This window comes from Flindersiella endophytica, assembly GCF_054779015.1.
Genome location: NZ_BAAGYY010000005.1, coordinates 55,631 through 110,132, shown reverse-complemented (window position 1 = coordinate 110,132; position 54,502 = coordinate 55,631). Strand labels below are relative to the sequence as shown.

Sequence of the window (54,502 nt, the reverse complement as noted above, 5' to 3'; positions counted from 1 at the left end):
CGCGCGGCTCAGCGCGCGACCACCGCGTCCGGCGGGGCCGCGGCGCTGCCGCTGCCGCGGGTGGCCGATCGCCTGGACCGGGCCGCGGGCCTGCGCGATCACCCGCGCCCGCCGGTTGACCTCGGTGAAGATGCCGTCAGTGGTCCAGCGCGCCAGCTGCACCGCCGGACGCTCGCCGGCCAGGACCTCGATCAGCGCCTGGACGAACCGGGCGCACCACGGCTTCGGGTGCGGCAGCTGCATCCGCGGCGTGCGCTGCGGAGCGAAGAACTGGTCGTCATCGTCGTCGATCTCGTCAACCAGGCTGAGGTGGCAGGAGGTGAACCAGTGCTCCTCGTCCGGCTCGTCGACCAGGTCGAGCGCCAGCGAGCCCTGCGTGATCGGCTTGTGCTGCGCCTGCGCGCCCACCGGCCGCTTGCGCTTCCCCCGGCCGTCGTGCGTCGGCTCTGTGGTCGGCATCGGCACCCGACGCGGCGCACCGGCGATGAGCTCTGCGTCTCTGGCCATCGTCGCGGTCTGCATGGAATCCCTCGTCTTTCCCCGAATTGGTGCCAAACGTGGCGGCTGGGCCGCCTGAGTGGTGGTCGAAAGCTGGTTCAGTTGTTGGCGCCCGGCGCCTGCAGGATCTGACCCGGCAGGATCAGGTCCGGGTTTTCACCGATCACCTGGCGGTTGGCTTGGTACCACCGCTGCGTCTCACGGGCGATGTCGGCGTTGCTGGCGCCGTCGGGCAGGCTCGCCGCCGCGATGTCCCACAGCGTGTCGCCGCGTACGACGACGTGCTGGCCGGCCTGTTGCTGGCGCTGCTGCTGGCGGTTCTGCTGGTTCTGCTGACCCTGCTGCTGTTGCCCCTGCTGCTGGTTGCCGGTCTGGCCGACCTGCGTCATCGGACGATCGGGGAGCGGCAGTCCGACCGTGCGCCCGGTGTTCTGGTTGGACGTCGGGCGGTCGGGCATCGGGAGCTGGCCGGCTTCCTGGCCGGTCCACGAACCAGTGGGACGGTCGAGGTTGGGCAGCTGCGCGGCCCCCGGGAAGACGGTCTGGGTGCTGCCGGGCCGGTCGAGCGAAGGCAGCATCTGCGTCGCGGCGGTCTGGGACGGGCTGTCGACCGGCGCCGCGTTCGCGGGCATCGTCGCGACCATCGGGCCGGCGACGACGGTGATTCCGAGCGCGATCTTGGCGACCTTGCGGTAAGCGGCCGGCGTCACCTTCTCGGCCATCGCCCCGAACACGGCGCCGGCAGCGCCGGGCAGCGCGCTCAGGAACGTCAGCAGCGCGCCGAGCGCGAGCCAGGCGAAACATGCCCAGGCCAGCACCGACACGAGCAGCATGAGGAGGTCGTCGAACGTCGGGTTGCCCGCGCGGAGATCGTCGATGGTCGCCCAGCTGTCGGCCGTCACCCAGAGCAGCAGGCGGGCACCGAAATAGAACGCGGCGAGCACCACGAACGGCGACAGGATGCGCCGGACGGTCCTCATCTGCGATTCGCCTCCGAACCTTGCGTTTGCTTGCATTTGCTTTCATAGACCATCGGTAGCCCCGTTGTCAACGGAGATGGCCCTGGTTCATCTCTTTAGACTCCGAAACGTCATCTTCGGTTGTACCTGACCGCCAATATCTGCGGATCGTCCTTCATCTGATGCTCAACTCGTCGTACGGGAGCATGCCCACGGATGGTTCAGTCGGTACCGTGATCAGGTGCGATGGGAGAGTTTGTTCGCCGACCTCGAGTCGCAGATGGAAGAGCTCGAGGCGAACGAAATGGCCTCGGAGGTCGCGGACCGGACCCGGCGGGAGGTCGCCAAGTTCCGGCTGGTCGACCGCATCCGCCCAGCGTTCGGGCACCCGCTCACCGTGTTCACCCTCGGCAGCGGCCAGTTGGCCGGCCGGGTCACCGGCGTGGGCGCCGACTGGATGCTGATGGCCGTCGATCGCCTGCACGAGTGCCTCGTGCCGCTCGACGCGATCACCGGGATCACGGGGCTCGGCGGGATCTCGGCAGTGCCGGGCAGCGAGGGCAAGATCGCCGCGAAGCTGACGCTGGCGTACGCCCTGCGTGGCGTGGCCAGGGACCGCGCCTACGTCGTGATCCAGATGCGCGACGGCAGCATGGTCACCGGAACGATCGACCGGGTGGGCACCGACTTCTTCGAGATGGCCGAGCACGGGCCGCACGACATGCGCCGGAACCGCGAGATCTGGGGCATCCGGACCGTGCCGTTCGGAGGGATCGCCTACATCAGGCGCTCGGCCTAACGGCGTGAGGCCGGGAGCAGGCCGCACCACGACTGCCGCGGGGGGTTTGGGGGTCGTCCCCCCAATGAGCACGTTCTGATCTGACTGGTGAGCGCTTTTCGCGAGCGGAGTCCCCCTCAGATCAGAACTCTTCGCCCTTGCCGTAGGGATGGGCGTCGATGAAGTCCTTGGTGGCGGAGTACATCCGCTCGATGTAGGCCTCGAGGGCGGTGGACTCCACCCGCCACTGGCCGCGGCCACCGATCTTGATCGCCGGAAGCTCCCCGCTGCGAACGAGTGCGTACGCCTGAGCAGCGGAGATGTTGAGGATCTCAGCGACGTCGGTCAGCTGGAGAAACCTCGGTGTGCTGGGCATCCGCCCTCCTTCCGGACGATGTTGCTTCGTTAGTGTGCCACGCATTTGCTTGTGCTTGCTTTCAGTTGTCCACAGGCTCGTGTCGGTGTACCCCAAGAGTCGGTGGAGTACTCGGTCCGGTTACTCGACGGACACTTGGTGACAGGGTGCAACCAAACGACGTCCCGGAACATCTGACCGGCCGAGTGCGTCTCGTTGAGCGGACGGGGGAGAATCGACTCGGCAGGTGCGCCTACCGTTGCCGCTGGTGTCGTACTGTTTGTCGGACCCGGCTGCGCCGTTCGGGGGCTACGCCGAGCCAGACGTGAACCGGAGGGAAGACCTTGTCGGAACTGTCGTCGCCCAAGGCCTCGCGGCAGGCGCGGCCACGGTGGCTTGACCCCAAGCTCTTCTTGGGCATCTTGCTCGTGCTCGCCTCGATGGCGTTCGGCGCCCGCATCATCGCCAACGCCGACAAGTCGACCGAGGTCTGGGTGGCCAAGGAAGACATCCCGGAGAACACCGTCATCGATCCGCAGAAGATGCTGGCGCAGACGAAGATCCGCTTCACCAGCGACGATGACGCGAAGCTCTACCTCAGCGCGCGCAGCCCGTTCCCCAAGGGCGTCCGAGCGGTGCGTACGGTTGCCAAGGGCGAGCTCGTTCCGGCCAAGTCGCTCACCAAGGAGCCGGACAACAGCCTTATCGACCTCGCCATACCGGTCGCCGGCCAGGGCCTCACGTTCGACGCGGGCAAGGGCGACAGGGTCGACATCTGGGCCGTCCCCAAGGAGGACGAGCTCAAGCCTCGCGATCCGAACGCCAAGGCCATCGAGGTCGTACAGGACGTTCAGCTGATGTCGCTGCCCAAGAGCGGCGGCATCGGCGGCGGCGGTGGTGGCGCAGCAACGGTGCGCTTCTCCCTCGAAGACCACCCGGACGTCGCGCGGATGGTCCTGCTCGCGATCGTCTGCGACATCTCGATCGTCGAGCACGTGGCTCCCAAGACAGTGGGCGGGAACTGACGCCATGGCAGTACCCGTACTGACCGCAGTCACCGGGGCGCAGTGGGAGTCCGACCTGGTCTCCGCGCTGGAGCACAGCCCGCTGGGCCTCGATGTCGTACGCCGGTGTGTCGACCTGCCCGACCTGCTGGCCACCGCCGCCTCCGGGCAGGCGCGGGCCGTGCTGCTGTCCGCCGACCTGCGCCGGCTCGACCGCGACTCGGTGGCCCGGCTGCTGTCGGCCGGCGTCGCCGTCGTCGGCGTCGTGAGCCCGGGCGACCAGGAGGGCGAGGAACGCCTCTACCGCCTCGGCATCGGCACGGTTGTGCCCGCCGACGCCACCACCGACCAGCTCGCGCAGGCCGTCGCCCGCACGATCGAGCTGACCGGCCGGACGTCAGACCTGTCCGCGCAGGACTTCGTGATGTCCAACCCGGTCGTCGCGCAGATGCCGCAGCTGCCGCCGATCGAAGACAACCAGCAGCCGTTCGAGCAGGCCACCGGCACCGGCCAGCTGATCGCGGTCTGGGGGCCGACCGGAGCACCCGGTCGTACCTCCGTGGCCGTCACGATCGCGACCGAGCTGTCGCTCTTCGGTGTGCCGACGCTGCTCGCCGACGCCGACGTCTACGGCGGCGTGGTGGCGCAGGCGCTGGGCCTCCTGGACGAGGCACCGGGTCTGGCGGCGGCCTGCCGCTCGGCCAACAACGGCAACCTCGACCTGCCCCAGCTGGCCCGGCACGCGCGCGAGGTGCTGCCCCGGCTGCGGGTGCTGACCGGCATCCAGCGGGCCGACCGCTGGCCCGAGCTGCGTACGTCCGCGCTGGAGCAGGTCTGGGAGACGGCGCGGCAACTGGCCGCCTCGACGGTTGTCGACCTGGGCTTCTGCCTGGAGCAGGACGAGGAGATCTCGTTCGACACCGCGGCTCCCCGGCGCAACGGCGCGACGCTGAAGACACTCGAGCTCGCGAACACGATCGTCGTCGTGGGCACGGCCGACCCGATCGGGCTGCAGCGGCTGGTGCGCGGCATCAACGAGCTGCGCGAGGCCGTTCCGGGCGGGACGATCCGCGTGGTCGCCAACGCCGTACGCAAGGGCCCGGTCGGCGGCGACGCCGAGAGCCAGGTGCGGGACGCGCTGATGCGCTACGCCGGCATCAACGACGTCACGTGCGTGCCCTACGACCGTGCCTCGTTCGACGCGGCGCTCGCGCAGGGGCGGACGCTGGCGGAGGTGGCGCCGAGCTCGAGCGCGCGGGTGCCGCTGCGGCAGTTCGCGTCGCAGCTGATGGGCATCACGCTGGTGTCGAAGCGCCGCAAGCGCCGCTGACGCCTGGGTCCTTTGGGGGGTCTCGTTGGACTCTCATCGCTGCCGGGTGTGCGGGCTCAGGTCGGAGGACGAGCTCTGGGGTCCGGACGTGCGGTCGCCGACGTACGTCATCTGCGACTGCTGCGGCTGCCGGCGGCCGTACGGACGAATCGGGAGCGGTGGCTGGCGCGTGGCGCGCCGTGGTTCGAGCCGAAGCTGAAGCCGGCCGGCTGGGACCTGGAGGAGCAGCTTCGGCACGTACAGGAGGAGTTCCGATGGGCGCCGGGGAAGCCACAGACGCCGAGCGGGAGGACCTGCGGGCCGTTCGTCGCCGGCCGGGAATGTTCGGCCTGCGCACGTACTCCGACGTCATCTCGTTCCTGCTGGGATTCGATGTCGCGACCGGGGGTCGGGTGTTCGACGGTTTCAGGCTCTGGCTGGCCAGGAACAAGACCGGCTACGGCGAGAACCTCGCCTGGCCCGCACTTGTCATGATCGCCGCCCATCCCGCTCTCGGGCCCAAGGAGGTCACGGAGCTGTCGTACCAGGGCTGGGACGAGCACGGGGTCGAGGTGCTCTGGGCATGCGTCGAGGAGTACCTGGACGAGCTCGCAGGCGAGCAGGGCCCGTTCCTGGAGCGCCGGGCGTCCGGTGCGTTCGGTGCCGCGTTCATGGCAGGGTTGTCGAGTGACGAGCGCGCCCGGCTGGCCAAGGCCGAGGGCCTGGTCGACGCCGTACTGAGGCTGCGGGAGCACGTCGACGCACTCGACCTTCCGTACCAGGTGCTCTGGACCTGGGAGTGGGTGGTGAAGGAATTGGCGGCGTTCGAGCCGGAGCTCGGAGCGCGCGTGCGGCAGCAGTTGCCGACGATCGACCTGCACGTGTTTCGCGTACGCACCTTGGCTACGTGGTGCACGTTCGAGCTGCCGGACGCCGCGGCCTGGTCGGATTGGCTGCAGGAGCGGTTCGCCGAGCGCTCGGATGATGTCGTGCTGTTGGAGTAACTCGCCGCGCATGGTCGGCACCCGCGTATTCGCGCCCTGGCCGCCGAGCGAGCCCAGGCCGGTGCCCGCGATCGGAAGCCGGCCTGATGGGCGGTCTGCCTGTCTCGGATGAGCTGCGTGCACGGGTCCCGCGGCTGGCCGCGGTCTGCGCGGTGCCCGACCCCGATTCCGCTGACGAGCACGAGCGCTGGGGGCTTTACGAGTACGCGATCGAGCAGCGGCAGACCTGGATCGAGCTGCGCAGCTGCGTGAGCGCCGAGCCGGACGTAAGCGTCGCGACGTCGGTCGTGGCGCGGGTGCTGGAGCGGGTCTCGCCGGGCGAACGATCGGCGTGGACCGCGGCCGTGCGCGCGGAGGGGCGGCCGTTCGTGGAGCGGCGAGCGCACGAGCTTGCCATCCTGGAGGCCCCCGGCTCCGTCCGCGCGAGCGACGGAAGCTGGGACGTCGACGACTGGACGAACTGGCTGCAATTGCGGACCGCCGAACGGTCGGAACACCTTGCTCTGTTGGAATATCATCGCCTGATGAACTACGCGGAGGCCCGGGAGGCGGTGCAGGCGTACTTTGGCGCCGATGCCGGCAGTGAGGTGGCGATCGCGTTCATGCGGGGCGCGGGACTGTCGATTGTCGACTGCATCAAGCTGGTGCGCGAGCTCACCGGATGCTCGTTGAGCGACGCGAAGCTCACCGTGCACACCAGCGTCGCGTGGGCCGATCGGCGTGCTGGCAACGAGCGCCTTCACGAGGAACTGGTGCGCGCGGTCGAGCGCGAGACCGAGCTCGCCGGCAACGAAACCGTCGAGTTCCGGGGGCTGGATCCCTGGGCGGCGGACCCCAACAACCTCTACATCGAGTGTGAGAACGATGGCGGGTTCGTCGACCTGCACAACTTCTACAACGTCGGCGATGTCGTCCTGCGCCTGACGGAGGGCTCGATCTTCGTGGTGCTCGAGCGGGTCGAACAACCCAGGCCGCCGGCCAACTGCCGGCCGTTCGTCGTGCTGGGGTTTCTGGGGGTACGGGACCTGGAGGTCAAGCAGGCCGAGGACTTCGACGCGCGAGCCGCGGACGTGTTCGAGGGCGTCATCCACTATCTCCACGAGGGCGAGCCGACGTTCACGGTGCTGGCCGCCGACTCGGAGCTCTTCTTCCGCGCGAGCACGGTCGTCTTCGAGCAGTACGACACGAAGGCGGAAGCGCTCAGGTGGCGAACAGCAACGTGAGCCCGCCCGTGGTGTAGACGATCATCACGATCAGCAGGGGCAGCTGCGCCAGCAACGCCGTGTGCCTCGGGAACACCGCCACCGCCTTGTCGTGGGCCACGACGACGCCGAGCACATGACCCACCACGACCGCGGTTACTTTCACGATCGCCACCAGGGGGGCGTTGTCGGCGATCGACGTCGCGACGCCGTGGCCGGACAGGCCGAGCAGGTTCGCGCCCGAAGACAGTGGGTCCGACAGCAGGATCAGCGTGCGCTGCCCCTCGAGTACGAACAGCGTGAAGTAGTGCGCCACGACGTAGCCCAAAGCGATCGGCACCACCGACGCAGCGAACGTGCCGGGCAACGGCCCAGGAGCCACGCCTCCGAGGCTCCCCGCCAGCCGGCAGGCGCCCCAGAACGTCACGGCGACGAACAGGACGAAGCCCAGCAGCACCGCCGTTCCCACCAACGGCGCCGGCAAGCCCTGCGTCTGCACGTATCCCGTCCACCACGGGCTCTGCGAGAAGCCGTCGAACCCCGTCGAGCCGAGCATCACCGAGATCACGGCGACCAGCCCCGGCGCTGCGCCCACGACGGACAGGTTCGCCAGCGGGTTACGCAGCACCAGGCGCCGGTCCGACACCCGCCGCGCCAGCGGGGACAGCCGCCCGAACAAGGCGGAGTACACCTCGAACGCGTCCCCGCGGTCGAACCACCGCGACCCGTACAACGTCGCCGCCATCAGGTGGATCACGGCGTACAGCGCGAACCACAACCGGATCACCGGCAACGTCGCGTTGTCAGGCGCCACCAGCTCGAGCCAGACGAACGCGAACAGCCCCACGACCGCCGGCCAGTAGCCCAGCCGCGTAGGAAACGGCAGCAGCCCCTTCTCCGGCGGCTGCCGCAACGCCCACGCGATCACCCGATGCACCGTCCGCAGCGGGTTCAGCAACCGCCACACCGGCCCGAACAACAGTGAAGCCGGCACCAGCCCGACCCAGAACAAGACGTACACGACCCCGAACGTCGGGTTGACCAGCAGGTCCGGCCCGAACAGCGCCGCGGCGCCGACGTACGCCGTCAAACCCAAGCCCAGCAGCCGCAGCGCCAGCCGGAAGCCACGAGAGTCGACGAACGCCGTGAAACCGGCAGGCCGCATTCGCCCCGACTCCCTGGCAGTCTCCCAGCGCGGCGACTTCCAGGCATACCCGAGGATCACGAACGACAGCACCAGCGCGGCGACAGCGGCGTTCAGCGCCAGCGGGAACGGCACCGGCAGGTCGCCGCGCCCGCCCACGCCGTGCGCGAGGATCAGGGGCGAAGCACTCACGGCTGCACGACGAGCTGGTAGATGAGCTTGTCCGTCCCGTGGCTCTCGATCTCGAACTCACCCGTCGTGTCCGCCACGAACTCCAGGGTGGCCGGCTTGCCCGGCTGCAGCTCGACGGACTTGTCGTAGCCGTGCACGTGCAGCTCGTCCTTCATGTCGGCGGTCACCGTGATCTTGATCGTGGTGCCCGCCTTGACCTCGAGCTTCTCCGCGTTCGGTGTCACCGCGCCCTTCTCGATCTTCGCCGTCAGGGCCTTGACCTGCCCGTTCGGGCTCGCCTTCGTTCCGTCGGGTGTGTTGTCACCGCCGCAGCCGGAAAGGAGTCCGGTCAGAAGGAGCGCTGGCAGTACTGCGAGGACGAGCAACCGGGCGGCGCGGCGCATCTTTGAGAAACCTCTCGTTTTGGTGTAGACGAAGCTGTGTGCAAAGTACGAACCTGCCAGGATGAATGTTCCCGTACGAATCTGGAGTGACGTGTGCCGGACCGGCTGAGTGCGCTGGATGTGTCGTTCCTCTACCTCGAGGAGCCGACCACACCCCTGCACGTCGGGAGCGTCGCGCTGTTCGACGACGGCGACCTGGACTACGAGACGCTGCTCACCCTCGTACGCGAGCGCCTGGCCTTCGTGCCGCGCTACCGCCAGCGGGTGCGCTGGGTGCCCGCGCACCTCGCGAACCCGGTCTGGGTCGATGACGACGACTTCGACCTGACCTACCACGTCCGGCGGTCCGCGCTGCCGAAGCCGGGCACGCCCGACCAGCTGCGTGAGCTGGTCGCCAGGCTGATGAGCCGCCCGCTGGACCGGACCCGGCCGCTCTGGGAGATGTATCTCGTCGAAGGGCTCGCCGGCGGGAAGTTCGCGCTGGTCTCCAAGACCCACCAGGCCGTCGTCGACGGCATCTCGACCGTCGACATCGGGCAGGTGGTGCTCGACCCGTCGCCCGAGCCGCCGCCGGCTCCGTCGGACGTCTGGTCGCCGGTGGCCGAGCCGTCGGCGCTGGAGCTCGTCGTGGGAGCGGTGTCGGAGGCGGTCCGGCGGCCGAGCGCGATGCTCGACACCGCCCGCTCGACGCTGTCCGACGTCACGTTCACGACCGGACGGGTGGTCGACGTGCTCGGGGAGGCTGCCGGCGGGCTGGCCCGCGCGCTGCGCCTGGCTCGGCCCGCGCCCGGCAGCCCGCTGAACGTCCCGATCGGCGCGCAGCGAAGGTTCGCGACCGTCGACACCAGGCTCGACGCCTACCGCGACGTCCGCGCACAGTTCGGCGGCTCGGTCAACGACGTCGTACTCGCGACGATCGCCGGCGCGTTGCGCAGCTGGCTGTTCACCCGCGGCATCCCGGTCCGTGGGGCGACGACCGTCCGCGCGCTCGTACCGATGCGGATCCAGGACGGTGAGAGCGACACGCCGCGCGGCGTCGGCAGCCGGGTCGCGGAGTACGTCGTCGACCTGCCGATCGGCGAGCCGAGCCCGGCGATGCGGCTGCACCAGGTGTCGTACGCCATGAAGGCCCACAGCGAGACCGGCCAGGCGGTGGGTGCCCGCGCGATGACCGGCATGGCGGGGTTCGCGCCGCCGACGATGCACGCGCTGGGCGCGCGGGTGGCGAGCTCGCTGTCGAGGCGTACGTTCAACCTGGTGGTGACCAACGTCCCAGGGCCGCAGAACCCGCTCTACGCCGCGGGCGCCGCGATGCAGGCGTCGTATCCCTATGTGCCGCTGGCCAAGGGGCAGGCGCTGGCGATCGGGCTGACCTCGTACAACGGCTCGGTCTACTTCGGGCTGAACGCCGACCGCGACGCGATGGCCGACCTCGACGTGCTCGCCGAGGCGATCCCCGACGCGCTACGCGAGCTGCTCGACTCCGTCGACGAGCCGCGGCGCAAGCGGAACGTACGCCGGCGCCCGGCCGCGAGAACCGACGCGAAGGCCGCCACCCGTAACGCCGGGAAGCGGAAACAAGCGCCATGAGCCGCAAGCGTCGCGGCCTCGTACTCGGCGGCGGTGGTGTGCTCGGAGCGGCGTGGACGATCGGGGCGCTGTGCGCGCTGGAGGACGAACGCGGGTTCTCCTGCACCGACGTCGACGCGATCGTCGGCACCTCGGCGGGCTCGGTGGTCGCGTGCCTGCTGGCGGCGGGCGTCTCGCCGTGGGAGCAGTACACTCACCAGCACGGTGACGGGCACGGGCGGCTCGCCGAGGTCGAGGTCGACTACTCCTTCAACGGCGTCAAGGCCCGCGCTCCTTCGCTGGCGATCGGCTCGCCGCGGCTGGTGGCGGCGTACCTGCGTGGGCGGGGGCGGCTCGGCACGCCGGCGCTGGTCGCAGGGCTGTTGCCGCGCGGGCGGGGCAGTCTCGGCGAGGTGATCGGATGGGTCGACAAGCTGCTGCCCACCTGGCCGGCCGGGGTGGACCTGCGGATCGTCGCGACCGAGTTCACGACCGGGCACCGGCACCCGTTCGACCGTGAGTCCTCCGTACCCCCGTCCACCGCGATGGCCGCGTCGTGTGCGATGCCGTCGGTGTTCGCGCCGGTCGAGATCGACGGGTCGAGCTACGTCGACGGCGGCGCGCGTTCGATGGCGTCGGCCGACCTGCTCGCCGGCCAAAACCTGGACGAGGTCTACGTCCTCGCGCCGCTCGCCCACCTCGTTCGTGACCCGAGTGCGTGGACGATGGGGCGCTTCCTCCTGCGGCGATGGCGCAGGCCACAGACCGTACGACTGCAGCGCGAGATGCGCCTGCTGAGCGACGAGGGGGCGCGCGTCACGCTGCTGGCGCCGGCGGCGGAGGATCTGGGGGCGCTCGGGTTGAATCCAATGGACCCCATGCGGCGTCTATCTGTGCTAGAAACATCGCTTCGCACGACCCGGGAAGCCCTGCGAAAGGGGTAAGTCGTGGCGCTCGAAGATGCTCGAGCACGTGCACGGCAACTCGATCGGCGTTTGGTCGATGTCGGCCCACAGTGGGTCCGTAACGCCGCGACGGCGTTCGGGGTGGTGGCCTGGCTGTGCCTCGGCGGGCTGTGGGTGGCTGTGCCGGCCGGGCTCGTCGTCTGCCTGCTGGCGGCCGCGGTATCGACGTCGGTCGGGGCGTTCTGCAGTGTCCTGCTCAGGCGGCCGATCTGGCACATCCTCGGGTACGGCCTGCTGGCCGCGCTCGGCCTCAACCTGATCGTGGTCGAGATCGCGTACGGCTGGACGTTCGTCTGGCCGCTGTACTTCGTCGTCCTGCTGTACGGCCAGTTGTCGGCCGTCTGGCTGGCGGCGATGCTGTTGCTGTCGAACTGGCCGGAGCTGGGGCCGGCGGTCGCTGCCGGGGTGTCGGTTGTGGTCGGGGTTTTCGTGGCGTTGCTGGAGCTGCTGCTCAGCTCGTCGGGTGCCGTGGCCTTCGTCCTGCCGGGGCTGGTGATCGTCACCACGGTCGCGGCGGCGACGGGGACGTTGCGGGGACGGAACCTCGCCGGACCGCCGTGGTGGTCGGTGCCGGCGGGTCTGCTCGTGGTCGCCGTCTCGATCTGGGGGACGACGGCCTGGCTGCTGGCGGCGGCCGAGGGAACGCCCGCGTTACGCGTCGACGCGATCCAGACAGGGCTCGTGATGGGTGTGGTGGCGGGGGCGGGCTTCGTTGTCCTGCTGGGCGTTTACAGCCGCTGGACGTCCGGACGTTCGCGTGCGCCGGCCGACCCGGTGGCCGCGGTGACTGCCGTCGACGCCGTTCCCGTGGCCGGTCCTGTGGCCGAGCGCGCAACCGGCGCCGAAGCCGCCCGGCCGGTGAGCGACCTGTTCGCGGCCGCCGCCAGCCACCTGCGAGACAACCAGGCGGCGGTAAGGCTGGCGGGCCTGATGACACTGGAGAAGCTCGCCCGAGACCACCCCGAACACCGCCCCACCGTCGTCTCGGTGCTGGGGGCGTACCTCCGCACCCCCGCGCGCGGCGGCCCGGCAGGCCTCACCCCGGAGGAACGCAAAGTCCGCCTCGCCGCCCGCGACGTCCTGGCCAAGACCCTGCAGGCCGACGCGCCGGCGGGCTGGCGCGTAGTCGCCGACCCCCTGTCGGACGGCAAGGCCTTCCGGCTGGTGAGCGAACCCGCCGACACCGGAAAAGCCTGAGTATCGCTTGACGGGGAGGGCGGATGTCGATCTTCGCGCGACAGCTCGAGTCGAAGCTGGATGTGGCTCCGGCCTGGTTCCGGAACACGGCCGTCGTGTTCGCCGCCGGTGGTTGGATGTGTCTGGGCGGGCTGTGGGTGGTCGCGCCGGAATGGCTGGCGATCTGCCTGGTCCTGGCCGGGCTGTCGACCCTGTTCGCGGCGGTCTGTGGTGCGTTGCTGGGTCGATCGGGTTGGCTCGTCATCGGGTGCGGCCTCTTGGCTGTACTGGGTGCCGTCCTGACTGTGGTCGAGCTCGCGCTCGACTGGGCGTTCGTCTGGCCGCTGTATCTCGCCGTCATCGGTTATGGGCAGGTGGCCACTCTGTGGCTAGCGACGATGCTAGTCCTGACCACCTGGCGGAGCCTGCCACGGAGCGTCGGCCTGGCCGGGATGACACTGGCGTGCGCCGGCGTGTTCCTGCTGGAGCTCTCGTTCGTCGGGACGGGCGGGGTTCGGGTCGGACTGGCGGTGCTGGCCGGCTTCCTGGTCTTCCTCGGCATTGGCGTGGCCGTCACATCAGCCGGTGGGCACCTGCGACGTAAGGAGTTCCGCGTCCTACCGTGGTGGTCTGTCCCGCTTGGACTTGTCCTGGTGGCGGTATCGATCTGGGCGTCGACGGCATGGCTCCTGCACGAAGCCGGCCAGAACCCAGCGCTGCGAATCGACGCCATCAAGACCGGCCTGACCGTCGGAGCGGGCGCCGGTGGCGTGACCGCGTTGCTGCTAGCCGTGCGGCGGCAGTGGCTGAACGAGCGAGCCCAGGTCCACACCGAGTCCGACGCGGTCGAGCGGCGAGTCACCGAGCTCTTCTCGACAGCCGCGGAGCATCTCGGACACGAGAAAGCCGCCGTCAGGCTGGCCGGACTGAAAACGCTCGAGCGCCTGGGCCAGGCCCACGTAGAGCATCGCCAGACCGTCGTGGACCTGATCTGTGCCTACCTCCGAATGCCGTTCGTCCACCCAGACGAAACAACCGGTAGTGAGGAAGCCGGAGTGGCGCGACAAGAGCGGCAGGTGCGCCTCGAAGCCCAAGGGATCCTGTCGCGGCACCTGGCCTGGGCGGCCGCGAGTAACGAGGAGCAATGGGAATGCCTGGGCATCGACCTGACCGGTGCTGCCCTGGAGAACTTCGAGTTGCCAGGTTGTGATCTGCGCATGGCTGAGTTCGGCAGCGCCGAATTTCGCGGTGACAGCGTCTTCGTGAAGTCGGCTTTCGCCTACGCCAGGTTCGCTGGCGCCGTGTTTGAGGGCCAGGTCAGCTTCGTGGGCGCGCAGTTTCGAGACAGGGCGGACTTCGCTCACGCCAGGTTCCGCGGACCTGTGAGCTTCTACAAGGCCGTTATGGAGGGCGAAGACGACTTCTCTGAAGCCATGATGAGAAGCAAGGGCTGTGTCTGCCCTACAGGGTGGAGGGTCGAAGCGGAGCCGGGCGCGAGAGGTGAGCCCGGACGACTCGTCAGGAAAGTTGAGGCCGTTCCTGGTTGATGTCTGCGGCGAGTCTGCTTGACGGCGTCAGCGGAGGCGGCCGAGGGTGCCGTGGAAGGCACCGCTCGGCCGGTCGACGTGCAGGTGAGTGGTTCTGGTCAGCTGACTAACGCGGGCAGGTGACGTCCCGCTTCGGCAGGTGGCCGCTGGCGAGGTAGGCGTTCACCGTCTCGTCGGTGCAGGCGTTGCCGTATTCGCCGTAGACGCCGTGGTGGTTGGCGTTCGGGATGGTCACCACGCGCGAGCCCGACAGCTTGCGTTGCAGGGCACCCGCGTTTGCATAGATCGTCCGCGGGTCGCCGGTGGCGGCGACGATCAGGGACGGGACGTGGGCGCGCACTCTGGTCGGCTGCTCCCGCGGCGCGTCCGGCCAGAACTCGCACGGGTTGAGGTTGTTCACGACCGGCGAGGCGTACGGCATGGCCGCCCGGTCACGCTCGATGTCCTGCCAGTATTTCTCGACCTCACCGGACGGCGAAGCCACGTCGCCGCAGAGGATGGCGGCCTGGACGCTGCCGTACTGCGAGCCCTCCGCCGTCAGGAGGAACCGCAACGCGGCCTCGAGCGACTCGGACGGCTCCGCCGATCCCTGCTCGGCCGCGTCGGCGAGAACGCGGGCCGCCTTGGCCAGCTCGACTCGTGCCGGCTCCAGATCGCTGCCCAGCATGGAGAAGAAGACCGTCGGCAGGATGTTCACGTCGAGCCGGAAGTCGCCGACGTGCAGCGGCTCCCGCTTCGCGGTGGCGAACAGCCCGTGCACGGTCGCCAGCACCTCGGCCTGCGTACTCCCGAGGCCGTACGTCGCATCGCGCTCGGCCGCCCACGAAGCCCAGGACGCCAGCGCCTGCTCGTTGGCCGGACCGGACTGCTGGAGCAACCGTGGCGCATAGGCGTCCGGGTCGATCGGGCCGTCCAGCACGAGCCGATCCACACGACGCGGGTACATCTCCGCGTAGACCGCGCCGAGGTACGTGCCGTAGGAGTAGCCGAGGTACGACAGCTTCCGCTCGCCGAGAACGCTCCGGATCAGGTCGATGTCGCGCGCGGTGTTGCGGGTGGAGACGTACGGCAGCACGTCGCCCGCGTTCCGCCCGCAGCGCGCGGCGAGGTCGCGGGCCAGCGCCGCCGAACGGTCGAAGTCGGCGCGGTCGAGGCCCGCCGAACGGATCATGCTGCCGGTCGGCCAGTCGCAGTCCAGCGGCGTGCTGCGCCCGACGAAGCGCGGATCCATCCCGATCACGTCGTACCGCTCACCGACCTTCCCCATCGCTTCCTTGATGCTGGGTGGCATGTCGATCCCAGGACCGCCCGGCCCGCCGCCGTTGAGCACGATCGCGCCGATCCGGCGCTTGGTGTCGGTCGCCGGCAGGCGGGAGATCGCGACGGTGATCGCCGGGCCGCTGGGGCGGGAGTAGTCGAGCGGAACGGTGATGTCGGCGCACTGCGCGCCTGCCTGGTCCAGCTCCTTGCCCACCTCGTCGTCGGCGTTCAGCTGGCACTTCTTCCAGTCGATCTTCTGGTGCGCATAGCGATCCGGCCCGGCCACACCAGGCCCGGCGTACGCGGCCTGGGCGGCGGCCGGTCCGGCGAGCAGTGCCGCGCCGGCGAGCGCGGCGATGCCCGCGCGCGTAGGGAATCTCATCGGATCTCTACCTCCTAGCGCGCTTCGCAGAGCGCGGTGTCGATGACGTTCTGGAACGCGATCTCGGCTGCCTCGGTCGCCGGCACCGAGTTGATGACCATCGAGAGCTGCCGGCCGTCTGCCGTGCGGACGGACATCGCGCGGAAGCCTGGGGTCGTACCACCGTGGCCCCAGGACAGGCCGCCGCAGCTCAACGGCGTGGAAATCAGCCCGAGGCCGTACCGCCCGCCGGGCCAGAGCCGATCGGGATCGGCTTCGACCGTGCGGCGCATCTCGGCGAGCTCACGCCGGGGCAACAGCCTGCCGGTCAGCAAGGCGTCGAAGAACGTGTCGAGGTCGGCGTTGCTGGAGATCAGCGCGCCTCCGGCACCGCCCCACGTCATGTTGAACTCTGTGGTGTCCTCGAGGACGACGGAGCCGTTCTTCTCGACGGGGTAGTAGCTGTGCGGGTGCGGGCCTCGGATCGTGACGTCGTCGCCCGGCCAGTAGGTGTCGCGCAGGTGAAGCGGCCGGATGATCCGCCGGTCGAGCTCGGCGTCGAGGCTGTTGCCCGTCACGCGTTCGACGAGCAGGCCCGCCACGATGTAGTTGGTGGTCGAGTAGTACCAGGGCTGGTCGGGCGGCGGCATGCCGAGCGCGGTGTCGATCAGTTCCCTGGGCTCGGCGTGCTCGTACCGCCAGCTGTCGATGTCCTCCGAAAGGGTCTCGGTGTAGTCCGGCAGGCCGCTGGTGTGCTGCAGCAGCTGCCGTACGGTGATTCGCCTGCCGTCGTAGCCGTTCCGGCCGATCAGGCCGGGGAGATAACGCTCGACCGGCGCGTCCAGGTCGACCTCGTGCTCGGCCACGAGCTGGAGCACGATCGTCGCGGTGAACGTCTTGGTGATGCTGCCGATCCGGTACGCCGGATGGCGCGGCATCGGCTGCCGGGTCTCGAGGTTGGCAACGCCGCTGGTACCGATCCAGCGGCCGCAGACCGGGCCGGTCACCTCGAGGGTGATGCCGGGCAGGCCGTGGGTTGTGGTGAGCTCGTCCAACCTGCGTTGGACTTCGCTGTGGTCTCGGCACTTGTTCGTCGCGCTCGCCGGGCTCGGCGCGGTCGACGCACCGGCCGGTGCGACGAGTACTGTAGCCAGCCCGAACGCGAGTAGTGGAGCTAGCACCACCTTGGAAACGTGAAGGACATGCTTCAGATTTCGCATGCCGTAAGCGTGTACTGGAAAGGGTTCCGGCGGCTACCGGCTGATCCCCCGTACCGACCCTGAGACTTCGCCGAGGCGTCTCAGGGTCAGGCCTCGTCCTCCTGGAGGAGGTCGGGGATCTCCTGGCGGGCGTACCACAGCAGTTCGAAGCCGGACGCCTCGTCGACGGTGAACGCCGCATCGTCGTCGCCGGCCTCGGCCTGCGGCCAGGCCTCGGCGGCGGCGCGTACGACCGGCTCGGCCTCGTCCTCGTCGACATGGGCGGAGGCGATCTGCTCGATCGGGACGACGTCGAACACCTGGACGGCCGACCGACCGCCGGCGTTGTCGGGCTTCACGGCGTTGTCGGCGACGTCGACGGCGACCACAACCCTGCGTGGCCGCTCGTTCGGCGAGGTGGCGAGCTTGGCCAGCGAGATCTTCGCGGCATCGGTGGTGGCGGCGTACTCGAGCTCCTCGAGATCCGCCTCGGCGTACCACTCGCGCAGGGTTGGCGTGACCGCGCAGCCCAGAAGCGGTGCCGGACCGAAGCCGCCCTGCGTCATCGCGGCGGCGAGCTCACCGAGCGTTACGCCGAGATAGACCCGCATGAATCCTCCAACTGTCGCTCCGCTCACCTTAGAGCTTCGGCCAGCGCGGCCGCGAAGCCGGCGGGATTGTCGTCGACCATCGGGTGCCCGGCCTTGGGTACGTCGAGCAACCGCACGCCGGCCGTTTCGAGCCCGTCGAGGCTCTCGGGAGTGTCGGTGAGCTCGCCCCGGATGTAGGCGCGGGGCATGGCCGCGGCCGTCAACTGCTCGCGAAACGTGGGCGTGCGGTCGGCCAGCAGCGACACGGACGTCTTGTGCAGGGCGGCTGGACTCCAGTGCCGCAGGGTGGCCCGCCAGACGCTCGGCTCGTCGTCGGCGTCGAGGAGGGCGAGCAACGTACCGTAACCGCGTTCGACGAACGCCTCCTCCGACTGGGAGGCGATGTGGCCGGAGATCTGGCCGACGCCTGGGTCGAGGTTGGGCTCGGCGACCACCAGACGCGCGACGAGGTCGGGCCGCCGATGCGCGAGGCTGATGGCGACCGCGCCACCCAGGCTGTGCCCGACGACGATGCAGTCGCGCTCCCCGAGCCCCTCCATCACAGCGGCGATCGTGCCGGCGTGCTCCTCGATCGTGTAGCCGAACCCGCTCGCCGCGGGAGCGACATCGCTCCACCCGGTGCCCGCCAGGTCGACGAGGATCGACCGCCGGCGGGCGAGCGCGGGATCCAGCAGGGCCTCGGGGTACATCGCGGTAGCCGCCGACCCGAGCCCGGCGACGTAGACGTGCAGCTGCCCGTCACCGGGCACCTCGAGATAGCCGACCGCCACCGTGTGCCCGGAAGCGCCTGCTGGAACTCGCATCGCTCGCATAGCGGACAAGGATGCCAGTCACCGCCGACCTGCCGAGCAGAAGATTCCGGGTGTCGGTGGCTGCTGCTGTACTTGCCGGATGCGACTGGTCAGTGTTGATCTCCAGAACGACTTCGTAGCCCCCGGCGGCGTCCACTTCAAGGGGCAGCCGTGCGTCGAGTTCATCGCGCGGACTGTGGTGCCCCACATCCGGGAGCGGGGGATCGCCGTCGCCGAGGTGGTCTCCGACTACCGCAGTTCGGCGGGCGATGCCGATCGCGAGACCTGCGCGCCCGGACAGTGGGGCTACGAGTCCGCCATTCCGGCCGACGTCAAGCCCGTCGCGCCGTGGGTGAAGGCTCACATCGCCCCGACCTGGGTGCGCGACGGTGGTGGCCGGCCCGACACCGCACCGGGCCCCGCCCGCCAGGATCCTGCCGCGTTCGACGAGTGGCTCGGCCGTGCGCTCGGCCCACCAGACACCGGCGGCCCGGTCGTGGTCATCGGGCTCGTCCTGGAAGTGTGCGTGCTGGCCACCTTGATCGAGCTGAGACTGCGCGGCTACCCCGCCGCGGTCCTGCTCGAGGGTGTCGACACCTACGACGGTGACCAGCGGCGCAAACGAGAGTTCCTCGACACCCTCGCCGGCTTCTGGGGCGAGCCCGTGACCTGGGCCCAGTGCACGGCCCAGGCCCTCGGCTAGCGCACCACCGTCACGTGTACGGCGGCCGACGTCGTGGTGTTGCCGGCGGCGTCGGTCGCGACGGCGGTCAGGGTGTGCGCGCCCAGCTGGCCGTTGCGCGGCGTCCACGCCCGGGTGTACGGCGAGGTCGTGTCGTTGCCCAGCAGCGTCCCGTCCAGGTAGAAGCCGACCCCGGTCACGCCCGAGCCACCGGTGTCGGTCGCGGTCGCCTGGATGGTCACCGCCTGGTTACGGCGCAGGCTCGCGCCTTCTGCCGGTGCGGTGATCGAGACGGACGGGCCGGCCAGGTCGAACTGCGGGGTCAGGGTTCGCGGCGACTCCGCGTTCCCCGCCAGGTCGATCGAGGCGTACCGCACGGTCTGGCCCTGCGTGACGGGGAACGGCGCGCTGTAGGTCGAAGCCGTGGAGCTCGTCAGCGGATCAGAGCCATCGGTCGTGTAGCGCGTCCGGTCCACGCCGGAGCCGCCGAGGTTGTCGGTCGCGCTCAGGCCGACGTTCACGGGCTGCGTACGGAACCAGCCCGCGCAGCTCCCGCCGTTGCACGTCGCGGAGGTCGTGGGCGGCGTCACGTCCGGCCCGGGCGGGCCGGGGTTCATTACGTCGCCGACCGTACGAACGACCGTCCCGGAGGAGGCCCGCGGCCCCAGCCAGTCCAGGAACGCCGCCAGCGTCGAAGGGTTCAGCCCGTCGGAGCCGCAGCTGGTGCAGACCCCGTGGATGGTCAGGATGACCCAGCCGCCGCCGTTGTTCTCCGCGTTCGTGACCATCGCCTGCAGCTGCGCCAACGTCGTGTTGCTGGCGACGGGCTCCGGCGTCTGCAGCCACATCGGGTCGGCCGGCGGGATCGTCTCGGCCCACGGGCAGTCGGTGCAGATGTTGCCGGTGCGCACGCCGCCGACGCCGCGACCGCTGGCGTACCCACACTCCGCGACGACGCTCTCGGCGGTCGAGTTGACCGATGCGTACGGATACGCGAACGATGTCACTGAGAATCCCTGACCGATGAGGTTCTGCCGGTCCTGGCACACCTCGGTCGTGGCCGTGGTCCGGCTGACCGTCGTCAGATCGGTGTGGTGGAGCGTGTGCCCGCCGATTTCGGCGCCGGCGTTGGCCAGGTCGTGGATCTGCGACCAGTTCATGTAGAACGACGAGCTGCCGACCAGCGCGGAGTTGATGTAGTAGGTGCCGGCCATGCCGCGGCTCGACATGATCGGCAGCGAGGCGTACTGCGTGGCCTGCCCGTCGTCGAAGGTGAAGCTCACGGCGGTGTTCGTCGCCGCTTGCGCTGGTGTGGAAAGCGGTGGAACCGCTGGGAGAAAACTGGCCAGGGCGGTCGCGCCGAGAAGCGCGAAGAACCGGCGTGTGAACATGCTGCACCGCTTTCAGGGGTCGTGCTCTGGCAACCAGGTCGCGGTCGAGGCCGTGCGGTTACACCTTGACCCACGCGCGGTTCGTAGGTACCTTGCGGGCGTACGGGGAGTTCCGGGAAGAAGTTTCGCTGCAGGGATCGAGACCGCCGGGAGGGGCTGTGCGCCCGAACCGCGTTCTGCTCACGGTGCTGCTCCTCGGTACGTCCGTCGCCGGCACGGTCGCACCGGCGCAGGCCCACCCGGGCGACCAGGCCGACGCCTGGATCCGCCGCACGATCGCCGGCATGACGCCGGAGGAGAAGGTCGGCCAGCTCTTCGTCAACCACGTCTACGGCGCGACCGCCGACACCTCCGACGCCCGCAACGCCAGCACGTACGGCCCGGGCATCACCACGCCGGCCCAGGTGCTCGAGAAATACCACCTCGGCGGCGTCGCGTACTTCACCTGGTCGGCCAACATCGCCAACCCCCGCCAGGTCGCGGGGCTGTCCAACGGCCTGCAGCAGGCGGCGACCGCGACCGGCGCGGGTGTCCCGCTGCTGATCTCCACCGACCAGGAGACGGGCTACATCGTCCGGGTCGGCCCGCCGGCGACCGAGTGGCCCGGCAACATGGCGCTCGGCGCGACCCGCGACCCGGGCGCGGCGCTCCAGGCCGCCACCCTCGCCGGACGCGAGCTCTCGGCACTCGGCATCAACCAGGACTACGCGCCGGTGGCCGATGTCAACGTCGACCCCGCGAACCCCGTGATCGGCAACCGGTCCTACGGCGCCGACCCCTCGCTCGTCCGTACGTTCACCACCGCACAGGTCGTGGGGTACGAGCACGGCGCCGGCATCGCCGCCACCGCCAAGCACTTCCCGGGCCACGGCGACACCAAGATCGACAGCCACACCGGCATCCCGGTCATCGGCCACACCCGGGAGCAGTGGGAACGGATCGACGCGCCGCCGTTCAAGGCAGCGATCGCCGCCGGCATCGACTCGATCATGACCGGCCACCTGGTCTTCCCGGCGCTCGACCCGTCCGGCGACCCGGCCACGCTGTCGAAGCCGATCATGACGGGCATCCTGCGCGGCGAGCTCGGCTACGACGGTGTCGTCATCACCGATGCGCTCGGCATGCAGGGCGTACGCGACAAGTACGGCGACGACCGCGTGCCCGTCCTGGCCATCAACGCGGGCGTCGATCAGTTGCTGCGCCCGCCGGACTTCCCGCTGGCGTACGACTCCGTGCTCGCGGCCGTCAACAGCGGCGAGATCAGCCGGCAGCGGCTCAACCAGGCGCTGACCCGGATCCTGCGGCTCAAACGGCAGCTCGGCATCGTCGGCGACCCGTTTGTCGACGAGGGCCGTGCCGAGGCGTACGTCGGCAACCCGCGCAACCTCGCGATCGCCGACCAGATCACCGCCAGGACGACGACCGTGGTGAAGAACGACGCCGGCAGGCTGCCGATCGCCGCGGCGGGCAAGCAGATCCTCGTCACCGGCTACGGCGCGACGGCCACGCAGACCGTCGCCCAGGGGCTCGCGGACAGGGGTGCGACCGCGACCGCGTATGCCACCGGCTCCAGGCCGACCGACGCGAACATCGCCGAAGCCGTCGCCCGGGCCCAGACGCAGGACCTCGTCGTGGTGTCGACGATGCGCGCCTGGAACGACCAGGACGTCGACCCGCAGCGCCAGCAACGCAAGCTGGTCGCCGCGCTGCAGGCGACCGGCAGGCCGCTGGTCGTCGTCGCGACCGCCGAGCCGCACGACATCGCGTACCTGCCGGGCGTCGACACCTACGTCGCGACCTACGTCTACAACGCCGTCGGTATGCGCGCCCTCACCAAGGTCCTCGTCGGCGAGGTCAGAGCGCGTGGCCGGCTGCCGATCGCGATCGTCAGCGCCGACGATCCGAGCGTCACGCTGTACCCGTACGGATACCGAGCGAGCTGAGAGAAGCAGGACTGTGCCAATTCTGGAAGGCAACAGCATGCACACCACTACGCGCCGGAACGTGCTCGCCACCGCGGTCGCATCGGGCGCCGGCGTCGCGGCCGGTGCCGGCAGTGCTGTTTTCGCCGGCCCTGCCGAGGCCGGCGGCACGAGCCATCGGCTCCGGACGGGAGCCGAGGTCGCCGCGGCCTCGGGCTGGCGGATCCTCCGCGGCAGCAAGGTCGGCATCTTCTCCAACCCCACGGGCATCCTGCGCGACACCCGGCACATCGTCGACGACCTGGCCGCGCAGGAAGGGCTCGACATCGTCGGCGCGTTCGGGCCCGAGCACGGCTTCCGCGGCAGCGCGCAGGCCGGCGGGTCGGAAGGCGACACCGTCGATCCGCGGACGCAGATCCCGGTCTACGACGCCTACGGCGCCAACACGGAGAAGCTCGGGCAGTTGTTCACCAAGGCCGGCCTGGAGACCGTCGTCTTCGACATCCAGGACATCGGCGCGCGCTTCTACACCTACATCTGGACGCTCTACCGCGCGATGGCCGCCGCCGCGCCGCTCGGCCTGAAGTTCGTGGTGCTCGACCGGCCGAACCCGATCGGCGGTGCGGCCGACGGGGCGATGATGACGTCCGCGTTCACCAGCGGCGTCGGCCTGAAGGAGATCGTGCAGCAGCACGGCATGACGGTCGGCGAGCTCGCGCGCTTCTACAACGGCGAGTTCCTGCCCGCCGAGGTCGGCACGCAGGTCGAGCTGGAGGTCGTACGCGTGGAGGGCTGGCAGCCCGGCCAGCGCGCGCAGGACCTCGGGCTGCCGTTCGTACCTCCGTCACCGAACATCCCGACCGCCGACTCCGCGGCGGTGTACGCCGGAACCTGCTGGTTCGAGGGCACGAACCTGTCGGAGGGCCGCGGCACGACGCGTCCGTTCGAGCTGATCGGAGCGCCCTACCTGGACTACCACTGGGGCGACCGGCTGAACGAGCTCGGGCTGCCCGGCGTGGAGTTCCGTGAGGCGTACTTCGTGCCGACGTTCAACAAGTACGTCAACGAGACCTGCGCGGGCGTCCAGCTGCACATCAGCGACCTGCACCGCTTCCAGCCCGTGCCGACGGCGGCCGCGATGCTGATCGAGGCCAAGCGCTACGAGCAGTTCCAGTGGCGGTACGACACCTACGACCCGCAGCGGCCGTACTGGATCGACAAGCTTTCCGGCTCGCCGCGGCTGCGCACGATGATCGACGCCGGCGCCGGCCTGGACGACGTCGTCGGTGCCTGGGAGGACGAGGTACGCGCCTTCCAGCGGCAGCGCCGCCCCTACCTGCTCTACCGGAGATGAGCTGATGAACAGGTTCGTTAGAGGTCTCGCAGGTCTTGCCGTGCTGGCCGCCGCGCTGTCGGGGACTCCGGCGGGCGCGACCGAACGTCCGGCGAGGCATGATCGTGGCTTCGACGAGCCGTACACCGGGTTCGCGCCGAACACACGGCTGCGGCCCTCGACACCGCGGGAGGCGGGTCTGCGCACCGAAGAGATCGACGCGATGCTGACCGAGCTCAGAGGCTTCATGCAGCCTCAGGGCACGGCCAGGCCGCTGTACCCCGGCGCGGTCGTCCTGGTCGGGCACGACGGCAAGATCCCCGTGCACGAGGCGATGGGCTACGCCGTGAAGTACGCCGACGCCGAAGGCACCGAGCTGCCGCCCGACCAGCAGGTCGCGATGCGGCGCGACACCATCTTCGACATGGCGTCCGTGACCAAGCTGTTCACGTCGATCGTCGTGATGCAGCAGGTCGAACGCGGACTGATCGACCTGAACGCGCCAGTCGCGTCGTACCTGCCCGAGTTCGCCGCCAACGGCAAGCAGGCCGTGACCGTACGCCAGTTGCTGACCCACACGTCCGGGCTGCCGTCGTGGCTGCCGCTGTGGCGCGACTGGCCGGACAAGGCGGCGAGAGTCAAAGCCACGTTGGAAGTCGTGCCGTCGGCACCGCCGGACACCCGCTACACCTACTCCGACCTCAACCTCATCACGCTCGGCGTGCTGGCCGAGCACGTTACCGGCGAGCCGCTGGAAGCCCTTGTCGGCAAGGGAATCACCGAGCCGCTCGGGATGCGCGACACCGGCTTCAACCCGCCGGCCGCCAAGCTGGACCGGATCGCGGCGACGGAGTACGAAGCGAACCCGCCACGCGGCATGGTGCGTGGCAGCGTGCACGACGAGAACGCCTGGTCGTTCGGCGGAGTCGCCGGGCACGCCGGAATCTTCTCCACCGCAAGCGATCTGGCGATCCTGTGCCAGACGGTCCTCAACGGCGGGCGTTACGGCAGTGCCCGGATCCTCCAGCCGGACACGGTCGAGCAGATGCTGACCGACTACAACGAAGCGTTCCCGACGCACGCCCACGGGCTCGGCTTCGAGCTCAGCCAGCGGTTCTACATGGGCGGGCTCACCGCGCCGCAGACCGCGGGGCACACCGGCTTCACCGGTACCTCGGTCGTGATCGACCCGTTGTCGCGCAGCTTCGTGATCTTGCTTACCAACCGCGTCCACCCCAACCGTGCCTGGAGCAGCGTGAACGCGGCACGGCGGGTCGCCACCCAGCGCGTCGCGCAGGCGCTCGACGTCACGCCACAGCGCGGGCACACGGCCTGGTTCGCCGGCCGGCAGGACGCATCGACGGCCACGTTGACGCTTCCGGTCGAGCTGCGTTCCTCGCGGACCCGCCTCGGGTTCGACCTGTTCGTCGACTCCGAGGAGACCGACACACTCTCGCTCGAGCTCTCCCGCGACGGGGGAGCGACGTGGGACGCGGTGCCGTTCATCTGCTGGAGCCGCGGAAAGGTCAGTTCGTATGACGGCACGATCTCCGGATTCGCCGGCCGCCGTTGGCAGCAAGCGTTCGCGGAGCTCGACGAACCGCCCGGTGACGTGCTCGTTCGCTGGCGCTACGTCACCGATCCCGTCTATCAGGGCAGGGGAATCTACGTGGACGACATCCGGCTGGGTGACCGATCGGGAACGCTGTTCGACGGGGAGAAGCACCCGGAACGATTCGTGACCGCCGGGTGGACCCAAAGTGTCCGGTGAATACCGGCCCCAGTTGGCCCCAAACGTAAACAAAGTAAGTTACTTTCTCACTATGCCGAAGACTTCGAAGGTTCCTGGACCCGCGCAGGCCACAGCCGCCGCCGATCCGGTAGCGGAGGGTGTCGTCATCCGTATCCGCGCGCTCGCACCTTCGCTCTCGCCGGCTGAGCAGAGGGTCGCCGGCATCGTGCTGGAGGACCCTGCCCAGGCGGCGAACCGCACCATCACCGAGCTGGCCCGCGCGGCCGGAACGTCGGAGACGACGGTCATCCGGTTCTGCAAGGCGCTCGGCCTGGCCGGCTATCCCGAGTTGCGCCTGCGGCTGGCCGCCGAGTCGGCGCGGGAGTCGGTACGCACCGGCGACCGGGCTCGCGTGGTCGGCAGCGACATCGGCCCCGACGACACGATGGAGCAGGTCGTCGAGAAGATCGCGTTCGCCGACTCGCGCGCGGTCGAGGAGACCGCCCGGCAGCTCGACATCGCCGAGCTCGAACGGGTCGTCGAGCTGCTGTCCGAAGCCCGCCGGACCGAGATCTACGGCGTCGGCGCCAGCGGCTTCGTCGCGATGGACTTCCAGCAGAAGCTGCACCGGATCCGGCGGCTGGCGTTCGCCTGGGGCGACACGCACGTCGCGCTGGCCAGCGTCGCGCTGGTCGGGCCGGGCGACGTGGCGCTCGGCATCTCGCACACCGGTGCGACCTCGGAGACGATCGAGTTCCTGTCGGTGGCCAAGGACCGGGGTGCCACGACGGTGGCGCTGACCAACTTCCCGCGCTCGCCGATCGCGAACGTCGCCGACCACGTGATCACGACTGCCGCGCGCGAGACGACGTTCCGTTCCGGGGCGACGGCCAGCCGGATCGCGCAGCTGACGGCGATCGACGCGCTGTTCGTGGGCATCGCGCGGCGGCACTACCAAGAAACGCTCGACGCACTCGAGGTCACCTACGACGCGGTGAGCGGGAGGCGAGTGTCGGCGCCCCGAGGGCGGCATTGATGTCCGAACCGATAGCTGGCGGTAGCGGGGGTGGTGAGGGCGTGGACAGCGTGGATGGCGTTGGCAGAGTGGATGGCGTCGGCGGTGTAGACGGCGCGGCCGGTGCGGCCGGCAAGCCGATCGTGCGGGTCGTGTCCCCCACGGAGGCGCGCAACCCGCGGACGCGGGCTCTCGACCGGGTGCCGACGCTCGAGGTGCTCCAGCTGATCAACGACGAGGACCAGCGGGTCGCCGCCTGCGTACGATCGGTGCTCCCGGAGCTCTCGACGGCCGTCGATCTGGCTGTGGCGGCCCTTCGGCGGGGCGACAAGGTGCACTACGTCGGCGCGGGCACCTCCGGCCGGCTGGGCATCCTGGACGCGGCCGAACTGCTGCCGACGTTCGCGGTGCCGCCGGACTGGTTCATCGCGCACATGGCGGGCGGGCCGTCGGCGTTGCTACGTGCGATCGAGGACGCCGAGGACGACGCCGAGTCGGGCGGCCGCGAGATCAGGGAGTCGGTCAAGCCCGGCGACGTGGTGGTGGGACTCGCCGCGAGCGGACGCACACCGTACGTCGCGGGCGCGCTGCGGGCGGCCCGGGCGATCGGAGCGTCGACGGCGCTGGTGACGGCCAACCCCCTGACACCGCTGGGCGGCGAGGTCGACGTGTTCATCGCGGTCGACACCGGGCCGGAGGTGCTGGCCGGGTCGACCCGGATGAAGGCCGGCACGGCGCAGAAGCTGGTGCTGAACGCGTTCTCGACCGCGGTGATGGTGCGGCTCGGGCGGACGTACTCCAATCTCATGGTCGACGTGGTGGCGACCAACGCGAAGCTCCGCGGGCGGATGCTCGGCATCCTGCGCGAGGCGACGGGACTGCCGGAGGACGTGTGCGCGGAGGCGCTGACGGCGGCCGACGGGGAGCTGAAGACCGCGCTGGTGTCGTTGCTGGGCGAGGTGACGCCCGAGCAGGCGCGGGCGGCGCTGGCGGAGTCCGGCGGGCACGCGCACCTGGCGATCCGCGAGCTGTCCGAGAGCGCCTGACCGGGCTGCTGGACGAGGCGCTCGCGGGCCCTCGACCAAGCCGCCGGACAGGCCTCCGACGGGGTGCTGACCGACCCTTGATCGGTCGCTCGTTTCCCCGGCCGTTGTCGGTGGTCGCACGTAGGATTGCAGCATGCATCCCACACCCGCACACGCCCAGGCATTACGCCCCCGCTGACACGCTTCCGTGTGCGTACTTTGCTCCAAAACCGCAGGTGAGCTGCGGCATTTGGTGGGAATGTTGTCGAATAGGCACTGCAGACCAGTCCGTTCGACTTGCCTCGGGAGCGTGAACCGATCATGGTGGATAAGTCAGGCGCGTCCAACCCGCGATCGGACGCGCCCCGAAAGAGGGGGAGCCCTCCCGTGCAAGCGATCTGGAAAGGTTCGGTCACCTTCGGCCTGGTAACGATCCCGGTCAAGGTGTACGCCGCCACGCAGGAGAAGGACATCTCGTTCCGCCAGGTGCACGTCGAGGACGGCGGGCGGATCAGGTATCGCCGGATCTGCGAGCTCGACGGCGAAGAAGTTCCGTACTCCGACATCGCCAAAGGGCACGAGCTGCCTGACGGCCAGATGGTGGTGCTCACGGCCGACGACCTCGCGGAGCTGCCGCTCCCGAGCAAGCACACCGTCGAGGTGCTGGAGTTCGTCGGCTCCGACGAGATCGACCCGATCTACGTCTCGAAGAGCTACTACCTCCAGGCCGACGGGCCTGGCCAGAAGCCTTACGTCCTGTTGCGTGAGGCATTGGTCAAGACGGAGCAGGTCGCCGTCGTCAAGGTGGCCCTGCGCAACCGTGAGTCGCTCGGCCTGGTGCGGCCGATGGACGGTCTGCTGATCCTGCAGACCCTGCTCTGGCCCGACGAAGTACGCGACGCCACGTTCGCGACTCCGCCGGAGGACGTCGAGGTCCGTCCGCAGGAGATCGCGATGGCCGAGTCGTACATCCAGACCCTGGAGACGACGTTCGAGCCGGACCGCTACCACGACGAATACCGCGCCGCGCTCGAGGAGCTGGTGCAGGCCAAGTCGGCGGGTGTCGAGCTGCAGACGGTCGAGGCGGAAGGCCCGGCCGGCCAGGTCGTCGACCTGATGACGGCGCTGCAGGCCAGCGTCGAGGCGGCCAAGCGGCAGCGTGCGGAGCGTGACGAGGCAGAATCCGAGCAGGAGAAACCCAAGCCGGCTGCGAAGAAGACGCCCAAAAAGCAGGCTCGCAAGTCGGCGTGACTCCCAAGTCGGTCGAGCGCGCGCAAGAAGCCGCCCGTCCGCGGACCTCACGGTCCTCGGACCGTGGCGAAACTGAGCACCGTCGACCGCGAAAAGGGAATCTGGCCACGAGCTTAGGAGCAACGTCGGGATGGATGCCGTAACCCGCACCCCCTTACCCTTCAACGAGCCCGTCAAGACCTACGCGCCCGGCACCCATGAGCGCGCGAGTCTTTCGGCCAGGCTGGCCGAGCTGTCCGCCGAGCAGGTCGAGCTCACCGCCACCATCGGCGGTGAGCAGCGGATGGGCTCGGGCCAGCCGGTCGAGGTCCTGATGCCGCACGACCACCACCACGTCCTGGGTACCTTCCGGCACTCGCTGGAGTCCGACGCGTCCGACGCGATCGCCGCGGCAGCGGCGGCCGCGCCGGCGTGGCGGGCACTGTCGTTCGACGACCGCGCGGCGATCTTCCTGCGCGCGGCCGACCTGGCGGCCGGGCCGTGGCGCGACACGTTGAACGCCTCGACGATGCTGGGGCAGGGCAAGACCGTCCAGCAGGCCGAGATCGACGCGGCTTGCGAGCTGATCGACTTCCTGCGGTTCAACGTCGCGTTCGCACGGCAGATCCTGTCGGAGCAGCCGCTGTCGTCGCCGGGCGTGTGGAACCGCACCGACTACCGCCCGCTCGAGGGCTTCGTCTACGCCATCACGCCGTTCAACTTCACGGCGATCGCGGCCAACCTGCCCTGCGCTCCGGCCATGCTCGGCAACGTCGTGCTGTGGAAGCCGTCGCCGACGCAGATGCTGTCGGCTCACTACACCATGCGCCTGCTGGAGGCGGCCGGCCTGCCGCCAGGCGTGATCAACCTGCTGCCCGGCGACGGGATCGCGGTGTCCAACGTCGCTCTGGCGTCGCCCGCGTTGGCGGGCATCCACTTCACCGGCTCGACGGCGACGTTCCGGCACCTGTGGCGCACGGTCGGCGACAACCTCGACCGGCTGCGAACCTACCCCCGGATCGTCGGCGAGACCGGCGGCAAGGACTTCATCCTGGCGCACCCGTCGGCGTCGCCTGAGGTGTTGCGAACGGCGATGGTGCGGGGCGCGTTCGAATACTCCGGGCAGAAGTGCTCGGCGGCCTCGCGGGCCTACGTGCCGCGCAGCGTGTGGTCGCGGATGGGATCGGACCTGATCGACGAGGTCTCGTCGCTGTCGATGGGCGACCCCGCCGACTTCACGCACTTCATGGGCGCCGTGATCGACGACCGCGCGTTCGCCAAGCACGCGAAGGCCCTCGACCGCGCGGCCCACACCTCGTCGATCGAGGTCGCGGCCGGCGGAACCTGCGACGACAGCGTGGGCTACTTCGTCCGCCCGACAGTGCTGGTGGGCAGCGACCCGTCGGACGAGATCTTCACCACGGAATACTTCGGCCCGATCCTCTCGGTCCACGTCTTCGACGACTCCGCCCTCGACTCCGTGGTGTCCCAGATGGAATCGGCCGCACCGTACGCCCTCACCGGCGCCGTCATCGCCGACGACCGCGCGGCAGCCTCCGCCCTGAGCGACCGCCTCCGGTACGCGGCCGGCAACTTCTACATCAACGACAAACCGACCGGCGCCGTGGTGGGCCAACAGCCCTTCGGCGGTGCGCGAGCCAGCGGCACCAACGACAAGGCCGGCTCGCCGTGGAACCTCATCCGCTGGCTGTCGCCCCGCTCCCTGAAGGAGACCTTCGTAGCGCCAACGGACTACCGCTACCCCCACATGGGCTGACGGGCCGGCTGGCCTCCCGGGTCACCCGACGCGCCGCCGGCAGGGGAACGCAGTTTGTCGGGCAGCGGACCGGTGACCCGGGTAAAGGCTTCGCCTCAGTGCTCCAACCGCCCGCGTAAGGGCAGATCGGCGGTGAGCCAGGCGAGCAGCGCGTCGTGGCTGCCGGCCGCGCGAAGGATTCGAAGCCGCATCAGCCGGTCAGCTCAGGCGACGCGGACGGAGGACGAGCGCTGCGAGGGCACTGCGCCCTCGAGGTCGAGCGTGGGGTCGACGAACAGGGCCGCACCACAAACCGTGCAGGCCCACTCCTCGGCGTCGCTGCGGCGCTCGTCGAGGGTGAGAACGTGCTCGAACACCTGCGGCGATCCGCAGGTCACGCATTCGTACGTGGTCGTTTCAGTCATCAAGGCACCTCCGGACAGTCGTCCTGTTCCCCTGCCTCAGGTTCGACAGTGGCAGGAAGCACCGTACGGTGTCGCGCCGACACGCCGGTCCGAGCGCAGGCAAAGCCTCAGCCAAGCCTCAGCCAAGCCTCAGCGCCGAAGCCACTCCTGCCCGAGCTCCTTCATCCCGTCGATCCCGGCGATCACGGCCGGCTGCGCGGCCTCCTCGATCTTGCGCCCGATCAACGGCACCGACGCCTTGAGCTGGGCGTCAACGACCTGCTGGGTGCCGTTCCCGCCCAGCGACAGCGTGATCGTCCCCTTCAGCGTGACCGGCGCGTTCGCCACCACGACCTCGATCCGCCCGCCTCGCGAGCGATCGCCCTCCGGCTGCTCCCACGTGATCGTCTCGGTCAGCTCGATGGTGTTGCCGACCAGCTTGCGCAGGAAGTCGGGCACCTCGGCCGGCAGGCTCTGCCGCACCTTCGAGGTGGCCGTGCCCGCGTTGAACGTCACATCGACGTCGTACGACAGCGCATGTGAAGCCTCGGCCCGGCGCCGCAGGAAGTCTTCGTCGACCAGCATCGCGAAGACGGCCTCCGGGTCGGCGGCGTACGTGGTTTCCCGGTGAAGATCCATGGGCAAATCCAAACACGGTCCGGCGGCGGACATCTGCCAAGACACAGACTAAGGTCGGATGAGGTTGCACGAAGTGGTGCGACTCCGGCGTGACCGCGCGTCTCGCCGGACGAGCTCATGCGGGGCAAGAGGACTATGCCTATTTCAGGGCCGGAGACAGGGCCGGATTCGGTGCCGGGGTCTGGAACGACCGCCAGCACATGGGACGACACGAAGGACGCGATCCTCGCCGACGCGGCGAAGGTCGCCGAGCACAGCCGATCGGCTGGCGCACTGGCGGTCGGACAAGTCGAGGCCCTGCTGACGGAGTACTACCGTCACGTAGCCGCCGATGATCTGACCAAGCGAGATCCCGTCGACATCTACGGCGCCGCTCGCAGCCACTACCGCCTCGCCCAGCACCGTCCGCAGGGCACTGCCTCCGTCCGGGTCTTCACCCCCACGGTCGAGGAGCACGGCTGGTCCACCAGCCACACCGTCGCCGAGGTCGTCACCGACGACATGCCGTTCCTCGTCGACTCCGTGACGATGGAGCTGTCGCGGCAGAACCGCGGCATCCACCTCGTGGTCCACCCGCAGATCGTGGTGCGCCGCGACCTCACCGGCAAGCTGATCGAGGTGCTCGGCGGCCTCGACCGCCGGCCCGACCCGGACGGCGAGCCCCAGCCCGACGTGATCAAGGAGTCCTGGATCCACGTCGAGATCGACCGCGAGTCCGAGCCGGCCGATCTCGAGGCGATCGCCGGTGACCTCCGCCGCGTGCTCAGCGACGTACGCGAGGCCGTCGAGGACTGGCCCAAGATGCGCCAGCAGGCGCTCGACATCGTGGGAGAGCTCGCCGACCCGCCGACGGGCCTGCCCGACGCCGAGATCGCCGAGGCTCGCGAGCTGCTCAACTGGCTCGCCACCGACCACTTCACGTTCGTCGGCTACCGGGCATACTCCCTCGAGCACACCGGCAAGGGCGACGTGCTGCGCGCGATCCCCGGCACCGGCCTCGGCGTCCTGCGCGCCGACCAGCAGACGCCGAAGGCGATCAGCAGGCTTCCCGAAGAGGTGCAGGCCAAGGCTCGCGAGAAGAAGCTGCTGATCCTCACCAAGGCCAACTCCCGTTCGACCATCCACCGTCCGGCCTACCTCGACTACATCGGCATCAAGGCGTTCGACGCCGAGGGCAACGTCGTCGGCGAGCGGCGGTTCCTCGGCCTGTTCACCTCGGCCGCCTACACCGAAAGCCTGCAACGGATCCCGGTGTTGCGCCGCAAGGCCGAAGAGGTGCTGCGTGCGTCCGGCTTCGAGGCCGACAGCCACTCCGGCAAGTCGCTGCTCGACCTGCTCGAGACGTACCCACGCGACGAGCTCTTCCAGGTCTCGGTCGCGGAGCTGCTGCCGACCGCGCTGTCGGTCCTCTACCTCCAGGAGCGCCGCCAGCTGCGGCTGTTCGTCCGCCGCGACGACTACGCCCGTTACGTCTCCGCGCTGGTCTACCTCCCGCGCGACCGCTTCGCCACCGAGGTACGCCTGAAGCTGCAGAAGCTGCTGCTGAAGGCCTACGGCGGCGAGAGCATCGACTGGACGCTGCGCTTCTCCGAGTCGGTGCTGGCCCGGCTGCACTTCGTCGTTCGCGTACCCAAGGGCAAGCCGATCCCCGAGATCGACGTCGAGGAGCTCGAACGCGCGCTGGCCGAGTCGACCCGCAGCTGGTACGACGACTTCGCGGAGGCACTGGTCGACCAGGTGGGCGAGGAAGAGGCGGCCCGGCTGCGGGCGCGCTACGCCGACGCGTTCCCCGCGGCCTACAAGGACGACTTCCCGCCGCGCATCGCCGTCGCCGACCTGCGCCGGCTGGAGGAGCTCGCTCCCGACGGCGACTTCGCGCTCTCGCTCTACGAGCCGGTCGACGCCGGACCCGGCGAGCGCCGGTTCAAGATCTTCCGGACCGGATCGGCGCTGTCACTGTCGACCGTGCTGCCGCGGCTGGCCCGGATGGGCGTCGAGGTGGTCGACGAGCGGCCGTACGAAATCGTCCGCCGCGACGGCACACCCGCGTGGATCTACGACTTCGGGCTCCACTACGACACCGAGTCCAGCGTCCCGTTCCACCAGGTGCGGACACACTTCCAGGACGCGTTCGCCGCCGTGTGGGCCGGCCGGGCCGAGAGCGACGGCTTCAACGGGCTCGTGCTGCGCGCCGGCATGACCTGGCGGCACGCGATGATCCTGCGTGCGTACGCGAAATACCTCCGCCAGACCGGCACGATCTTCGGCCAGAGCTACATCGAGGACGCGCTCTGCGCCAACGTCGAGCTGGCCCGGCTGCTGGTCGAGCTGTTCGAGACCAGGTTCGATCCCGCGCTCACGGCCAGCGACGAGACGCGGGAGGCGCGCGGCAACGAGGTCGTCGAACGCATCGAGAACGCGCTCGACAGCGTGGCGAGCCTCGACCAGGACCGGATCGTTCGCTCGTTCCTCACGCTGATCCGCTCGACGTTGCGTACCAACTACTACCAGCCGAACGAGGCCGGCGAGCACAAGTCGTACGTCTCGTTCAAGTTCGACCCGCGCGCCAACCCCGAGCTGCCCGAGCCGCGGCCCATGTACGAGATCTGGGTCTACTCTCCGCAGGTCGAGGGCGTGCACCTGCGGTTCGGGCCGGTCGCGCGTGGTGGGCTGCGCTGGTCCGACCGCCGGGAGGACTTCCGCACCGAAGTGCTGGGCCTGGCCAAGGCGCAGATGGTCAAGAACGCCGTGATCGTGCCGGTCGGCGCGAAGGGCGGCTTCTACGCCAAGCGGCTGCCCGACCCGTCGGATCGCGAAGCCTGGCTGGCCGAAGGCGTGTCGGCGTACAAGACGTTCATCTCGGGGATGCTCGACATCACCGACAACCTCAACCACGGCGACGTCGTGCCGCCACGGCAGGTCGTCCGGCACGACGGCGACGACACCTACCTCGTGGTCGCGGCCGACAAGGGGACGGCCTCGTTCTCCGACATCGCCAACGAGGTCGCGAAGTCGTACGGCTTCTGGCTCGGTGACGCGTTCGCCTCCGGTGGGTCGGAAGGCTACGACCACAAGGCGATGGGCATCACCGCGCGCGGTGCGTGGGAGTCGGTCAAGCGGCACTTCCGCGAGCTGGGCCGCAACTGCCAGACCGAGGACTTCACGGTCGTCGGCGTCGGCGACATGTCGGGTGACGTGTTCGGCAACGGCATGTTGCTGTCGCCGCGCATTCTCCTGGTCGCGGCGTTCGACCATCGGCACATCTTCCTCGATCCGTCGCCCAGCGCCGAGACGTCGTACTCCGAACGCAAGCGGCTGTTCGAGCTGCCGCGGTCGAGCTGGGCCGACTACAACACCTCGCTCATCTCCGCCGGCGGCGGCGTCTATCCGCGTACGGCCAAGGCGATCGCGATCACGCCCGAGGTGCGGGAGGCGCTCGGGATCGAGGGCAACGTGCGGCGGCTGACGCCGAGCGAGCTGATCCGGGCGATCCTGCAGGCGCCGGTCGACCTGCTGTGGAACGGCGGCATCGGCACCTACGTCAAGGCTGCTTCGGAATCCAACGCGGACGTGGGCGACAAGGCCAACGACAGCGTGCGGGTCAACGGCGCCGATCTCCGGGTGAAGGCGGTCGGTGAGGGCGGCAACCTCGGCCTGACACAGCTGGGGCGGATCGAGTACGCCTCCGCGGGCGGGCGGATCACGACCGACTTCATCGACAACTCCGCCGGTGTCGACTGCTCCGACCACGAGGTCAACATCAAGGTGTTGCTCGACCAGCAGGTGCGCGACGGCGACCTGACCGCGAAGCAGCGCGCGGAGCTGCTGTCGGCGATGACTGATGAGGTCGCCGACCTGGTGCTGCGCAACAACTACGCGCAGAACATCGCGCTGCAGAACGCCATGGCGGCGGCGCCGGCGCTGATGCACGTACACGCGGAGTGGATCCGGCGGCTGGAGAAGCTCGGGCTCATCGACCGGGAGCTGGAGTTCCTGCCCAACCCGCGGCAGCTGCGTGAGCGGCAGGCGCAGGGGCAGGGCTTCACAGCGCCGGAGCTCGCGGTGCTGCTGGCGTACACCAAGATCGTGCTGGAGTCGGAGCTGCTGCAGTCCGACCTGCCGGACGAGCCTTACCTGCTGGCCGACCTGCTGGAATACTTCCCGGAGCCGATGCGGGAGCGCTTCTCGCAGCAGATCAAGGGACATCCTCTGCGGCGCGAGATCATCGCGACGGAGGCGGTCAACCGGATGGTCAACGTCGCTGGGACGTCCTACTACCACCGGCTGTCGCTCGAGACCGGTGCCTCGGCGGCCGACCTGGCGCGGGCGCACACGGTGGCGCGGCGGATCTTCGGCATCGACGAGGTGGTCGCTGCCGTCAATGGGCTCGATCATCAGATCGACGCGGCGGTTCAGGTGCGGATGCGGCTGGAGACCCGGACGATCGCCGAGCGGGCGTCGCGGTGGCTGATCCAGAACCGCCGTTCGCCTTTGGACATGGCCGGCACGGTGTCGTTCTTCGCCGACGACCTCTCCAAGCTGATCACGACGCTGCCGGAGGTCCTGGTGGGGCGCGAGCTGGCGCTGTACGAGGACCGGCTCGCGTCGCTGCTGCAGCAGGGCGTGCCCGACGAGCTGGCGATGCGGGTGGCGGTGCACCAGCCCGCGTACGCCGGACTCGGAATCGTGGAGACCTCCCGGCGCACGGACGACCCGCTGCTCGATGTGGCGCGGGTGCACTTCACGCTGGGGGAGCGGCTCGAGCTCGGGCGGCTGCTGGAACGGATCCTCGCCCTACCCCGCGAGGACCGGTGGCAGACCACGGCGCGCGCCGCCCTGCGGGACGACCTGCACAGCGTGCACGCCCAGCTCACGTTCAACGTCCTGACCGCCAGCCAGGCAGGCGGCTCCAACGCCGAAGAACGCGTGGCGAAATGGGAAGCCCACGACTCGGGCCTGGTCGAACGCACCCGCCTCACCCTCAAAGAAATCGTCGACGGCGACGTCGCCGACCTCGCGCGGCTCTCGGTGGGCCTCCAGGTGGTGCGCCGCCTGCTACCCGCCGGCAGCTGACCCCGGAGGACGCGAATGACCACGTTAACCACGTAATTGGCTGGTTAACCACGCCCCGGGACGTGGCGAAGCACCCACTGGCGTGGCGAACCACCCCAGCGCGGGTTGACGGGCGGTAATCAGGGGTGGGTCCGGGGGTTTCCGGAGGTATCCGGCATACGCCGCACATTAGGTTCGTCTGCCATGAAACGGATGACGGGTGCGGCAGCCGCCGCTGTGGTTGTGCTGGTGGGGATGGCCGCTCCGGCCTTGGCGATGTCTGGCGGAAAGCCCGTCACCGAGCTGCCGGACCAGGATCAGGCGCCCTGGGTCGCCACGCTCGCGTATGACGTGGACGCCCCGTTGCTCCAGCGCGCAGGCTGTGGCGCCGTCCTGATCGCTCCAGACAGGGTGCTCACCGCCGGGCACTGTGTCGATCGCATCGATCCCAGCGGCATCGACGTCCATCTCAACGCCCGCGTCCTGTCGAAGGACGAAGGTGAGAAGCGCGGCGTCAGCGGCATCTCCGTCCTGTCCGGCTACAAGATCCTGCCCTCGCCGGTCAGCCCCGACGACCCGAACCAGGCGAGCGCGCGCAACGACCTCGCCGTCATCTTCCTCGACAAGCCGGTCACCGACATCCAGCCGGTCCCGATCGCCGCCCAGCGTCCCCGGCCGAAAGAAGTCGTCTCGATGTACTCGCACGGCACCACCGGCAGCGCTGCCCCCGGCAAGCCGTTCCGCGACGACATCCTCGCCCGCGGCGACCTGTCCGCGCTCGGCAACGAGGCCTGCCACCGGTCGACCCCCGCCGAGGTCGACACCGCGACCGTGATGTGCGCCCAGGACCTGCTCGGCCCGCGTACGATCACCGGCTGTTACCTCGACAGCGGCAGCCCCGCCGTGGTCGGCGCCGGTAAGCCTGACAAGTACGGCAATCCCGGCGGAGCCGGCCAGCCCGAACTAGTCGGCGTGTTCAGCTTCGGCGGCGAGACCGCGAACAAGAAGTGCGGCGAGGCCTCGCCCGCGTACTTCGCCGACGCCGCGACGTTCCGCAAATGGGCATACGCCCCCTTCCTGCTCCGCCAGCCCTACCCCTCCAAGGCCGCCGAGATCACCGGCGACGTCGAGGCCGGCCGGACGGTCCGCTGCGCCAGCCCGAAGTGGAGCCTGCGCAACGGCCTGCCCCCGGTGAGCGTGAAGACCCACTGGGTCACGGTCACCTACCAGGGCCCGTGGCCGTCCTACGAGCCGATCCCCGGCGCGACCAAGCGGAAGCTCGACCTCGACCCCGGCCTGGACGGCAAGGAGATCGCCTGCCAGGTCGTCGCCAGCAACCCCGGAGGCACTACGCAGGTAACCTCGCCCTCGCGCTGGGTAGGTCAGCCATAAAGCCATCAGCCCGCACCACGCCCGCTGAGCGAACAGAGTCCAGGTCGCGTACAGGGTCGTACGCAATAGTGTCCAAGTGAAACCATTGCCCGGCCTGGGGCATCTGTGTGGTTGTGGACGAGGGATTCGCGTCAGCGCTGGTCGCGTGACAGAATCTCGGCGGGTGAATCCCGTTGACGTCCGGACGAGCAGGGCAAGGGGCTGTGACGTGGAAGCTGTGCGGGGTGTAACGAAGCGATGACGGCCATCGACATAATCGACGGTGAAGTACGCGAGACGGTTCGCCGGCAGGCACTGGATCCGCTGAAAGAGCCGAACGCCGTCCGGCGGATCATCGACGACACGATCTTGCGGTACGATGAGCGCACGCTCACTCAGACGCTGCCTCCCCTCGGCGACCCGAGGGAGATCGCCCGCGAGGTCTTCAACGCGATCGCCGGGTTCGGCCCGCTGCAGAAATACCTCGACGACCCCAGCATCGAAGAGATCTGGATCAACGAGCCGTCCAAGGTGTTCATCGCCCGCGGCGGGCGCAGCGAGCTCACCACGACCGTGCTCACCGCCGACGAGGTACGCGACCTGGTCGAGCGCATGCTGAAGACCACCGGTCGCCGGATCGACTTCTCGACGCCGTTCGTCGACGCGATGCTGCCCGACGGCAGCCGGCTGCACGTCGTGATCCCCGACATCACGCGCACGCACTGGGCCGTCAACATCCGGAAGTTCGTGGTCCGTGCCACGCACCTGGAAGACCTGGTGCAGCTCGGCACGCTGTCGGCTCAGGGCGCCGCGTTCCTGGAGGCCTGTGTCGTCGCGGGTCTCAACGTCCTGGTCGCCGGCGGCACTCAGGCCGGCAAGACCACGCTGCTCAACTGCCTCTGCGCGGCCGTCCCGCCGCGCGAGCGCGTGATCAGCTGTGAAGAGGTCTTCGAGATCAAGGTGCCGCTGCCCGACTGGGTGCCGATGCAGACCCGCCAGTCCAACCTCGAGGGCACCGGTGAGATCCGCCTGCGCAACCTGGTCAAGGAGGCGCTGCGAATGCGCCCCAGCCGGGTGATCGTCGGCGAGGTCCGGGCCGAGGAGTGCCTCGACCTGCTGATCGCGCTCAACTCCGGCCTGCCCGGCATGTGCACGATCCACGCCAACTCCGCCCGTGAGGCGATCACCAAGATGTGCACGCTTCCGCTGCTCGCCGGCGAGAACATCGGTTCACGGTTCGTCGTTCCGACCGTGGCCGGCGCCGTCGACATCGTGGTGCACACCCAGCTGATCGAGAGCGGACGCCGCCGCGTCCGCGAGATCTGCGCTGTCCCTGGCCGGGTCGAGGGCGACGTCATCGAACTCGAGCCGATTTTCATCCTGCGCAACGAACGCCTGATCCGGGCCGACGGCTACCCGCCGCACCCCGACCGGTTCGAGCGCATCGGCTACGACCTGTCCCGGCTGCTTGCCCCACGCTTTGAGGGAGCTGCCTGATGGGCATACTCCTCGGCCTGTTCTTCGGGCTGGGCCTGGTCCTGATCATCCGGACGTTCCTGAAGTCTTCGCCGAAGCCCGAGAAGATCGCCTCGCGGACGGTGAGCCAGCGCCTGGAGGAGCTGCTGGCGCAGGCCGGTGTCGAGGCCGTCACGCCCGGCCAGCTGCTGGGCGCCTGCATCGGCGTCGGCCTGACCATCTTCATCGCGCTGCTGGCGATCTCCCGGGCCTGGCCGATCGCGTTGCTGTTCGGGCTCGGCTCGGCCTACATCCCGCTGTTGCTCGTACGCATGCGGGCCCGCGCCCGCCGGCAGGAGCTGCGCGAGCTGTGGCCCGACGTCGTGGACAACCTCGCTTCCAGCGTCCGCGCCGGCCTGTCGCTCGGTGAGGCTCTCACCCAGATCGGCGTCCGCGGGCCGGACGCGCTGCGCCGGCCGTTCCAGCGCTTCGCCGAGGAATACCGCGCGACCGGCCGGTTCAACGACTGCCTCGACTCACTGAAGAACCGCCTGGCCGACCCGGTCGGCGACCGGATCATCGAGTCGATCCGGCTCGCTCGTGAGGTCGGTGGCAGCGACCTCGGCCGGCTGCTGCGCACGCTGTCGGCGTTCCTGCGGGAAGACATCCGTACCCGCTCGGAGCTGGAGGCGCGCCAGTCGTTCACGGTCAACGGCGCCCGGGTGGCGATCGCCACGCCGTTCGCCGTGCTGATCTTCATGGCGTTCCAGCCTGATCTCGTGTCGGCCTACAACTCCTTCGCCGGGTTCATCGTGCTCGGCATCGGAGTCGGCCTGATGACCCTGGCCTACCGCGTCATGCTGCGGATCGGCCGGCTGCCGGAGGAGAAGAGGGTGCTGCGATGAGCTTCACCGGTGCGTTGCTGGGCGTGCTCGTCGGCCTCGGTCTGTACTTCCTGATCGTCCGCGTTCCCGCGATGCGGAAGGTCAAGCTCGACGACCGGCTCGGCCCGTACGTTCGCGACGCGGTCAACCCCGCCGGACTCGACTTCACCGACAGCACGTTCACGCCGTTCCCCACGCTCGAGCGGATCCTGCGGCCCTACTTCCGTTCCGGCGCGACCACGCTGGAGCGGGTGCTCGGCGGCGGCAAGGCCATCCGCCGGCGGCTGATGCAGGCGGGTGTCGAGACCACCCTGGAGGAGTTCCGGGTCGAGCAGCTGATCTGGGGCGCGGTCTGCTTCGGGCTGGCGCTGGCGATCACGCTGATCGGGCTGCTCAGCCGCGGGCTCTCGGCGATCCCGCTGCTGCTGGTCTGTGTCGGCGCGTTCATCCTCGGCCCACTGCTGCGCGACCGCCAGCTCGCCCGTCAGATCGTCAAGCGCGAGCAGGCGATGATCGCGGAGTTCCCGACGATCGCCGACATGCTCGCGCTGTCGGTGACCGCCGGCGAGGGCCCGATCGGCGCGCTGGAGCGGGTCGCCAAGGTCAGCAAGGGCGAGCTGGCCAAGGAGTTCCAGTACGCCCTGGCGGAGGCGCGTACCGGCAAGTCTCTTGTCGAGGCGCTGGAGGCGGTCGGTGACCGCACCAACCTCTCGCTGCTGGCCCGGTTCGTCGACGGGCTCGCGATCTCCGTCGAACGCGGAACCCCACTGGCGGACGTCCTGCGCGCACAGGCGGCCGACGTACGCGACGCCGGCAAGCGCGAGCTGATGGAGGCGGGCGGCAAGAAGGAGATTGGCATGATGGTGCCGATCGTTTTTCTGGTTTTGCCCGTTACCTTGCTGTTCGCGTTCTTTCCAGGCGTTATCGGACTGCAGACGTTGTCACCGTGAGAGAGGATCGGCGATGATGAGGACTATGACGAACAAATCACTGGCTGCCGCGGCGTGGGTGCACACCCGCCTGGTGACCGCGGGCCGGCGTGAGCGTGGAGACCTGGTTGGCTGGGCGTTGATCGCGGTCATGTCCCTGATCGTGGTCGGTGCGCTGTTCGCCTTCCTCGGGCCGCAGCTGCGGAACCTCCTGGAGCAGGCGCTCAACCAGGCCAGGAACAGCTACAACGGCTGATGAGCCGGCAGCGACGGCCGTCGGCCCTGATCCGGTGCTGGCGGCGTGTGACCTCGGCTGGCGCACAACGTGGAGCCGCGCCGGTCGAGTTCGCCATGGTCATGCTGGTTCTCCTCCCCTTGTTCGTGACGATCTTCCAGTTCGGATTGTTCTTGTACGTGCGCAACACGCTGGCGGCGTGTGCGCACGAGGGCGCACGGGTGGAGGCCAGCTACAACGCTCCCGCGGGTTCGGGAGACCAGGCGGCCAGCCAGTGTGCGCGGGCCGTGGTTTCCGGCAGCCTGATCGACAGCGTCAACGTCACACCGCAGAACGGGCTGGTCGTGGCCACGATCCAGGCGCGGATGCCAGGGCTGGGGTGGCTCGGCGCGTTTCCGTTCACCGTGACCGGGCGGTCGGTCCAGGAACCCAATCCGCAGGGGGCGTGAGGCTGGATGAGCGGTGGCGAGGTGCTGCGGCGGTTCCGGGCCCGCGCCCGGGCGCGGCTCGGGCTCGGGGAGCGGGGCAACGCGATCGTGGAGTTCGCGTTCCTGTCGATCCTCTTCCTGGTGCCGCTGGTCTACATCATGCTGGGCGTCTTCAACGTCCAGCGGGCGATGTACGCGACGTCGGCTGCCGCTCGCGACGCCGGACGGGCCTACACACTGGGGGCCAACACCGCCGACGCCGAGGCGTCGGCCAGGCGCGCGTTCAATCTCGCGTTCCAGGACCAGCAGCTCGATCCAGGCACCGACGGGACGCTCAAGATGACGTGTGAGGGCGGGTGCCTGCAGCCCGGCTCGGTCGCGGTCGCGACCGTCGAGGCACAGATCCCGCTCCCGTTCACCGGCATCCTGGGTGGGTACGCACCCTCGATCAACGTGTCCACCGTCCATCGGACGCCGTACGGTGAGTATCGGCAGGCGGGGCAATGAGCGGGCCAATGAGAGGCAGGCGCGGGTTGAGGCGGATCAGGCGAGGTGGCCGCGAGCGCGGAACGATCTCTCCGTTGATCATCGCGTTCGGCACCACGATCATCATGCTGCTCGTCGTCGTCACCGACGCCGCACAGCTGTGGGTCTACCAGCGCGGCCTGCACTCGCTCGCCGACGGCGCCTCGCTGGAGGCCGCCAACGCGCTCGACAAGACCAAGATCTATCAAAGTGGCGTCGGCAACGAGATCGAGCTCAGCCAGGAGCTGGCCCAGCAGTCGGTCAACGACTACATCTCGATCGCCAAGTCGGACAACGCCGCCAGCTCCGAAGGCATCCAGTGCGCGGCCGCGGTCAACGGGGCCGGCACCCAGGTGACGGTCACCTGCAACGGCAACGCCAAGCTGCCGATCATCGGTTTCGTCACCAACGGCCGCACCGAGGTTCCGGTCGAGAGCGACGCGACCGCACAGACGTTCGCGACCAACTGACAGGCGTAGCCCGCGGAGAAGTCTCCGCGACCGCGCTTTCTCCGGCTCCCAGCGACTATGCCGCCCGGAGCCGGCCCGTTCCTACGCGTAGGCTGGTGGGCTGTGGCTGGTACTGACTTCGACGGCGAGATGAAAGCGCTCGATGCGACGTTGCGCAGCATCGAGAGCGTGCTCGACCTGGACAAGATGCGTAAGCAGATCGGTGAGTTGTCGGAGGAGGCTGCTGCGCCTGACTTGTGGGGGGATCAGGCGAACGCGCAGCGGGTGACCAGCAAGCTGGCGGGGCTGCAGAACGAGCTGGAGCGGGTGGGTTCGCTGCGGCGCCGGCTGGATGATCTGGCGGTGCTGGTCGAGCTGGGCGTGGCCGAGGACGACGCCGAGACGATGGCCGAGGCGGAGAAGGAGTTGCCGGATCTTCGCCGGTCGATCGAGGCGATGGAGGTCCGTACCCTCCTGTCGGGTGAGTACGACTCCCGGGAGGCGTTGATCACGCTCCGGGCGGGCGCGGGTGGCGTCGACGCGGCTGACTTCACCGAGATGTTGATGCGGATGTATCTGCGGTGGGCGGAGCGGCACAAGTACCCGAGCGAGGTCTACGACACGTCGTACGCCGAGGAGGCCGGCATCAAGTCGGCGACGTTCGCGGTGAAGGCGCCGTATGCCTATGGCACGTTGAGTGTGGAGCAGGGTACCCATCGGCTGGTGCGGATCTCTCCGTTCGACAACCAGGGGCGCCGGCAGACGTCGTTCGCGGGGGTCGAGGTGGTTCCGGTACTGGAGCAGACGGACGAGATCGACGTGCCGGAGGAAGAGCTCCGGATCGATGTCTACCGTTCGTCGGGCCCGGGTGGCCAGAGCGTCAACACGACGGACTCCGCGGTGCGGATCACCCACTTGCCGACGGGTGTGGTCGTCGCGGTGCAGAACGAGAAGAGCCAGATCCAGAACCGCGCGACGGCGATGAACATCCTGAAGGCGAAGCTGCTGGCGTTGAAGAAGGCGGAGGAGCGGGCCAAGATCGACGCGTTGCGCGGTGACGTGGCGGGCTCGTGGGGTGATCAGATGCGGTCGTACGTTCTGCATCCGTATCAGATGGTCAAGGATCTGCGCACCGAGCACGAGGTGTCCAACCCGCAGGCCGTCTTCGACGGCGCGATCGACGACTTCATCGAGGCCGGCATCCGCTGGCGCAAAACGGGCGAAACCGAACCAAAGAACTAACCGGCCGGCATCCCGGTCTTCGCCGTCTGCCTGGCCGCGGTACTGAGTCCGGTCGGTGTCGATCACCCGATCCTGGCGATGCCGCTGGCCGCCGCCGCGATCGGTGCAGAAACGGTCGTGGTCACCCTCGTCGTCGACGGGCTGGCGGCGGCGATCAGTCACTTAGCGTCATAAGCCCCGCGTCTGGGCAACTGCGACCACGTCATGGCCGGGCAACGTAAACTGCCCTGCTGTGATCCGCTTCGAGAACGTGAGCAAGGTCTATGACGGGCAGAAACGCCCGGCTTTGGGCGATGTGTCGGTAGATGTCGAGAAGGGGGAGTTCGTCTTCCTGGTGGGCACCTCCGGGTCCGGCAAGTCGACCTTCCTCAAGCTCGCTCTGCGTGAGCTCAAGCCGTCCCGCGGCCGGGTCTTCGTCGCCGGTAAGGAGCTGTCCAGACTCGCCAACTGGAAGGTCCCGCGCCTGCGCCGGCAGATCGGTACGGTGTTCCAGGACTTCCGGTTGCTGCCCAACAAGTCCGTCTTCGAGAACGTCGCGTTCGCGCTGCAGGTGATCGGGCGGCCGCGGCGGCAGATCGCCGACTGGGTGCCGCAGGTGCTGGAGCTGGTCGGCCTCGACGGCAAGGAGCAACGCATGCCCGACGAGCTGTCCGGTGGTGAGCAGCAGCGGGTGGCGATCGCCCGGGCGTTCGTCAACAAGCCGATGATCCTGATCGCCGACGAGCCGACCGGAAACCTCGACCCGACGACCTCGGTCGGCATCATGAAGCTGCTGGACCGGATCAACCGTTCCGGCACCACCGTCCTGATGGCGACCCACGACGCCAGCATCGTGGACCAGATGCGCAAGCGGGTGATCGAGCTCGAAGGCGGCAAGCTGGTCCGCGACCAGTCCCGCGGCGTCTACGGCTACCAGAGCTAAATCCCAGAGGAAGACTTCTTAGAGAACATGCAGATCAGGTACGCCTTCTCCGAGCTCGGTACCGGCCTCCGCCGCAACCTCACCATGACCCTCGCGGTCATCGTCACGGTGTGGGTCTCCCTCGTGCTGTTCGGCCTCGGCGCGCTCATTCGTTCCGAGGTGAGCCTCGCCAAGGGCTTCTGGTACGACAAGGTGCAGATCGCGGTCTACATGTGCAACGACACCCAGGTGTCGGAGTCGTGCGCGGACGGAGCGGTCACCTCAGCCCAGAAGGACGACATCAGGCGCACGCTCGACGGCAACAAGGAAGTCAGGAAGGTCTACTTCGAAAGCCAGCAGGTGGCCTTCAACAACTACAAGGAGATGTACAAGGACTCCTCGACGTCGGACTTCGTCCGGGTCGGCGACATGCAGGAGTCGTACCGAGTGGGGTTGAAGAACCCACAGGAGTACGAAAGCGTCGTGTCGGCGGTGCAGGGCCTGCCCGGTGTGGAGTCGGTGTGGGACTCGCGCGAGATGCTCGAGCCACTGTTCAAGGGACTGAACGGCCTCCAGTGGATGTCGATGGGCTTGGCACTCGGGCTGCTGGTCGCGGCCGTGCTGCAGATCGGCAACACGATCCGGCTGATCGTCTTCAGCCGACGGCGTGAGATAGGCATCATGCGGCTGGTCGGTGCGTCCAACCTGTACATCCAGCTGCCGTTCATCGTCGAGAGCATCGTGGCCGCGCTCATCGGTGCCGCGCTGGCGTGCCTGACGCTGTCGTTCACGCCGTTCCTCACCAGCCGGCTGCGCGGCGACATCAAGCTGGTGCCCTGGATCGGCTGGGACGAGACGCTCACGACGATGCCGATCCTCGCGGGCCTCGGCATCCTGATGGCTGTGGTGGCGTCGGCCGTGACACTGCGGAAGTACCTCAACATCTGACGTCCGACCGCCGGCCAGCGCGTGTCCGTTACAGGACGTGCACCGCGACACGCGCGGTGTGAGCGTTATGACCAGGTCCTCGCGTGGGTAGTGCTTATTCTCGGCAGAGAGTACGCCCGGAAGGAGCGGGCGGGATGGGCCGTTGCGGCCGCAGGCCGCGGGGCCGGATGAGCACAGTGAGGTGGCGCTTGTGGTGTTGCGTGGCGTATCCCGTAAGGCAGTGGCGCTCGTCGCAGCCCTCATCGCGTGTGGCGTCGCCGCCGGCGCGCTGGCGGTCGTCGGCGAGCCGCAGGCACAGGCCAAGCCGAAGGACGATCTGAAGAAGGTCGAGCGCCAGCTCCACGGCGCGAAAGAGGATCTCGACGAGTCGTCGGCCGATCTCAAGCAGGCCACGACCGCCCTGCGCTCGGCCGAGGTGCAGCTCGGCACTGCCCGCAAGAAGCTCGCCGACGTGCACGGACGACTGGTCGCCGCCAAGGCGAGGGACCGGGCGTCGGCCAAGGCGCTGCAGGCGGCCCAACACGCCGTCGACAAGGCCAAGGCCGAGCTCGCCGACGCCGAGCAGAAAGTACGCGACCAGCGCCGCCAGATCGGCGCGTTCGCCAACGCCACGTACCAGCAGCGCAACGTCGACGACATCACCGCGATCCTCGCCAGCGGCGATCCGCAGGAACTGGTCGACCGGATGCAGATGGTCGACAGCATCACCGCGAGCCAGGCCGACGCGCTCGAACGCTTCAACGCCCTGCGCGCCGACGTCGCGTCCCGCAAGGCCGCGCTCGAGGTGCTCGAGCAGCGCGCCGAGCAGCGCCGGGCCGAGGCGGCCGCCAACCTCGTCCGGATGCGCGAGCTCGAACGCCAGGCCAAGCAGGCCGAGGCCAAGGTCGAGCAACTGGTCGCCGACCGGCACGCTGCCCGGCAGGCCGCCCAGCGCGCCAAGGCCGACGACGAACGCCGCTACGACGCGCTGGTCGCCGAGCGCGGCCGGATCCAGCGCATGCTCGCCGAGATCGCACGCAAGGAAGCCGCCGCCGAACGCGAACGGCAGCGCCGCGAGCGCGAACGCGAACGCCGCGAGCGTGACAACGGCGGCGACAACGGCGGTGGCAACGACGACTCCGGCGGTGGTGGCGACGGCGGCAGTGGCCTGTCGTACCCCGTCTCCGCCCCGATCACCTCGCCGTACGGCATGCGCTTCCACCCGGTCCTCCACCGCTGGAAGCTGCACGACGGCACCGACTTCGGCGCCGGCTGTGGCACGCCCGTCCACGCTGCCGCCGGTGGCCGGGTGATCGCGCGCTACTACAACGCCGGCTACGGCAACCGCGTGCTGATCTCGCACGGCTGGATGAGCGGCAAGTCCACGGTGACTGCCTACAACCACCTGTCCGGCTACGCCGTGCACGTGGGCGAGCGGGTCAGCCGCGGCGAGACGGTCGGCTACGTCGGCACCACCGGCTACTCCACCGGCTGCCACCTGCACTTCATGGTCTATCGCAACGGCTCCACCGTGAACCCGATGTACTTCCTCTAGCCTCCTGCCAAAAGAACTGGCGCGAGCGAAAGATCCGGGTGGATCCTGTTCAGCACACGACGCCTCACCAAGATCTTTCGTCGTGCTAGCCCAGGGGGATTACCCCCTGGAACCCCCACGAGGGAAGATAGAGGGATGGTCAAGGAGAAGGGCCGCAAGGCGGTGGCCACCAACCGCCGCGCGCGATACGAGTACCACATCGAGGAGACGTTCGAAGCGGGTCTCGTCCTGACCGGCACCGAGGTGAAGTCGCTGCGGGCCGGGCTGGCGAACCTGTCCGAGGCGTATGCCCTGATCATGAACGGCGAGGCCTGGCTGCAGCAGGCCCACATCCCCGAGTACTCCCACGGCACCTGGACCAACCACTCCGCCCGTCGCAGCCGCAAGCTGCTGCTCCACCGCAAGGAGATCGACCGGCTGCAGAGCGCCACCCAGGAGAAGGGCCTCACGCTGGTCCCGCTCTCGCTCTACTTCTCCGACGGCCGCGCCAAGGTCGAGATCGGGCTCGCCCGAGGCAAGAAGTTCTACGACAAGCGCCAGGCGATCGCCAAACGCGAGGCCGACCGCGACGCGGCCCGCTCGCTGGCCGACGCCCGCAAGGCCCGCCGCTGACGCGCGAGCGACCTTCCGCCGTTCCACGACAGGTCGCCCAGCGGCTCGTCCGACGGCGGCGGCCACTCCTGGTAGCTGCGGGCGCCCGGCCGATCGGTTAGCCTCTCGTCGTATGCGTGGGGTTTTGCGACTTTTGGCCGGTGCCGGTGTGCTGTTGCTCGGGCTGCTGTGGTGCGCCGGCGGCGCGCAAGCCGCCGACAACGAGCGGATCCGGCAGTACGACGTCGAGTTCGGCATCCGGCATGACGGCCAGTTCACGGTCGACGAGACGATCGAGTACGACTTCGGGGCGCAGTACAAGCACGGCATCACCCGCGACATCCCCAACCGGGAAGAGGCCCGTGACGGCCAGGACCGGATCTGGGGAATCGAGGACATCAAGGTCAGCAGCCCCAGCGGTGCACCGGCCGACCTCGAGGTCGACGACGATGACGACGAGATCCACCTGCGGATCGGCGACGAGGACAAGACCATCAACGGCCGGCAGACGTACAAGATCAGCTACGTCGTGACCGCCGGGCTGAACGCGTTCGACGACCACGACGAGCTGTACTGGGACGCGATCGGAACCGCCTGGTCCGTACCGATCGACCAGGCGAACGTCACCGTGCACGCGCCCGGCGGGATCAACCGCGTCGCCTGCTTCACCGACGACTGGAAGAACGACGATCGCTGCGCCTCGGCGAAGGTCGTCGGCCCGCAGACCGCGACGTTCGCCCAGAAGGACGTCAGCACCTGGGACGGGTTGACGATCGTCGTCGGCCTGGCCAAGGGAGTGGTGAACGTTCCGGCGGCGCACCTGGTCGACTCCAACAACCGCACCGGCGGGCCGATCGGCGAGCTGGCGGCGACCACGGGTCCGTTGCAGTACGGCCTCGGCGGCGGTATCGCCATCCTGGCGATGGTGTTCGCGGGTGTGTCGTACTGGCGGAACGGCCGCGACCAACGAACGTATGACGTTCCGCTCGGCATGAAGGCGGCCGTCGCGCCGGAGTTCAGCCCGCCGGAGAACGTCCAGCCCGGCCTCGCCGGCACGCTGATCGACGAGAAGGCATCCGGCGTCGAGGTCTCCGCGACGGTCGTGCATCTGGCGGTCCGCCGCTACCTGCGGATGGAGGAGATCCCCGCGCCGAACTTCTGGAGCAACCGCGACTGGAAGCTCACGAAGCTTCCGGCCCCGTCCAACGACCGCGTCACCGCGTACGAACGAAAGCTGCTGGACCGCATCTTCGCCGGCAAGCTGGAGGAGGTGAAGCTGTCGGATCTCAAGTACAGCTTCGCGGGGACGTACCGCCAGCTGATCGACGACTTCTACCGCGAGATGGTTTCGAAGGGCTGGTACCGCAAGGATCCGAACCGCGCCCGGGCCGGCTGGAGGGTCGGCGGCATGACGCTGCTGATCGCCGGCGGCATCCTCGCCGGCGCGTCGGTCGGCAACGGTCAACTCGGGCTGGCGTTGCTGTTCGGCGGCTTCGCGGTGGCCGGGCTGATCCTGCGGCTTTCGGCGCGGGCGATGCCGGGGCGTACGGCGAAGGGCTCGGAGATGCACCAACGAGTGCAGGGATTCAAGCGCTACCTCGAGACCGCGGAGGCCGACCAGCTCCAGTTCGAGGCGACCGAGGACATCTTCTCGCGCTACCTGCCGTACGCCATGGTGTTCGGCGTGGTCGACAAGTGGGCGAAGGTGTTCAGCGACCTCGCGGAGAGCCGCGGCGTGAGCGGCGGCACGACGATGTACTGGTACGTCGGCTCCAGCGTCACCGACTTCGGGCACCTGGGTACGTCGATGTCGAACTTCTCCAGTGCCGCGGGCAGCACCATGTCGGCGACGCAGTCGTCCGGCGGGTCTTCCGGTGGCAGCTCCGGCTTCTCCGGCGGCTCGTCCGGCGGTGGTGGAGGCGGTGGCGGCGGGGGTTCCTGGTAACTACGCTGACGGGGCATGAGGGGGTCTCATCTTCTGTTGCCGCCGGCTCGACCGTGGCGTTCGAGCGACGGTTGCTCGGCCAGACGTTCGCTCGTGGCCGGCGGATCAACCTGGCCGGCCTCGGCTTCCCGCTCCGGCTGGAGAGAGTCGCGTCCGTCGGTAGTTCTGGACGGGCCGCCGATTCCGGCATAGGTATATGAGTGGGACCCGATCGGGAGGACTGGGGCATTGGTCAGGCAGTCGGCGACGCTCGCCATCGACGCGAGGATCCGGGCGCTGCGAGCAGGCGGCCGGCAGGTGCTCCACCTCGGCTTCGGTGAGGCCGGACTGCCGGTCCTCCCGGAGGTCGCGGACGTGCTGGCCGCGGCCGCGCGGCGATCGGGCAGCAACTCCTACGGCAAGGTCGCGGGCTCGGAGTCCGCGCGGGCGGCCGCCGCTGGGTACTTCACCCGGCGCGGGCTGCCGACCGATCCTGATCAGATCATCTACGCACCGGGGAGCAAGGCCCTGCTGTTCGCGTTGCTGGCCGCCATCCCGGGCGACGTGGTGCTGCCCCGGCCGAGCTGGGTGAGCTACGCCGCGCAGGCGTCGCTAGCGGGCAAGGCGGTGATCTCGGTGCCGATCGCCGCGGAGGCGGGTGGCGTACCCGACCCGTCTGCGCTGGACTCTGCGCTGTCTGCCGCGGCTGCGGCCGGTCGTACACCTGGCGCCTTGGTGCTCACGACACCGGACAACCCCACGGGCACGATCGCGGGTGCCGCGCTGATGCGCGCGGTGGTCGAGGTGGCGGAGCGGCACGGCCTCTGGATAGTGAGCGACGAGATCTACCGGGACCTGGCGTACGAGCCGCGCTCGGTGACCAGCCCGTCGGGGCTGCTGCCGTCGCGTACGGTTGTGACGACCGGCCTGTCGAAGGCGATGGCCCTCGGCGGCTGGCGGATCGGCCTGGCCCGGCTGCCGGTGGGCGCTTCTGCCTTGCGGGAGGAGCTCATCGGGATCGGCAGCGAGGTCTGGTCGAGCCTTGCGGTGCCGATGCAACAGGTGGCAGAACACGTCCTCGCCGAACCGCCGACGATCACGACCCACGTCGCGGCTTCCCGCCGCCTGCACGCGTCGGTCGCGCGAGCGGTCTACGACAGCTTCCTGGCAGCAGGTGCCTCGTGCCGACCACCGCGGGGCGCGTTCTACCTGTACCCGGACCTCGAGTCGTTCCGCTCCGGCCTCCCGCACCAGGTCACCCAGGACGCCTCGATGTTCACCGACTACCTGCTGGACCACTACGGCATCGGCGTCCTGACCGGGGCCGCCTTCGGCGACGATCCGAGCGCCCTCCGCTTCCGGGTAGCCACGAGCCTCCTCTACGGCGAAACGGACGAGGAACGCTGGGCCGCCCTGGAGTCGGAGGACCCACTGGCGATCCCCTGGATCGCCGACTCCCTCAGCCGCCTGCGGTCCGCCCTGGCCGAACTCCGTCAAGAAGCCGGCTCCTGAGCCACACCCGCCCAGCCAATCAACGCCTGGCACCTGCCCGCCGCGGTGCATCACCCCCGCGTCCCGCAACCTGCCGCTGTGCGCCGGCCAGCGTGAATGCGTCCGCGCGAGCACATCCGCCGTGCACCCGCGCCCGCGATGGCTGAGGTCGCCGCCACCGGCGGAGCTTGTGCGGACACCGACCCCGCCACCGGGTTGGGCCGTGCCGCCGCCAGTGGACTTGCGCTGCCGCCGGACAGCCGCCGAGCCGGGCCGCCCTGACGTTGCGCTGCGACCGGCTGGGCCATGCAGCTATCGGGCCGAGCTGCCCTGGCCTGCCGCCAGCGGAGCCGCGCGGCCGACCCGCTGCGACCGGCGGAGGTGAGCAGCCGTCGCGGCGATCGGCTGGCCATGCCGCCATCGAGCCGAGCCGACCTGCCACCTATCGGCCACCGGCAGACCCTGCCCATCGACCGCGGCGCCGTGCCGGCTTGACTGTGCTGTCGCCAGGTCGCACTGCCTCCTGCGGAGCTCCGCTGCCGCCGCGTTCTCGCAGGCGGAGCATGCTCTCGTCGACTGGGTTCCGCTGCCGTCACGCTGCCGAGCCGTGCTGCTAGCGCCGGGACTGGCGGGCCGCTGCCGCGCCACTACCGGCTGGCGATGTGCCAGCCGAGCCGAGCTGCCACCGACCTGCCACCGGGGGAGCTGCGTCGGCGGGCCGCGCTGCCGCCGCGCCGGGTGGCGCTTCCGCCAGGTAGCGCTGCCGCAGAGTTCCGCTGCCACCTGCGGAGCTGCGCCGTCGTTGTGCTGCCACCGGCGGGGCCACTGCCCGTCGACCTGTCGCCATGCCGGGGCCGGACCGCGTTGTCGCCGGGCCACCGTCCCCGCCGGCCGATCGCTGCGGCGGACTCCCGAGCGCGCCGGCACGGTTGAGTAGCGCGACAGTCGCCCGTTAGGGATTTGTACTCATGTGATCACATACGGTCAGATCAGAGGCTGGGCGCATGCCGACTCCGATCCTGGCCGCCGCCCTCTGTTGTGGGGTTGTCGCGGGCGCAGCTGCCGCCTGGCGGCGGATCGGCATGCTGCGCGATGTCGACGGTCATCCGTTGTCGCGGCTGACTCATCAGCTGGCAGGCCGCGCCCTCCTTCCACCGGCGACGGCTGCGGGCTCGATCGTCGTGCTGGCGGCGTTCGACGCGCCGTACCCATGGCTCGTCCCGCCCGTGAGTGCGCTGACCGTACTCGTCCTCGGCGTCCTCCTTCGCCGCCTGATCGGCCTGGCTCGCGAGGTCGCGAGGGCCCGCGAGGAGCTGGTCGGCCTACTCGCGTACGGCGCCGCCATCTGCGCCTGGACCTGGCTCCTCACCCCGAACACCCCGGCCACCGCAACGCGCGCCGCGGCCGCCACCCTCGCCTGCCTGGTCGCCGTCGAGTGGGTGTTCGCCCGCCCGCTCGATCTCGCCGTACGCTGCCGCGAGATCGCGTCGACCGGCCTCGTCCCCGTGCTGCTGAGCGACCCGGCCTGGCGGATCGACCACGTGGACGTACTCCCGGACCGCGACTCGATCTGCGTCCACTACGCCGGATCAGCGGGCACCTCGCTGTGGGTCGACCTCGTCCGCAAAGGCGCCGTCGACGCCGTGCACACCGAGCAGGTCGCCCCCGGACTGTGGCGGGTCAGCGCGACCGCCACCGTCTGCTACCTCGCGATCGTCGCCGACCAGGTGGTACGACTGGAGTTCGACCGCGGCCGTCGCAGCGATGCCGAAGCCATGCAGGTCGCGAGCGGGATGCGCCCGGTTTCCGCCCGTGAGCTGGCCAGACGCGAGCAGGACGAGGGCCGTGACGGTCGGTAGTCCAGTACGAGGGCGACTGCGTTTCGTCTCCGCGCGAACGTCTGGCACAATGGGCGGTCGAATCCGCTGGTCGCGCGCCCTCTAACCCGTGGCCTGCCGGGTCCACCCGAGTGGTCCGCGCCGCACCCCCACGCGGCACGCGGCGGCTCACCCACCTAAGACCATAGGAGACACCACACCCGTGGCCGTCAAGATCAGGCTGAAGCGCATGGGCAAGATCCGTGCGCCTTACTACCGCATCGTCGTCGCCGACTCTCGTACGAAGCGGGACGGCAAGACGATCGAGGAGATCGGCAAGTACCACCCGAAGACCGACCCGAGCCACATCGAGGTCGACTCCGAGCGCTGCCAGTACTGGCTGTCGGTCGGCGCGCAGCCGAGCGAGCCGGTGCTCGCGATCCTGCGCAAGACCGGCGACTGGCAGAAGTTCAAGGGCGAGGACGCTCCGGCGCCGCTGCTCCAGCCGAAGCCGAAGGCCGACAAGCGTTCGCTGTTCGACGAGGCTCTGCGCGAGGCGCACTCCGAGCCCGAGGGCGAGGCCGTCAGCCAGAAGCGCACGAAGAAGTCGGCTGAGAAGAAGGCCGACAAGAAGGCCGATGCCCCCAAGGCCGCCGCCGAGGAGACTCCGGCTGCCGCTGAGGAGACCCCGGCCGCCGCTGAGGAGAAGCCGGCTGCCGAGGGCGAGGCCTGAGCATGATCCCCGAGGCCCTCGAGCACCTCGTTCGCGGCATCGTCGCCCACCCGGACGACGTTCACGTGCGTATGCGGGAGCTTCGGCGCGGCCGGTCCTACGAGGTTCGCGTGCACCCGGACGACTTCGGCCGGGTCATCGGCCGTCGTGGCCGGACCGCGCAGGCGATCCGCACCGTACTGGCCGCGCTCGACAAGGGCCGCAGCGTCCGCATCGACTTCATCGAAGTGGCCGCTCGCTAGATCGTGCCTGCAAAGAGGACCGGTTAAGCGTCGAGCGCCAGGTCATATTTGGGAGGCACGATCCAGGATGGAACTCGTCGTCGGACGAGTGGGCCGGGCGCACGGGCTGACCGGTGAGGTCGCGGTCGACGTCCGTACCGACCAGCCAGAGCTACGTTTCGTCCCCGGTGTGCAGCTGCGCACCGGGGACGAACGCGTGCTCACCATCGACACCCTCCGCTGGCACCAGGACAAGCTGCTGATCCGGTTCGACGGATGCGACGACCGGACGGACGCCGAGAACCTCCGCGGCCTCGAGCTGCTGGTCGACGTATC

The 54,502-nt window shown here is 69.3% G+C and carries 49 protein-coding genes (1 of these 49 only partly in view); 37 read left to right on the top strand and 12 right to left on the bottom strand.

The window, feature by feature from the left end; all coding sequences use genetic code 11:
* Together ACYVF6_RS03580 and ACYVF6_RS03575 are read right to left on the bottom strand one after the other, a co-directional pair.
* Positions 1-522, bottom strand: a 522-nt coding sequence (locus tag ACYVF6_RS03580; protein ID WP_460515667.1) for an Rv3235 family protein, incomplete at its 3' end; no start/stop codon positions are given.
* A gap of 74 nt (positions 523-596) precedes the next feature.
* Positions 597-1,478 (bottom strand): LysM peptidoglycan-binding domain-containing protein, encoded by an 882-nt coding sequence (locus tag ACYVF6_RS03575; RefSeq protein WP_460515665.1) that lies wholly within the window; start codon positions 1,476-1,478, stop codon positions 597-599.
* Between the two features lie 220 nt (positions 1,479-1,698).
* Here ACYVF6_RS03575 and ACYVF6_RS03570 point away from each other — a divergent pair, with 220 nt between their 5' ends.
* A complete protein-coding gene (locus ACYVF6_RS03570; RefSeq protein WP_460515663.1) occupies positions 1,699-2,256 on the top strand; it encodes a hypothetical protein in 558 nt (185 codons plus the stop codon).
* Between the two features lie 121 nt (positions 2,257-2,377).
* Here the strand turns inward: ACYVF6_RS03570 and ACYVF6_RS03565 are convergent, their stop codons facing one another.
* Complete coding sequence (locus ACYVF6_RS03565; protein ID WP_460515661.1) at positions 2,378-2,611, bottom strand: helix-turn-helix domain-containing protein; 234 nt, start codon at positions 2,609-2,611, stop codon at positions 2,378-2,380.
* Positions 2,612-3,003: 392 nt separating this feature from the next.
* On the opposite strand from ACYVF6_RS03565, the gene ACYVF6_RS03560 reads away from it, so the two are divergent.
* From ACYVF6_RS03560 to ACYVF6_RS03545, 4 genes are all read left to right on the top strand, one after another.
* On the top strand, positions 3,004-3,615 hold the full coding sequence (locus tag ACYVF6_RS03560; protein ID WP_460515659.1) for a hypothetical protein: 612 nt from the start codon (positions 3,004-3,006) through the stop codon (positions 3,613-3,615).
* Positions 3,616-3,619: 4 nt separating this feature from the next.
* A complete protein-coding gene (locus tag ACYVF6_RS03555) occupies positions 3,620-4,924 on the top strand; it encodes an AAA family ATPase (protein ID WP_460515657.1) in 1,305 nt (434 codons plus the stop codon).
* 254 nt (positions 4,925-5,178) lie between these two features.
* Positions 5,179-5,907: a hypothetical protein gene (locus ACYVF6_RS03550; protein WP_460515655.1), complete on the top strand. Its 729-nt coding sequence runs from the start codon at positions 5,179-5,181 to the stop codon at positions 5,905-5,907.
* An 86-nt stretch (positions 5,908-5,993) separates the two neighbouring features.
* The gene (locus ACYVF6_RS03545) at positions 5,994-7,130 is read left to right on the top strand and encodes a hypothetical protein (protein ID WP_460515653.1); all 1,137 of its coding nucleotides are present in this window, start codon (positions 5,994-5,996) and stop codon (positions 7,128-7,130) included.
* Here the strand turns inward: ACYVF6_RS03545 and ACYVF6_RS03540 are convergent.
* Both ACYVF6_RS03540 and ACYVF6_RS03535 read right to left on the bottom strand, forming a co-directional pair.
* Positions 7,108-8,445 carry a hypothetical protein gene (locus ACYVF6_RS03540; protein ID WP_460515651.1) on the bottom strand — a complete coding sequence of 446 codons (1,338 nt, stop codon included), beginning with the start codon at positions 8,443-8,445 and terminating at the stop codon, positions 7,108-7,110. The genes ACYVF6_RS03545 and ACYVF6_RS03540 overlap by 23 nt on opposite strands.
* Positions 8,442-8,828: a cupredoxin domain-containing protein gene (locus tag ACYVF6_RS03535; RefSeq protein WP_460515649.1), complete on the bottom strand. Its 387-nt coding sequence runs from the start codon at positions 8,826-8,828 to the stop codon at positions 8,442-8,444. Before ACYVF6_RS03535 ends, ACYVF6_RS03540 begins: the two co-directional genes overlap by 4 nt.
* A gap of 93 nt (positions 8,829-8,921) precedes the next feature.
* Here ACYVF6_RS03535 and ACYVF6_RS03530 point away from each other — a divergent pair, with 93 nt between their 5' ends.
* The 4 genes from ACYVF6_RS03530 to ACYVF6_RS03515 all read left to right on the top strand — a co-directional run bounded on the left by ACYVF6_RS03530 (position 8,922) and on the right by ACYVF6_RS03515 (position 14,085).
* Positions 8,922-10,418, top strand: coding sequence for a WS/DGAT/MGAT family O-acyltransferase (locus ACYVF6_RS03530; protein WP_460515647.1), 1,497 nt, complete (start codon positions 8,922-8,924; stop codon positions 10,416-10,418).
* Positions 10,415-11,341, top strand: coding sequence for a patatin-like phospholipase family protein (locus tag ACYVF6_RS03525; protein WP_460515645.1), 927 nt, complete (start codon positions 10,415-10,417; stop codon positions 11,339-11,341). Before ACYVF6_RS03530 ends, ACYVF6_RS03525 begins: the two co-directional genes overlap by 4 nt.
* Before the next feature lie 3 nt (positions 11,342-11,344).
* A complete protein-coding gene (locus ACYVF6_RS03520) occupies positions 11,345-12,559 on the top strand; it encodes a hypothetical protein (protein ID WP_460515643.1) in 1,215 nt (404 codons plus the stop codon).
* Positions 12,560-12,843: 284 nt separating this feature from the next.
* A complete protein-coding gene (locus ACYVF6_RS03515) occupies positions 12,844-14,085 on the top strand; it encodes a pentapeptide repeat-containing protein (protein ID WP_460515641.1) in 1,242 nt (413 codons plus the stop codon).
* A gap of 106 nt (positions 14,086-14,191) precedes the next feature.
* Here ACYVF6_RS03515 and ACYVF6_RS03510 read toward each other — a convergent pair whose 3' ends face one another.
* The 4 genes from ACYVF6_RS03510 to ACYVF6_RS03495 form a co-directional block, all read right to left on the bottom strand.
* Positions 14,192-15,727: an alpha/beta hydrolase gene (locus ACYVF6_RS03510; protein ID WP_460515639.1), complete on the bottom strand. Its 1,536-nt coding sequence runs from the start codon at positions 15,725-15,727 to the stop codon at positions 14,192-14,194.
* Between the two features lie 14 nt (positions 15,728-15,741).
* Entirely contained in the window at positions 15,742-16,926 is a 1,185-nt protein-coding gene (locus ACYVF6_RS03505; protein ID WP_460515637.1) for a serine hydrolase domain-containing protein, read from the bottom strand.
* Between the two features lie 86 nt (positions 16,927-17,012).
* Positions 17,013-17,516 carry a DUF6912 family protein gene (locus ACYVF6_RS03500; RefSeq protein ID WP_460515635.1) on the bottom strand — a complete coding sequence of 168 codons (504 nt, stop codon included), beginning with the start codon at positions 17,514-17,516 and terminating at the stop codon, positions 17,013-17,015.
* Between the two features lie 23 nt (positions 17,517-17,539).
* Positions 17,540-18,319, bottom strand: coding sequence for an alpha/beta fold hydrolase (locus ACYVF6_RS03495; protein ID WP_460515633.1), 780 nt, complete (start codon positions 18,317-18,319; stop codon positions 17,540-17,542).
* Positions 18,320-18,407: 88 nt separating this feature from the next.
* Between ACYVF6_RS03495 and ACYVF6_RS03490 the strand changes: the two genes are divergently transcribed.
* The gene (locus ACYVF6_RS03490; RefSeq protein ID WP_460515631.1) at positions 18,408-19,010 is read left to right on the top strand and encodes a cysteine hydrolase family protein; all 603 of its coding nucleotides are present in this window, start codon (positions 18,408-18,410) and stop codon (positions 19,008-19,010) included.
* On the opposite strand, the gene ACYVF6_RS03485 is transcribed toward ACYVF6_RS03490, so the two are convergent.
* Positions 19,007-20,272, bottom strand: a complete 1,266-nt coding sequence (locus tag ACYVF6_RS03485) for an Ig-like domain-containing protein (protein ID WP_460515629.1) — start codon at positions 20,270-20,272, stop codon at positions 19,007-19,009. The two genes, ACYVF6_RS03490 and ACYVF6_RS03485, sit on opposite strands and share 4 nt — an antisense overlap.
* A gap of 266 nt (positions 20,273-20,538) precedes the next feature.
* On the opposite strand from ACYVF6_RS03485, the gene ACYVF6_RS03480 reads away from it, so the two are divergent.
* The 7 genes from ACYVF6_RS03480 to pruA all read left to right on the top strand — a co-directional run bounded on the left by ACYVF6_RS03480 (position 20,539) and on the right by pruA (position 30,414).
* Positions 20,539-22,323, top strand: coding sequence for a glycoside hydrolase family 3 protein (locus ACYVF6_RS03480; protein ID WP_460515627.1), 1,785 nt, complete (start codon positions 20,539-20,541; stop codon positions 22,321-22,323).
* Positions 22,324-22,360: 37 nt separating this feature from the next.
* Complete coding sequence (locus ACYVF6_RS03475) at positions 22,361-23,656, top strand: exo-beta-N-acetylmuramidase NamZ family protein (protein ID WP_460515625.1); 1,296 nt, start codon at positions 22,361-22,363, stop codon at positions 23,654-23,656.
* Between the two features lie 4 nt (positions 23,657-23,660).
* Positions 23,661-25,406 carry a serine hydrolase domain-containing protein gene (locus ACYVF6_RS03470; protein ID WP_460515624.1) on the top strand — a complete coding sequence of 582 codons (1,746 nt, stop codon included), beginning with the start codon at positions 23,661-23,663 and terminating at the stop codon, positions 25,404-25,406.
* Between the two features lie 52 nt (positions 25,407-25,458).
* A complete protein-coding gene (locus tag ACYVF6_RS03465) occupies positions 25,459-26,403 on the top strand; it encodes a MurR/RpiR family transcriptional regulator (protein ID WP_460515622.1) in 945 nt (314 codons plus the stop codon).
* A 119-nt stretch (positions 26,404-26,522) separates the two neighbouring features.
* Positions 26,523-27,428 (top strand): N-acetylmuramic acid 6-phosphate etherase, encoded by a 906-nt coding sequence (gene murQ / locus ACYVF6_RS03460; protein WP_460515674.1) that lies wholly within the window; start codon positions 26,523-26,525, stop codon positions 27,426-27,428.
* Positions 27,429-27,794: 366 nt separating this feature from the next.
* A complete protein-coding gene (gene ku, locus ACYVF6_RS03455; protein ID WP_460515620.1) occupies positions 27,795-28,658 on the top strand; it encodes a Ku protein in 864 nt (287 codons plus the stop codon).
* A gap of 130 nt (positions 28,659-28,788) precedes the next feature.
* On the top strand, positions 28,789-30,414 hold the full coding sequence (pruA, locus tag ACYVF6_RS03450; protein ID WP_460515618.1) for an L-glutamate gamma-semialdehyde dehydrogenase: 1,626 nt from the start codon (positions 28,789-28,791) through the stop codon (positions 30,412-30,414).
* 203 nt (positions 30,415-30,617) lie between these two features.
* Here pruA and ACYVF6_RS03445 read toward each other — a convergent pair whose 3' ends face one another.
* Both ACYVF6_RS03445 and ACYVF6_RS03440 read right to left on the bottom strand, forming a co-directional pair.
* Positions 30,618-30,818, bottom strand: coding sequence for a hypothetical protein (locus ACYVF6_RS03445; protein WP_460515616.1), 201 nt, complete (start codon positions 30,816-30,818; stop codon positions 30,618-30,620).
* A 129-nt stretch (positions 30,819-30,947) separates the two neighbouring features.
* Positions 30,948-31,436: a DUF2505 domain-containing protein gene (locus tag ACYVF6_RS03440; protein ID WP_460515614.1), complete on the bottom strand. Its 489-nt coding sequence runs from the start codon at positions 31,434-31,436 to the stop codon at positions 30,948-30,950.
* Positions 31,437-31,607: 171 nt separating this feature from the next.
* Between ACYVF6_RS03440 and ACYVF6_RS03435 the strand changes: the two genes are divergently transcribed.
* The 20 genes from ACYVF6_RS03435 to rimM all read left to right on the top strand — a co-directional run.
* Positions 31,608-36,509: an NAD-glutamate dehydrogenase gene (locus tag ACYVF6_RS03435; protein ID WP_460515612.1), complete on the top strand. Its 4,902-nt coding sequence runs from the start codon at positions 31,608-31,610 to the stop codon at positions 36,507-36,509.
* Between the two features lie 183 nt (positions 36,510-36,692).
* Complete coding sequence (locus ACYVF6_RS03430) at positions 36,693-37,880, top strand: S1 family peptidase (protein WP_460515610.1); 1,188 nt, start codon at positions 36,693-36,695, stop codon at positions 37,878-37,880.
* A gap of 237 nt (positions 37,881-38,117) precedes the next feature.
* Positions 38,118-39,356, top strand: coding sequence for a CpaF family protein (locus ACYVF6_RS03425; RefSeq protein WP_460515608.1), 1,239 nt, complete (start codon positions 38,118-38,120; stop codon positions 39,354-39,356).
* Entirely contained in the window at positions 39,356-40,219 is an 864-nt protein-coding gene (locus ACYVF6_RS03420; RefSeq protein WP_460515606.1) for a type II secretion system F family protein, read from the top strand. Before ACYVF6_RS03425 ends, ACYVF6_RS03420 begins: the two co-directional genes overlap by 1 nt.
* On the top strand, positions 40,216-41,148 hold the full coding sequence (locus ACYVF6_RS03415) for a type II secretion system F family protein (protein WP_460515604.1): 933 nt from the start codon (positions 40,216-40,218) through the stop codon (positions 41,146-41,148). The genes ACYVF6_RS03420 and ACYVF6_RS03415 overlap by 4 nt, the downstream gene beginning before the upstream one ends.
* A gap of 25 nt (positions 41,149-41,173) precedes the next feature.
* The gene (locus ACYVF6_RS03410) at positions 41,174-41,383 is read left to right on the top strand and encodes a hypothetical protein (protein ID WP_460515602.1); all 210 of its coding nucleotides are present in this window, start codon (positions 41,174-41,176) and stop codon (positions 41,381-41,383) included.
* The gene (locus ACYVF6_RS03405) at positions 41,383-41,811 is read left to right on the top strand and encodes a TadE/TadG family type IV pilus assembly protein (protein ID WP_460515600.1); all 429 of its coding nucleotides are present in this window, start codon (positions 41,383-41,385) and stop codon (positions 41,809-41,811) included. The genes ACYVF6_RS03410 and ACYVF6_RS03405 overlap by 1 nt, the downstream gene beginning before the upstream one ends.
* Positions 41,812-41,817: 6 nt before the next feature.
* Positions 41,818-42,297, top strand: a complete 480-nt coding sequence (locus ACYVF6_RS03400; RefSeq protein ID WP_460515598.1) for a TadE/TadG family type IV pilus assembly protein — start codon at positions 41,818-41,820, stop codon at positions 42,295-42,297.
* A gap of 8 nt (positions 42,298-42,305) precedes the next feature.
* On the top strand, positions 42,306-42,785 hold the full coding sequence (locus ACYVF6_RS03395; RefSeq protein WP_460515596.1) for a pilus assembly protein TadG-related protein: 480 nt from the start codon (positions 42,306-42,308) through the stop codon (positions 42,783-42,785).
* A gap of 102 nt (positions 42,786-42,887) precedes the next feature.
* Positions 42,888-44,006, top strand: a complete 1,119-nt coding sequence (gene prfB / locus ACYVF6_RS03390) for a peptide chain release factor 2 (RefSeq protein ID WP_460515594.1) — start codon at positions 42,888-42,890, stop codon at positions 44,004-44,006.
* Positions 44,007-44,238: 232 nt separating this feature from the next.
* On the top strand, positions 44,239-44,928 hold the full coding sequence (gene ftsE / locus ACYVF6_RS03385) for a cell division ATP-binding protein FtsE (RefSeq protein ID WP_460515592.1): 690 nt from the start codon (positions 44,239-44,241) through the stop codon (positions 44,926-44,928).
* A 27-nt stretch (positions 44,929-44,955) separates the two neighbouring features.
* A complete protein-coding gene (ftsX, locus tag ACYVF6_RS03380) occupies positions 44,956-45,855 on the top strand; it encodes a permease-like cell division protein FtsX (RefSeq protein ID WP_460515590.1) in 900 nt (299 codons plus the stop codon).
* 220 nt (positions 45,856-46,075) lie between these two features.
* Positions 46,076-47,389: a peptidoglycan DD-metalloendopeptidase family protein gene (locus tag ACYVF6_RS03375; RefSeq protein WP_460515588.1), complete on the top strand. Its 1,314-nt coding sequence runs from the start codon at positions 46,076-46,078 to the stop codon at positions 47,387-47,389.
* A 135-nt stretch (positions 47,390-47,524) separates the two neighbouring features.
* On the top strand, positions 47,525-48,001 hold the full coding sequence (smpB, locus tag ACYVF6_RS03370; protein WP_460515586.1) for an SsrA-binding protein: 477 nt from the start codon (positions 47,525-47,527) through the stop codon (positions 47,999-48,001).
* Positions 48,002-48,113: 112 nt separating this feature from the next.
* The gene (locus tag ACYVF6_RS03365) at positions 48,114-49,925 is read left to right on the top strand and encodes a DUF2207 domain-containing protein (protein WP_460515584.1); all 1,812 of its coding nucleotides are present in this window, start codon (positions 48,114-48,116) and stop codon (positions 49,923-49,925) included.
* Between the two features lie 228 nt (positions 49,926-50,153).
* Complete coding sequence (locus tag ACYVF6_RS03360; protein ID WP_460515582.1) at positions 50,154-51,416, top strand: pyridoxal phosphate-dependent aminotransferase; 1,263 nt, start codon at positions 50,154-50,156, stop codon at positions 51,414-51,416.
* A 983-nt stretch (positions 51,417-52,399) separates the two neighbouring features.
* Positions 52,400-53,254: a hypothetical protein gene (locus ACYVF6_RS03355; RefSeq protein WP_460515580.1), complete on the top strand. Its 855-nt coding sequence runs from the start codon at positions 52,400-52,402 to the stop codon at positions 53,252-53,254.
* A 181-nt stretch (positions 53,255-53,435) separates the two neighbouring features.
* On the top strand, positions 53,436-53,945 hold the full coding sequence (gene rpsP, locus ACYVF6_RS03350; protein WP_460515577.1) for a 30S ribosomal protein S16: 510 nt from the start codon (positions 53,436-53,438) through the stop codon (positions 53,943-53,945).
* Between the two features lie 2 nt (positions 53,946-53,947).
* Positions 53,948-54,187 (top strand): RNA-binding protein, encoded by a 240-nt coding sequence (locus ACYVF6_RS03345; protein WP_460515574.1) that lies wholly within the window; start codon positions 53,948-53,950, stop codon positions 54,185-54,187.
* Between the two features lie 67 nt (positions 54,188-54,254).
* A protein-coding gene (gene rimM, locus ACYVF6_RS03340) for a ribosome maturation factor RimM (protein WP_460515572.1) crosses the window boundary here: on the top strand, positions 54,255-54,502 show its 5' end (the start). 271 nt of this gene lie beyond the right edge of the window; the window shows 248 of its 519 coding nt (coding positions 1-248); it begins with the start codon at positions 54,255-54,257; the stop codon falls past the right edge of the window.

Coding starts and splice junctions, on each gene's coding strand:
- ACYVF6_RS03495 (WP_460515633.1), bottom strand. CDS start 18,319: ATGCGAGTTCCAGCAGGCGCTTCCGGGCACACGGTGGCGGTCGGCTAT.
- smpB (WP_460515586.1), top strand. CDS start 47,525: ATGGTCAAGGAGAAGGGCCGCAAGGCGGTGGCCACCAACCGCCGCGCG.
- ACYVF6_RS03440 (WP_460515614.1), bottom strand. CDS start 31,436: ATGGATCTTCACCGGGAAACCACGTACGCCGCCGACCCGGAGGCCGTC.
- ACYVF6_RS03525 (WP_460515645.1), top strand. CDS start 10,415: ATGAGCCGCAAGCGTCGCGGCCTCGTACTCGGCGGCGGTGGTGTGCTC.
- pruA (WP_460515618.1), top strand. CDS start 28,789: ATGGATGCCGTAACCCGCACCCCCTTACCCTTCAACGAGCCCGTCAAG.
- ACYVF6_RS03490 (WP_460515631.1), top strand. CDS start 18,408: ATGCGACTGGTCAGTGTTGATCTCCAGAACGACTTCGTAGCCCCCGGC.
- ACYVF6_RS03345 (WP_460515574.1), top strand. CDS start 53,948: ATGATCCCCGAGGCCCTCGAGCACCTCGTTCGCGGCATCGTCGCCCAC.
- ACYVF6_RS03500 (WP_460515635.1), bottom strand. CDS start 17,516: ATGCGGGTCTATCTCGGCGTAACGCTCGGTGAGCTCGCCGCCGCGATG.
- ACYVF6_RS03550 (WP_460515655.1), top strand. CDS start 5,179: ATGGGCGCCGGGGAAGCCACAGACGCCGAGCGGGAGGACCTGCGGGCC.
- ACYVF6_RS03565 (WP_460515661.1), bottom strand. CDS start 2,611: ATGCCCAGCACACCGAGGTTTCTCCAGCTGACCGACGTCGCTGAGATC.
- ACYVF6_RS03420 (WP_460515606.1), top strand. CDS start 39,356: ATGGGCATACTCCTCGGCCTGTTCTTCGGGCTGGGCCTGGTCCTGATC.
- ACYVF6_RS03395 (WP_460515596.1), top strand. CDS start 42,306: ATGAGAGGCAGGCGCGGGTTGAGGCGGATCAGGCGAGGTGGCCGCGAG.
- ftsX (WP_460515590.1), top strand. CDS start 44,956: ATGCAGATCAGGTACGCCTTCTCCGAGCTCGGTACCGGCCTCCGCCGC.
- ACYVF6_RS03400 (WP_460515598.1), top strand. CDS start 41,818: ATGAGCGGTGGCGAGGTGCTGCGGCGGTTCCGGGCCCGCGCCCGGGCG.
- ACYVF6_RS03355 (WP_460515580.1), top strand. CDS start 52,400: ATGCCGACTCCGATCCTGGCCGCCGCCCTCTGTTGTGGGGTTGTCGCG.
- ACYVF6_RS03510 (WP_460515639.1), bottom strand. CDS start 15,727: ATGAGATTCCCTACGCGCGCGGGCATCGCCGCGCTCGCCGGCGCGGCA.
- ACYVF6_RS03505 (WP_460515637.1), bottom strand. CDS start 16,926: ATGCGAAATCTGAAGCATGTCCTTCACGTTTCCAAGGTGGTGCTAGCT.
- ACYVF6_RS03415 (WP_460515604.1), top strand. CDS start 40,216: ATGAGCTTCACCGGTGCGTTGCTGGGCGTGCTCGTCGGCCTCGGTCTG.
- ACYVF6_RS03405 (WP_460515600.1), top strand. CDS start 41,383: ATGAGCCGGCAGCGACGGCCGTCGGCCCTGATCCGGTGCTGGCGGCGT.
- ACYVF6_RS03470 (WP_460515624.1), top strand. CDS start 23,661: ATGAACAGGTTCGTTAGAGGTCTCGCAGGTCTTGCCGTGCTGGCCGCC.
- ACYVF6_RS03475 (WP_460515625.1), top strand. CDS start 22,361: ATGCACACCACTACGCGCCGGAACGTGCTCGCCACCGCGGTCGCATCG.
- ACYVF6_RS03575 (WP_460515665.1), bottom strand. CDS start 1,478: ATGAGGACCGTCCGGCGCATCCTGTCGCCGTTCGTGGTGCTCGCCGCG.
- ACYVF6_RS03425 (WP_460515608.1), top strand. CDS start 38,118: ATGACGGCCATCGACATAATCGACGGTGAAGTACGCGAGACGGTTCGC.
- ACYVF6_RS03555 (WP_460515657.1), top strand. CDS start 3,620: ATGGCAGTACCCGTACTGACCGCAGTCACCGGGGCGCAGTGGGAGTCC.
- ACYVF6_RS03430 (WP_460515610.1), top strand. CDS start 36,693: ATGAAACGGATGACGGGTGCGGCAGCCGCCGCTGTGGTTGTGCTGGTG.
- ACYVF6_RS03445 (WP_460515616.1), bottom strand. CDS start 30,818: ATGACTGAAACGACCACGTACGAATGCGTGACCTGCGGATCGCCGCAG.
- ACYVF6_RS03410 (WP_460515602.1), top strand. CDS start 41,174: ATGACGAACAAATCACTGGCTGCCGCGGCGTGGGTGCACACCCGCCTG.
- ACYVF6_RS03545 (WP_460515653.1), top strand. CDS start 5,994: ATGGGCGGTCTGCCTGTCTCGGATGAGCTGCGTGCACGGGTCCCGCGG.
- ACYVF6_RS03535 (WP_460515649.1), bottom strand. CDS start 8,828: ATGCGCCGCGCCGCCCGGTTGCTCGTCCTCGCAGTACTGCCAGCGCTC.
- ACYVF6_RS03465 (WP_460515622.1), top strand. CDS start 25,459: ATGCCGAAGACTTCGAAGGTTCCTGGACCCGCGCAGGCCACAGCCGCC.
- ACYVF6_RS03365 (WP_460515584.1), top strand. CDS start 48,114: ATGCGTGGGGTTTTGCGACTTTTGGCCGGTGCCGGTGTGCTGTTGCTC.